This is a genomic window from Nocardia sp. NPDC050378, from assembly GCF_040655675.1.
Lineage (GTDB): Bacteria > Actinomycetota > Actinomycetes > Mycobacteriales > Mycobacteriaceae > Nocardia > Nocardia coubleae.
This window is the reverse complement of the sequence record NZ_JBFAKI010000002.1, coordinates 57,241-114,586: the sequence shown is the minus strand read 5'-3', so window position 1 is coordinate 114,586 and position 57,346 is coordinate 57,241. Positions and strand designations below refer to the sequence as shown.

The 57,346-nt window shown below is 69.5% G+C and carries 49 protein-coding genes and 1 pseudogene (2 of these 50 running past the window's edge); 29 read left to right on the top strand and 21 right to left on the bottom strand.

The window, feature by feature from the left end; translation table 11 throughout:
• From recC to AB0I35_RS04430, 3 genes are all read left to right on the top strand, one after another.
• Positions 1 to 3,068 carry the 3' portion of an exodeoxyribonuclease V subunit gamma gene (recC, locus tag AB0I35_RS04440; protein ID WP_357394327.1) on the top strand. It extends 340 nt beyond the left edge of the window, so the window shows 3,068 of its 3,408 coding nt (coding positions 341–3,408); the start codon falls outside the window, past its left edge; the stop codon is at positions 3,066 to 3,068.
• Between the two features lie 88 nt (positions 3,069 to 3,156).
• Entirely contained in the window at positions 3,157 to 6,519 is a 3,363-nt protein-coding gene (locus AB0I35_RS04435; RefSeq protein ID WP_357394325.1) for a UvrD-helicase domain-containing protein, read from the top strand.
• A gap of 91 nt (positions 6,520 to 6,610) precedes the next feature.
• Positions 6,611 to 8,620, top strand: a complete 2,010-nt coding sequence (locus tag AB0I35_RS04430; protein ID WP_357394323.1) for an AAA family ATPase — start codon at positions 6,611 to 6,613, stop codon at positions 8,618 to 8,620.
• Positions 8,621 to 8,702: 82 nt separating this feature from the next.
• Here AB0I35_RS04430 and AB0I35_RS04425 read toward each other — a convergent pair whose 3' ends face one another.
• From AB0I35_RS04425 to AB0I35_RS04415, 3 genes are all read right to left on the bottom strand, one after another.
• A complete protein-coding gene (locus AB0I35_RS04425; protein ID WP_357394321.1) occupies positions 8,703 to 10,325 on the bottom strand; it encodes a DUF4173 domain-containing protein in 1,623 nt (540 codons plus the stop codon).
• Between the two features lie 395 nt (positions 10,326 to 10,720).
• A complete protein-coding gene (locus AB0I35_RS04420) occupies positions 10,721 to 11,728 on the bottom strand; it encodes an ATP-binding protein (RefSeq protein ID WP_357394982.1) in 1,008 nt (335 codons plus the stop codon).
• Positions 11,729 to 11,742: 14 nt separating this feature from the next.
• A complete protein-coding gene (locus AB0I35_RS04415) occupies positions 11,743 to 12,432 on the bottom strand; it encodes a response regulator transcription factor (protein ID WP_067635873.1) in 690 nt (229 codons plus the stop codon).
• A 250-nt stretch (positions 12,433 to 12,682) separates the two neighbouring features.
• On the opposite strand from AB0I35_RS04415, the gene AB0I35_RS04410 reads away from it, so the two are divergent.
• Positions 12,683 to 13,630 (top strand): EamA family transporter, encoded by a 948-nt coding sequence (locus AB0I35_RS04410; protein WP_357394319.1) that lies wholly within the window; start codon positions 12,683 to 12,685, stop codon positions 13,628 to 13,630.
• Here AB0I35_RS04410 and AB0I35_RS04405 read toward each other — a convergent pair.
• Complete coding sequence (locus tag AB0I35_RS04405) at positions 13,591 to 14,271, bottom strand: TetR/AcrR family transcriptional regulator (RefSeq protein ID WP_357394317.1); 681 nt, start codon at positions 14,269 to 14,271, stop codon at positions 13,591 to 13,593. The two genes, AB0I35_RS04410 and AB0I35_RS04405, sit on opposite strands and share 40 nt — an antisense overlap.
• A 144-nt stretch (positions 14,272 to 14,415) precedes the next feature.
• Between AB0I35_RS04405 and AB0I35_RS04400 the strand changes: the two genes are divergently transcribed.
• Together AB0I35_RS04400 and AB0I35_RS04395 are read left to right on the top strand one after the other, a co-directional pair.
• A complete protein-coding gene (locus AB0I35_RS04400; protein ID WP_357394315.1) occupies positions 14,416 to 15,990 on the top strand; it encodes a succinic semialdehyde dehydrogenase in 1,575 nt (524 codons plus the stop codon).
• Between the two features lie 30 nt (positions 15,991 to 16,020).
• Positions 16,021 to 16,848: an SDR family NAD(P)-dependent oxidoreductase gene (locus tag AB0I35_RS04395; RefSeq protein WP_357394313.1), complete on the top strand. Its 828-nt coding sequence runs from the start codon at positions 16,021 to 16,023 to the stop codon at positions 16,846 to 16,848.
• Between the two features lie 81 nt (positions 16,849 to 16,929).
• On the opposite strand, the gene AB0I35_RS04390 is transcribed toward AB0I35_RS04395, so the two are convergent.
• The gene (locus AB0I35_RS04390; protein ID WP_357394312.1) at positions 16,930 to 17,727 is read right to left on the bottom strand and encodes a putative protein N(5)-glutamine methyltransferase; all 798 of its coding nucleotides are present in this window, start codon (positions 17,725 to 17,727) and stop codon (positions 16,930 to 16,932) included.
• Positions 17,728 to 17,785: 58 nt separating this feature from the next.
• On the bottom strand, positions 17,786 to 18,658 hold the full coding sequence (locus AB0I35_RS04385) for a YdcF family protein (RefSeq protein WP_357394310.1): 873 nt from the start codon (positions 18,656 to 18,658) through the stop codon (positions 17,786 to 17,788).
• A 164-nt stretch (positions 18,659 to 18,822) separates the two neighbouring features.
• On the opposite strand from AB0I35_RS04385, the gene AB0I35_RS04380 reads away from it, so the two are divergent.
• Positions 18,823 to 19,674, top strand: a complete 852-nt coding sequence (locus tag AB0I35_RS04380; protein WP_357394308.1) for a bifunctional 5,10-methylenetetrahydrofolate dehydrogenase/5,10-methenyltetrahydrofolate cyclohydrolase — start codon at positions 18,823 to 18,825, stop codon at positions 19,672 to 19,674.
• A gap of 12 nt (positions 19,675 to 19,686) precedes the next feature.
• Here the strand turns inward: AB0I35_RS04380 and AB0I35_RS04375 are convergent, their stop codons facing one another.
• The 3 genes and pseudogenes from AB0I35_RS04375 to AB0I35_RS04365 all read right to left on the bottom strand — a co-directional run bounded on the left by AB0I35_RS04375 (position 19,687) and on the right by AB0I35_RS04365 (position 22,373).
• Complete coding sequence (locus AB0I35_RS04375) at positions 19,687 to 20,988, bottom strand: hypothetical protein (RefSeq protein WP_357394306.1); 1,302 nt, start codon at positions 20,986 to 20,988, stop codon at positions 19,687 to 19,689.
• 111 nt (positions 20,989 to 21,099) lie between these two features.
• A pseudogene (locus AB0I35_RS04370) lies at positions 21,100 to 21,474 on the bottom strand (L,D-transpeptidase); the annotation flags it as partial.
• A gap of 239 nt (positions 21,475 to 21,713) precedes the next feature.
• Entirely contained in the window at positions 21,714 to 22,373 is a 660-nt protein-coding gene (locus tag AB0I35_RS04365; protein WP_357394305.1) for a cyclodeaminase/cyclohydrolase family protein, read from the bottom strand.
• Between the two features lie 138 nt (positions 22,374 to 22,511).
• Here AB0I35_RS04365 and AB0I35_RS04360 point away from each other — a divergent pair, with 138 nt between their 5' ends.
• The gene (locus AB0I35_RS04360; RefSeq protein ID WP_357394303.1) at positions 22,512 to 23,549 is read left to right on the top strand and encodes an LLM class F420-dependent oxidoreductase; all 1,038 of its coding nucleotides are present in this window, start codon (positions 22,512 to 22,514) and stop codon (positions 23,547 to 23,549) included.
• Between the two features lie 73 nt (positions 23,550 to 23,622).
• On the opposite strand, the gene AB0I35_RS04355 is transcribed toward AB0I35_RS04360, so the two are convergent.
• Positions 23,623 to 23,958, bottom strand: coding sequence for an STAS domain-containing protein (locus AB0I35_RS04355; RefSeq protein ID WP_067492179.1), 336 nt, complete (start codon positions 23,956 to 23,958; stop codon positions 23,623 to 23,625).
• A gap of 263 nt (positions 23,959 to 24,221) precedes the next feature.
• Here AB0I35_RS04355 and AB0I35_RS04350 point away from each other — a divergent pair, with 263 nt between their 5' ends.
• The 3 genes from AB0I35_RS04350 to AB0I35_RS04340 are packed head-to-tail and all read left to right on the top strand — an operon-like array spanning position 24,222 to position 26,448.
• Positions 24,222 to 24,701 (top strand): TrkA C-terminal domain-containing protein, encoded by a 480-nt coding sequence (locus tag AB0I35_RS04350; protein ID WP_357394301.1) that lies wholly within the window; start codon positions 24,222 to 24,224, stop codon positions 24,699 to 24,701.
• A gap of 60 nt (positions 24,702 to 24,761) precedes the next feature.
• Positions 24,762 to 25,244, top strand: a complete 483-nt coding sequence (locus tag AB0I35_RS04345; protein ID WP_357394299.1) for a TrkA C-terminal domain-containing protein — start codon at positions 24,762 to 24,764, stop codon at positions 25,242 to 25,244.
• 10 nt (positions 25,245 to 25,254) lie between these two features.
• The gene (locus AB0I35_RS04340; protein ID WP_357394980.1) at positions 25,255 to 26,448 is read left to right on the top strand and encodes a cation:proton antiporter; all 1,194 of its coding nucleotides are present in this window, start codon (positions 25,255 to 25,257) and stop codon (positions 26,446 to 26,448) included.
• Between the two features lie 7 nt (positions 26,449 to 26,455).
• Here the strand turns inward: AB0I35_RS04340 and AB0I35_RS04335 are convergent, their stop codons facing one another.
• Both AB0I35_RS04335 and AB0I35_RS04330 read right to left on the bottom strand, forming a co-directional pair.
• The gene (locus AB0I35_RS04335) at positions 26,456 to 27,109 is read right to left on the bottom strand and encodes a response regulator transcription factor (protein ID WP_357394297.1); all 654 of its coding nucleotides are present in this window, start codon (positions 27,107 to 27,109) and stop codon (positions 26,456 to 26,458) included.
• Positions 27,106 to 28,122 (bottom strand): histidine kinase, encoded by a 1,017-nt coding sequence (locus tag AB0I35_RS04330; protein ID WP_357394295.1) that lies wholly within the window; start codon positions 28,120 to 28,122, stop codon positions 27,106 to 27,108. The genes AB0I35_RS04335 and AB0I35_RS04330 overlap by 4 nt, the downstream gene beginning before the upstream one ends.
• Before the next feature lie 179 nt (positions 28,123 to 28,301).
• On the opposite strand from AB0I35_RS04330, the gene AB0I35_RS04325 reads away from it, so the two are divergent.
• The 3 genes from AB0I35_RS04325 to AB0I35_RS04315 are packed head-to-tail and all read left to right on the top strand — an operon-like array spanning position 28,302 to position 30,361.
• Positions 28,302 to 28,577, top strand: coding sequence for a hypothetical protein (locus tag AB0I35_RS04325; protein WP_357394293.1), 276 nt, complete (start codon positions 28,302 to 28,304; stop codon positions 28,575 to 28,577).
• 29 nt (positions 28,578 to 28,606) lie between these two features.
• Positions 28,607 to 29,065 (top strand): CBS domain-containing protein, encoded by a 459-nt coding sequence (locus AB0I35_RS04320; RefSeq protein ID WP_067981335.1) that lies wholly within the window; start codon positions 28,607 to 28,609, stop codon positions 29,063 to 29,065.
• 12 nt (positions 29,066 to 29,077) lie between these two features.
• The gene (locus AB0I35_RS04315) at positions 29,078 to 30,361 is read left to right on the top strand and encodes an ArsB/NhaD family transporter (RefSeq protein ID WP_357394292.1); all 1,284 of its coding nucleotides are present in this window, start codon (positions 29,078 to 29,080) and stop codon (positions 30,359 to 30,361) included.
• Here AB0I35_RS04315 and hutG read toward each other — a convergent pair.
• Together hutG and hutI are read right to left on the bottom strand one after the other, a co-directional pair.
• Positions 30,352 to 31,263 (bottom strand): formimidoylglutamase, encoded by a 912-nt coding sequence (gene hutG, locus AB0I35_RS04310; RefSeq protein WP_357394290.1) that lies wholly within the window; start codon positions 31,261 to 31,263, stop codon positions 30,352 to 30,354. The genes AB0I35_RS04315 and hutG overlap by 10 nt on opposite strands.
• Before the next feature lie 10 nt (positions 31,264 to 31,273).
• Positions 31,274 to 32,446 carry an imidazolonepropionase gene (gene hutI, locus AB0I35_RS04305; RefSeq protein WP_357394288.1) on the bottom strand — a complete coding sequence of 391 codons (1,173 nt, stop codon included), beginning with the start codon at positions 32,444 to 32,446 and terminating at the stop codon, positions 31,274 to 31,276.
• 220 nt (positions 32,447 to 32,666) lie between these two features.
• Here hutI and AB0I35_RS04300 point away from each other — a divergent pair, with 220 nt between their 5' ends.
• Both AB0I35_RS04300 and hutH read left to right on the top strand, forming a co-directional pair.
• On the top strand, positions 32,667 to 34,064 hold the full coding sequence (locus AB0I35_RS04300) for an amino acid permease (RefSeq protein WP_357394286.1): 1,398 nt from the start codon (positions 32,667 to 32,669) through the stop codon (positions 34,062 to 34,064).
• A gap of 41 nt (positions 34,065 to 34,105) precedes the next feature.
• Positions 34,106 to 35,674, top strand: coding sequence for a histidine ammonia-lyase (hutH, locus tag AB0I35_RS04295; RefSeq protein WP_357394284.1), 1,569 nt, complete (start codon positions 34,106 to 34,108; stop codon positions 35,672 to 35,674).
• Positions 35,675 to 36,015: 341 nt separating this feature from the next.
• Here hutH and hutU read toward each other — a convergent pair whose 3' ends face one another.
• Positions 36,016 to 37,692, bottom strand: coding sequence for a urocanate hydratase (gene hutU / locus AB0I35_RS04290; RefSeq protein ID WP_357394282.1), 1,677 nt, complete (start codon positions 37,690 to 37,692; stop codon positions 36,016 to 36,018).
• Positions 37,693 to 37,817: 125 nt separating this feature from the next.
• Between hutU and hutC the strand changes: the two genes are divergently transcribed.
• From hutC to AB0I35_RS04225, 13 genes are all read left to right on the top strand, one after another.
• The gene (hutC, locus tag AB0I35_RS04285; RefSeq protein WP_357394978.1) at positions 37,818 to 38,588 is read left to right on the top strand and encodes a histidine utilization repressor; all 771 of its coding nucleotides are present in this window, start codon (positions 37,818 to 37,820) and stop codon (positions 38,586 to 38,588) included.
• Between the two features lie 193 nt (positions 38,589 to 38,781).
• A complete protein-coding gene (locus AB0I35_RS04280) occupies positions 38,782 to 39,051 on the top strand; it encodes a hypothetical protein (protein ID WP_357394281.1) in 270 nt (89 codons plus the stop codon).
• Positions 39,052 to 39,703: 652 nt separating this feature from the next.
• On the top strand, positions 39,704 to 40,771 hold the full coding sequence (locus tag AB0I35_RS04275) for a polyprenyl synthetase family protein (protein WP_357394279.1): 1,068 nt from the start codon (positions 39,704 to 39,706) through the stop codon (positions 40,769 to 40,771).
• Entirely contained in the window at positions 40,768 to 42,036 is a 1,269-nt protein-coding gene (locus AB0I35_RS04270; protein ID WP_357394277.1) for a hypothetical protein, read from the top strand. The genes AB0I35_RS04275 and AB0I35_RS04270 overlap by 4 nt, the downstream gene beginning before the upstream one ends.
• A 31-nt stretch (positions 42,037 to 42,067) precedes the next feature.
• Entirely contained in the window at positions 42,068 to 43,063 is a 996-nt protein-coding gene (locus AB0I35_RS04265) for a fatty acid desaturase (protein WP_357394276.1), read from the top strand.
• Entirely contained in the window at positions 43,054 to 43,851 is a 798-nt protein-coding gene (locus tag AB0I35_RS04260; RefSeq protein WP_181699111.1) for an NnrU family protein, read from the top strand. Before AB0I35_RS04265 ends, AB0I35_RS04260 begins: the two co-directional genes overlap by 10 nt.
• A gap of 81 nt (positions 43,852 to 43,932) precedes the next feature.
• Positions 43,933 to 44,940 carry a mevalonate kinase gene (mvk, locus tag AB0I35_RS04255; protein ID WP_357394274.1) on the top strand — a complete coding sequence of 336 codons (1,008 nt, stop codon included), beginning with the start codon at positions 43,933 to 43,935 and terminating at the stop codon, positions 44,938 to 44,940.
• The gene (gene mvaD / locus AB0I35_RS04250) at positions 44,937 to 45,962 is read left to right on the top strand and encodes a diphosphomevalonate decarboxylase (protein ID WP_357394272.1); all 1,026 of its coding nucleotides are present in this window, start codon (positions 44,937 to 44,939) and stop codon (positions 45,960 to 45,962) included. Before mvk ends, mvaD begins: the two co-directional genes overlap by 4 nt.
• Positions 45,959 to 47,161 carry a phosphomevalonate kinase gene (locus AB0I35_RS04245; protein WP_357394270.1) on the top strand — a complete coding sequence of 401 codons (1,203 nt, stop codon included), beginning with the start codon at positions 45,959 to 45,961 and terminating at the stop codon, positions 47,159 to 47,161. The genes mvaD and AB0I35_RS04245 overlap by 4 nt, the downstream gene beginning before the upstream one ends.
• Positions 47,158 to 48,255, top strand: a complete 1,098-nt coding sequence (gene fni, locus AB0I35_RS04240) for a type 2 isopentenyl-diphosphate Delta-isomerase (RefSeq protein WP_357394269.1) — start codon at positions 47,158 to 47,160, stop codon at positions 48,253 to 48,255. Before AB0I35_RS04245 ends, fni begins: the two co-directional genes overlap by 4 nt.
• Complete coding sequence (locus AB0I35_RS04235; RefSeq protein WP_357394267.1) at positions 48,248 to 49,306, top strand: hydroxymethylglutaryl-CoA reductase; 1,059 nt, start codon at positions 48,248 to 48,250, stop codon at positions 49,304 to 49,306. The genes fni and AB0I35_RS04235 overlap by 8 nt, the downstream gene beginning before the upstream one ends.
• Positions 49,303 to 50,475, top strand: a complete 1,173-nt coding sequence (locus AB0I35_RS04230; protein ID WP_067492033.1) for a hydroxymethylglutaryl-CoA synthase — start codon at positions 49,303 to 49,305, stop codon at positions 50,473 to 50,475. Before AB0I35_RS04235 ends, AB0I35_RS04230 begins: the two co-directional genes overlap by 4 nt.
• Positions 50,476 to 50,477: 2 nt before the next feature.
• A complete protein-coding gene (locus tag AB0I35_RS04225) occupies positions 50,478 to 51,953 on the top strand; it encodes an NAD(P)/FAD-dependent oxidoreductase (RefSeq protein WP_357394265.1) in 1,476 nt (491 codons plus the stop codon).
• A 376-nt stretch (positions 51,954 to 52,329) separates the two neighbouring features.
• On the opposite strand, the gene AB0I35_RS04220 is transcribed toward AB0I35_RS04225, so the two are convergent.
• The 6 genes from AB0I35_RS04220 to mftR form a co-directional block, all read right to left on the bottom strand.
• Positions 52,330 to 54,684 carry a SpoIIE family protein phosphatase gene (locus AB0I35_RS04220; protein ID WP_357394263.1) on the bottom strand — a complete coding sequence of 785 codons (2,355 nt, stop codon included), beginning with the start codon at positions 54,682 to 54,684 and terminating at the stop codon, positions 52,330 to 52,332.
• 10 nt (positions 54,685 to 54,694) lie between these two features.
• Positions 54,695 to 55,318 carry a SpoIIE family protein phosphatase gene (locus AB0I35_RS04215; RefSeq protein WP_067492038.1) on the bottom strand — a complete coding sequence of 208 codons (624 nt, stop codon included), beginning with the start codon at positions 55,316 to 55,318 and terminating at the stop codon, positions 54,695 to 54,697.
• Positions 55,311 to 55,736, bottom strand: a complete 426-nt coding sequence (locus AB0I35_RS04210; protein ID WP_067492040.1) for an ATP-binding protein — start codon at positions 55,734 to 55,736, stop codon at positions 55,311 to 55,313. Before AB0I35_RS04210 ends, AB0I35_RS04215 begins: the two co-directional genes overlap by 8 nt.
• Positions 55,714 to 56,097 carry an STAS domain-containing protein gene (locus AB0I35_RS04205; RefSeq protein WP_067492042.1) on the bottom strand — a complete coding sequence of 128 codons (384 nt, stop codon included), beginning with the start codon at positions 56,095 to 56,097 and terminating at the stop codon, positions 55,714 to 55,716. Before AB0I35_RS04205 ends, AB0I35_RS04210 begins: the two co-directional genes overlap by 23 nt.
• Before the next feature lie 9 nt (positions 56,098 to 56,106).
• A complete protein-coding gene (locus tag AB0I35_RS04200) occupies positions 56,107 to 57,015 on the bottom strand; it encodes an STAS domain-containing protein (protein WP_067492043.1) in 909 nt (302 codons plus the stop codon).
• Between the two features lie 107 nt (positions 57,016 to 57,122).
• A protein-coding gene (mftR, locus tag AB0I35_RS04195; protein ID WP_357394261.1) for a mycofactocin system transcriptional regulator crosses the window boundary here: on the bottom strand, positions 57,123 to 57,346 show its final stretch. The gene runs 367 nt beyond the window's last position; only the last 224 of its 591 coding nucleotides appear in the window; its start codon lies beyond the right edge, outside the window — the gene reads right to left on this strand; the stop codon is at positions 57,123 to 57,125.

Below are 57,346 nucleotides of genomic sequence, written 5' to 3'. Positions count from 1 at the left end.
GGGCGGCGGTGCTGGCCCGCCACCTCGGGCTGCCCGGCGGCGATCACCGTCTCGGCAGGCGTTATTCGACCGCCGCCCACCTGGCCGCCCTGTTCGACTCCTACGCCGCCCAGCGCCCGCGCGTGCTGCTCGACTGGGTCGCGGGCATCGACGGCGACGGCGCGGGCGGCCCGGTGCCCGACGACCTGGCGTGGCAGCCGAAGCTGTGGCGCGCGCTGCGCACGGCCATCGGCTCCCCGAGCCCCGCCGAACGCCTCGCCGACGCCTGCGCCCGGCTGCGCACCGACCCCGCGTCGGTCGACCTGCCCGAGCGGCTGTCGCTGTTCGGCCTCACGCGCCTGCCCGCCGACCAGCTCGCCGTCTTCACCGCACTCGCCGCCCATCGCGATGTGCACCTGTGGCTGGCACATCCGAGTCCGGTGCTGTGGACGGCACTCGCCGATGCTGCCGGTGGTCCACCGGTCGGGGACGGCTCGGATCCGGTCGCTGATCGGGATGGGTCGGCGCGGGCGAATCCAGCTGGGGCTCAGCAGTTCTCGGCGGCGCCCCGGTCTGCCGATCGGACCGCGGATCGCGTTTCGCACCCCTTGCTCACCGGCCTCGGCCGCGATGTCCGGGAGCTGGAGCAGCGGCTGAAACCGTTGCTGGACAGCGATGGTCATCTCCCGGCGCGACTCGATTCGACGACCCTGCTCGGCCGGGTGCAGTGCGCGATCCGTGACGACCGGGCGCCGGCGGCGGGGGTGGTGCCGGACGGCAGCATCGAGGTGCACGCCTGTCACGGTGCGGCCCGGCAGGTGGAGGTGCTGCGGGATCTGTTGCTGCGCACGTTCACCGCCGATCCGACGCTGGAACCACGCGACGTGCTCATCATGTGCCCCGATGTGGAGGCCTATGCCCCGCTGGTGCGGGCGGCCTTCGGGCAGCGCGGGTCGGGCACCGGGGATCAGCCGGTCGCCGGAGAACATCCGGCCCATCAGTTGCGGGTGCGGTTGGCGGACCGGGGCCGGGCGGTGACCAACCCGATGCTCGCGGTGGTGATCGATCTGCTCGAACTGGCCGACGGGCGCGTCACCGTGACACAGGTCCTAGACCTGGCCGCCGCCGAAAGCGTGCGCCGCCGTTGCGGTTTCGACGACGACGACATCGAACGGCTGCGTGGCTGGGCCGCCGAGTCCGGTGCGCGCTGGGGTATCGGGCAGCGCCAGCGCGAGGCGTTCGGCCTGGCCGACTTCGCCCAGAACACCCTCAACGCCGCCGTGGACCGCATCCTGCTCGGCGTCACCGCCGACGAGTCCGGTGACGACTGGCTCGACCTCGCCCTGCCCCTCGACGATGTCGACTCCAACGACGTCGACCTGGCGGGGCGCTTCGCCGAGTTCGTCGACCGGGTCGCGGTCTGCCTGCGCGACCTGCGCGGACCCCGTCCCGCCGCCCAGTGGACGGCGGTGTTGTTGCGGGCGCTCGAGCTGCTCACCGATGTGCCGGACTCCTACGCCTGGATCCGGGCCGAAGCGCGTCGCGAGATCGTGGCCGCCACCGAGCACGCCGGTGACGCGCCGCTGCGGCTGGCCGATGTCGCGATGCTGCTGACGTCTCGGCTCGCGGGCGCACCCGGCCGGGCCAACTTCCGCACCGGTGAGCTCACGGTGTGCTCACTGGTCCCCATGCGATCGGTGCCGCACCGGGTGGTGGTGCTGCTCGGCCTCGACGACGACATCTTCCCGCGCACCGGCAGTGTCGACGGCGACGACCTGCTGGCCCGCGACCCGCTGATCGGTGAACGTGACGCCCGCAGCGAGGACCGGCAGCTGCTGCTCGACGCGATCATGGCCGCCACCGAACAGCTGCTGGTGCTGCACACCGGCGCCGACCCGGTCACGGGTGCGGCCCGCCCGCCCGCTGTCCCGGTGGCCGAACTACTCGACGTGCTCGCCACCCACGTGGGCTCGGCCGCGATGTCCGACGTGCACATCCGGCATCCGCTCCAGGCCTTCGACCGGCGCAATTTCGCACCGGAGCGCCCACGCAGCTTCGACACCGTCGCCCTCGCGGGCGCGCGGGCCGCCGCGCGTCCGTCCCGCCCGCGCCCACCGCTGCTCGCCGAACCACTCCCGCCCGCCCCACCCGCGGACGTGGCACTGGCCGAACTGATCGCATTCGCCGAACACCCGGTGCGCGCGTTCCTGTGGCAGCGCCTCGGCCTGCGGGTCCCCGAGGAATCCGAGGACATCGCCGACCAGTTGCCCATCGAACTCGACGGCCTGGCCAAATGGGACCTGGGGGAGCGGATGCTCACCGCCCGCCTCACCGGCGCCGACCCGGCGGGCCTGCGCGCGGCCGAATGGCGACGGGGGACGTTGCCGCCCTTCGGTTTCGGCACTCGCGTGCTCGACGAGGTGGAGGGCACGGTCGACACCATCGTGCGCACCGCGCTGCCCGACTACGAGGCGAGCCCGCGAGCGGTGGACATCGCCGTCGACCTGGGCAACGGTCGCACCCTCGCCGGTACCGTCCCCGAAGTTCGTGGCGAAACCCTCGTCCGCACCACGTACTCCCGTCTGGCCCCCAAACATCGTTTGGCAGCGTGGGTTTCGCTGCTCGCGCTGGCCGCCACCGAGGACCGGTCGTGGCGGGCGATCAGCACCGGGCGCGGCCAGTTCCGTAGCCGCCCGGTCGCCCGGTCGATCATCACCGCACCCGAACCCCCTGCGGCCCTTGCGATCCTGCGCGATCTGGTCCGTCTGCGCGACGAGGGCCTGTGCGAACCCCCGCCCGTCGCCCCCACCGCCACCGCCGCCTACGCCGAACGCCGCTTCCGTGGCGACAGCGTCGCCGATGCCCTGCTCGCCGCCGAACACGCCTTCGACGGTGGCCCGAACGGCCCCGACAAATTCGGCGACCACACCGACCGCTACCTGCGCTACATCTGGGGCCGCGCACCACGTTTCGAACAGTTGATCGCCGAACCCGCCCGCCCCGGCGAGCCGGAAACCACGCGCTTCGGTGCTCTCGCCCGCCGCTGGTGGGGCCCGTTGCTCGCCGCCGAAAGTCAGGGGCAACCATGAAGACATCGCTGCCCGTGGGGGCGCTGTGGGCGACCGAGGCGGGCTGGGCGCGAGCCGTTCGGTACGAGCGGCCGAAGCGGTGACCGGGATGATGTCGGCCCCGTTGACCGAGGCATTCGATGCGGCTGGTCCGTTGCCGCAGGGCACCACCGTGCTCGAAGCGAGCGCGGGCACCGGCAAAACCCATGCGATCGTCGGGCTGGCGGTGCGGTACGTGGCCGAGCAGGGGATCTCGATCACCGAACTGCTGCTGGTGACGTTCAGCCGCGCCGCCACCCAGGAACTGCGCGAACGCACCAGGGACCGGTTCGTCACCGTCGCTACCGCACTGGCCGAACCCACTGCCGCACAAGCCCATCCGGACGAGCTGGTGCGCGTACTCGCCGACGCGGACCCGGCGACGATTCGGCTGCGTCGCCGCAGGCTGCTCTCCGCCCTCGCCGATTTCGACGCGGGCACCATCGCCACCACCCACTCGTTCTGCCAGCGCATGCTCGACGAACTCGGCCTGGCGGGTGAACACGACCCCGGCGCGCGATTGGTCGAATCGGTGGACGACCTCGTCGCCACCGTCACCGACGACCTGTACCTGGCCCGCTACGCCCGCGACCGCGCCCCCTTCACCCTGCGCGACGCGCACATCCTCGCGCTGGCCGCCGTCCACGATCGGCACGCCGAACTCGCGCCACGCACCGAGGGCGCCGCGGGCGAACGGGTGGCGTTCGCGACCGCGGTGCGCGCCGAAACCGACCGCCGCAAACGCCGTGCCGGATTGCGTGACTTCGACGATCTGCTCGTGCTGCTGCACGACGTGCTCGCCGACCCGGTGCACGGACCGGCGGCCTGTGCCCGCATCCGCGAGCGCTACCGGGTGGCGCTCGTCGACGAGTTCCAGGACACCGACCCGCTGCAGTGGGACATCCTGCGCCGCGCCTTCCACGAACACGCCACCATGGTGCTGGTCGGCGACCCGAAACAGGCCATCTACGCCTTCCGCGGCGCGGAGGTGCTCAGCTATCTCGACGCGGTGGCGCACGCGCGACAGCGCAGCGAACTCACCCGCAACTGGCGCAGCGACGCCGGACTGCTGCGCGCGATCGATCACCTCTGTGGCGGCGCGGAACTCGGTCATCCGGAGATCAGCGTGTACCCGGTCGCCGCGACCCGCGCCGACACCCGGCTGCACGGCGACCCCGAGGTCGTCACCCCGTTGCGGCTGCGGGTACTGCCGCGCACCGGTGCCGGGCCGAGGAACAAGTCGGGATTCCCGTCGGTCGGCAGGCAGCGCGCGAAGGTGGCCGCCGATCTCGCCGCCGACATCGTCACGCTGCTCGAATCCGGTACAAGCATCGAGGCCAAACCCGAACGCGGCGCGGACTATTCGCTCACCGAGGTCGGCGACGGCCGGGTGCGCAGACCGATCGGGCCCGGCGACATCGCGGTCCTGGTGCGCACCCGCACCCAGATCGACGTGGTGCGCGCCGCCCTGGACCGGGTCGGTGTGGCCTCCGTACTCGCCGGTGGCACAAGTGTTTTCGTGACCCCGGCGGCCACCGACTGGCTGTGGGTACTGCGCGCGCTCGAGCAACCTCATCGCGGTGACCGGGTGCGGTTGGCGGCCTGCACACCGATCCTCGGCGTCACGCTCGCCCAGATCGATGCCGGTGGTGCCGATCTCGTCGGCCGGATCTCCACACAGCTGCGTGAGGCGGCCCGCCTCTTCGCCCGCGCCGGATTCGCCGCCGTCTTCGACAAACTCGCGACCGAAACCGAACTCGCACCCCGGCTGCTCGGCGTCGACAACGGCGAGCGCGAACTCACCGACCTGCGCCACCTGGCCGGCCTCCTCGACGAAGTGGCCCACACCGAAGGGCTCGGTCTGACCGCCCTCACCCGCTGGCTGGCCGACCGGGTCCGCGACCCGGAGGCGGGTTCGGTGAGCGGGCGCAGCCGCCGCCTCGACCGCGACGCCGCCGCCGTGCAGATCGCCACGGTGCACGCCAGCAAGGGACTCGAATTCCCCATCGTGTACCTACCTTTCGCATGGGACAGTGCCAAGAACCCCTACCCGGCGACCTTGCTGTTCCACGACGACAACGGCACCCGGGTGCTCGACATCGGCGGCAAGGACGCCCCCGGTTACGGCGAACGCCAATTGCGCTGCGAGGCCGAGGAATCCGGTGAAGAGCTGCGGCTGCTGTACGTGGCGGCGACCAGGGCGATGTGCCAAGTGGTCACCTGGTGGGCGCCCGCCGTCACCACGGGTGCCGCGCCACTGCACCGGATGATCCTCGGCCGTCGTCCCGGCGCGTCGCAGGTACCCCGGCGGGCCGAGATTCCCGCCGACGCGGCTGCCCTGCAACGCCTGTCGGAATGGGCGGCCCCGGCCGCCGACGTGATCTCGGTGACGGCGGTCGACCGCCCCGAGAACGTGGCCCCGCGACGGGTACGCACCGAACTCCCCACCGGTGAGCTGGCGGCCGCCGAATTCGACCGGTCCCTCGACCAGCTGTGGCGCCGTACCTCCTACTCGGCCCTCACCGCGGGCGCGCACGACCTGGCCTCGGTCAACGACAGCGAACCCGAGGACGGGCCCGGTCCCGACGACGAGCCGGACACCCCGCCGCTCGACGTGCCGACGGTGGTCGCGGCGGCGCCCTCGCTGATGAACGCCCTGCCCTACGGCGCCGAATTCGGCACCCTCGTGCACGGCGTGCTCGAAACGGTCGACACCTCCGTCACCGACCTTGCCGCCGAGGTGCGCGCACGGTGTGCCGAAGCGGTCGAGCACACCATGGCCGAACTCGATGTCGAGGTGTTGTCGGAGGCGCTGTTCCAAGTACTTTGTACGCCGACCGATTTCGGCTCGTTGGCCCGGATCCCGACCAAGGACCGGCTCAACGAGCTCGAGTTCGAACTACCGCTCGGCGGCGGTGACGACCCGCGCGGCCGGGCCGCCACCCTGCGCGATATCGCCGTCCTGCTGCGTACGCACCTTCCCCCGGACGACGACCTGGCAGGCTATGCCGATCACCTCGCGGCCCTCCCCGAGACGGTGCTGCGTGGTTACCTCACCGGCAGCATCGACGCCGTGCTTCGGGTACCCGGAGACGGTGATCCGCGGTACGTGATCGTCGACTACAAAACCAACCGGCTCGGCACCGGCGATCTCACCGTCGAGCACTACCGTCGCGAACACATGCTCGCGGAGATGATCCGCTCGCACTACCCGTTGCAGGCGCTGCTGTATGCCGTCGCGCTGCACCGTTATTTGCGGTGGCGCCTGCCGAACTACGACCCGGCCCGCCATCTCGGCGGCGCCCGGTACCTGTTCGTCCGGGGCATGATCGGCGCCGACACCCCACCCGGCCACGGCGTCTTCGACTGGCACCCATCCGCCGAACTCGTTGTGGCACTGTCGGATCTGCTCGCCGGGGAGATCCGTCGATGACCGGCGCAGCTGTTTGCGCCGGGTGCGTCCGGTCGACCGGCGCCCGAGGACGCGCGCTGACGGTTCCGGGCGTCGGGCGGAGGGCGAGAAGATGACATCGATTCAGGTGGCGCAGCGGGGTACCGGTCTGCTGCGGGTATTCAACGAGGCAGGCGTGCTGTCGGCCGCCGACGTGCACGTAGCCGTGCGGCTGGGCAGGCTCGGGCGCGAGGACAGCGAGGACGTGTTGTTCGCGGCGGCACTTGCCGTGCGTGCGGTGCGGTCGGGGTCGGTGTGTCTCGAGCTGGCGCGGATGCGTGAGATCGGTGTCGACGCCGACGAAAGTCGCGATGGCGTAACCGGAATCGACCCCGCGACGCTGCCGTGGCCCGAGACGGACCGGGTGCTCACGGCGCTGCGGGCCAGTCCGCTCGTGCAGGGTGGTCAGGCTGGGCCGTTGCGTCCACTGCGGGTGGTCGAGGCCGATGCCGACGGTGGGGCGCTGCTCTACCTCGACCGCTACTACCAGCAGGAACAGACGCTGCGCCGGGCACTTGTCGAACGCAGCGCCGACCACCCCGTCGTCGACACCGACCTCGTGCGCGCCGAACTCGACCGCCTGTTCGCCGACCCCCTCGGCGAAGGCCCCGACCGGCAACGCCTCGCCGCCGCGCTGGCCGCCACCCACTGGACCACCGTCGTCGCAGGCGGTCCCGGCACCGGCAAGACCCACACGATCGCCCGAATCCTCGCCCTGCTCACGGCCCACCGCCGGGTCACCCCCAAACTGCCCGCCCTGCGCATCGCCCTGGCCGCCCCCACCGGGAAAGCGGCCGCCCGCCTGCAGGAAGCCGTGCGTGACCAAGCCGCCGAACTCGGCCTCCCGGAGCTCACCGCGTCCACCCTGCACCGCCTGCTCGGCTGGCAGCGCGGCCGCACCACCCGTTTCCGTCACCACGCCCACAACCGCCTGCCCTACGACGTGGTGGTCGTCGACGAAACCTCCATGGTCTCGCTCACGATGATGAGCCACCTGTTCTCGGCCCTGCGGCCCGACACCCGCCTCATCCTCGTCGGCGACCCCGACCAGCTCGCCTCCGTCGACGCGGGCGCCGTCCTGGCCGACCTCGTCGCGGGACCGGTCGTCGGCATCCCGAACCCGGCCCTGCGCGGACTCCTGACGTCGGACACCGGGTCAGCATCCGCTGCCGCTCGTGCGGGGGAGGAGACCGCATCCGGCGATGACGCTGCCGTGGTGACCGCCGCGGCCGGAACCTCAGCCGGTGATGGGGGAGATGTTTTTGCGAATTCGCCTGCGCAGGACGTCGATTCGCTCAGTGCGCTGGAGTTGCGGCGTCTGCAGGGCGGCATCGTCCGACTGACCCGTGGGCGGCGCTTCGGCGGGCGGATCGCGGATCTGGCTGTCGCCGTCCGAGCAGGAGACGCCGATGCCGCATTGGCGATTCTGCGTGCCGGGGGAGACGACGTATCACTGTGTGGTCCTGACGATCTCCGTGCGGTGCGCGCCGATGTGACCACCGCCGCGCTCGCTGTCACCGAGGCGGCGGAAGCCGGTGACGCAGTCGGTGCGCTCGGCGCGCTGGAATCACATCGTCTGCTCTGCGCGCATCGGCAGGGCCCGTTCGGCGTGGAGCGGTGGGATCGGATGGCGGCCGACTGGGCGGCTGCCGGTGGCGCGGGACCCGAAGGGCCGCAAGCGGTGTGGTATCCGGGTCAACCGCTGCTCGTCACCGCCAACGACCACGAGGCGCGCATCTACAACGGCGACACCGGTGTCATCATCCGCCGACCCGACGGTTCCCTGCGGGCCGCCCTGCAACGCGGCAGCGAGCCCTACCTCGTGCATCCCACCCAATTCCCCTCGGTCGTCACGGTTTTCGCGATGACCATCCACCGCAGCCAGGGCAGCCAGTACGACACCGTCTCGGTGGTCCTGCCCGAACCCGAATCCACGCTCCTCACCCGGGAGCTCCTCTACACCGCGATCACCCGCGCCCGCACCCACGTGCGCATCATCGGTACCGAGGACGCCATCCGCGCCGCCATCGCCCGCCGCGTCCTACGCGCCAGCGGCCTCACCCGCACCACCCTCGCCACCTGACGTCCGATCGAGATCACCACGCTCTGATGGCGGGATTTCGGGCCGAAACCCGCGATCGGAGCGTGGTGATCGAGTGTCCAGGTCAGCGGGCGGAGCTGCGGGAGAGGTTCCAGGCCCACCACGGGTCGTCATCCAGGTCTCTGCGGATGTTCGGCTCGATCCGGGCGCGCAGGGGGTCGGGCAGCCCCTCCAGTGCCGGGAGGATATCGGGCGACAGGGACGTCAGGTAGTCGGCGTCGAGCCGTCCGTTCTGCTCCCAGCGCGCGATATTCCGTTCGGCGACAAGGTATTCGGGGTTGATCGCCGCGAGCGCGACGAGCGTGGCGAGGGCGGTGCCGACGGCCGCGCGCGGCACCCAGCTCCAGCGCAGCCGCGCGATCGCGACCAGCATCAGCACATACAGCAACCCGACCCACAGCTCACACATCGACACCAGCAGACGCAGCACCGTGAACCCGTAGGCCTGCTGGTAGGTCCACATGCGACCGAGCGCGGAGACGACGATGATCAGCGTCAGCAGGCTCACCACACCGAGCAGCACCCGCACCCACAGCCGGTCGGCGGCGGTGTCCTTGACCGAGAAGTGCAGGACCGCGGCGATCACCGCCAGGGCGAGGATGCTCACCGCCGACAGTTGCCAGAACCCGCTGCGCGCGTATTCGGCGTAGGTGAGTCCCGCGGTGCGCTGCACGTAATCGTCGCCGCCGAACAGGGCGACGAACTGGCCGCCGAGGAACACCCCGAACAACAGCGCCAGCACCGCGACCGGCAAGACCCACTCACTGCGCGTCCACAACCGGCTCGGTCGTCCGGCATCGCCGGCGGCGGGCAGCGGTCCGGCCAGCAGATACAGCGCACCCAGCGCGCCCGTCCCCAGCACGGCGAACAGCACCAGCCACTCCCACGCGGCGGCCGAGTCCACCTCGGGCACCAGCCCGCTCAACAGCGTCGCGAACGTCGCGTCGGCCCCACCGAGCAGCGGCACGAACACCACGAGCAGCGCTGCCGTCGCGGCCACCGAAACCCCGTACCGCCGCACCCGCGACAACTCGCTCGTCCCGGCCTGCCGCATCCCCGAAAACGCCCACGGCACAGCGACGAACGACTCGACCGGCACCGCGATCATGTCGAACCACACACCCCGCGTACTCCGCCGCCCCAACACCGCGAACGACCCAGCCACACAGGCCCCGATCACACACCAAGCGAACAACCACCCCGCCGCCCGAACAGCCCCGACCCCCAACAGAACCAGCGCCAACCCGACCCACCAACCACGCCCCCACCGCAACGCCACCCGCTGCACCGCCCCCACAACCGAATCCCCATCAGCTGCCGGACTCGCGGCGGTGTCGGTGCCGGCAGCTGATTTCGCGGCTGGGCTCGTAGCGGTATCCGGGCGTGCGGTGGCGGGCATCGAGGGCGTGACGGCCTTCGTCTGCTCACCCTCGGGTGCAGCAGGAATGTGCTCCGACGGCTGCGTGGTACTTCTGCGCGCCCGCTGGTCGACGGCGCAGAGGGCGGCGGTGACGGCGGTGCCGGTGAGGAGCCAGCCGATGCCGGGGCGGTCGGTGGGGATCACGGTGGCGCCGATGACGCCGACGAACGCCGCGGCCGGAAGGACACCGGATGGGCGGGCGACGCGGCGCCAGCGCGGTGGGACCGCGGGACGTGGAGGCGCTGGCGTGTGGCGAACGGGCGACATCGGTTCCATGGCGGCGGCCTGCCGGCCGGGTGACCAGGAGGGGGGAGTAGAACTGCCCGATGCTGACCGGTCGGCGGGGGATGTCGGCGCCTCGACCGCGGGACCCGGTGATCCGCCGGGCGCGGCACTATCCGGTGCGGCGACCGAATCGGATCGCAGGGCGACAGGGCCGACCTGTGGGCTCGGCTCGACTCGGCCCTCGGGTGTGGCGGGTGCGGGAGAGTCCCCGCGATCCGCATCCGACCCGGCTGAGTCCGCCGGATTCGGTGTGGCAGCGGGAAGCTCGTTGTCCTCGCCGGACCGTTCTGTGGTCGATTTCGTCATGTTTCCCCTCGAAATAGGTGTGCTCGTCCACCCCCCGGGACCAGTGGTCGGGGGGTGGTGATGTGCGTGAGTCAGGAAGTGGGCAGGACTACCCGGATGCGCGAGCCGGGGTCGGCCACCGCGATCGTGCCGCCGTGCAGGTCCACGACCCAGCGGGCGATGGCGAGGCCGAGCCCGGTACCACCGCCGTCGGTGCGCCCGCCCCGGGTGAAACGGTCGAAGACGGTGGCGCGGTCGGCTTCCGGGATGCCGGGGCCGTCGTCTTGGATCTCGAGGACCACCGTGTCGGCATCGGAGCGGGCGGTCACGCGCACCTCACCGCCGGCGGGCCCGTGCCGGGCGGCGTTGTCGAGGAGGTTGAACAGCACCTGGTGCAGCCGGGCGCGGTCGCCGAGGACCACCGCGTCGGCCGGTTCGACCGTCGTCGTGAACCGCACCCCGCGACCGAGCGCGGCCGTCATCACCTCGGCCTCGGCAATGGCCTCCGTCAGAAGTGTTGCCAGCGGCAGGGTTTCGCGATCCAGAGGACTGGCTCCCGCTTCGATGCTCGACAGGTCGAGCAGTTCGGCGACGAGCAACCCGAGCCGTTCGGTCTGTGCCAGCGCGGTGCGCAGGGTGGCCGGGTCGGGGTCGCTCACCCCGTCGACGATGTTCTCCAGTACGGCGTGCAGCGCGGTGACCGGTGTGCGCAATTCGTGCGACACATTCGCGATGAGATCGCGGCGCTGCCGGTCGGCGGCGGCCAGATCGGCGGCCATCTGATTGAACGCGGTCGCCAGCTGGCCCACCTCGTCTCGCGACGACGCCCGCACCCGGAAACTGTAGTCGCCCTGCGCCATGCGCCGGGCCGCCGCCGTCATCTCGCGCAGCGGCCGGGTGATGCCGTGCGCGAGGATCTGCGAGGTGACCAACGCGATGAACATGGCGGTGAGGGTGGTGAACGTCGGCAACCAGCCGATGCGGAACCAGAAGTAGGCGAAGGCCACCGCACCCGAACACACCATCAGCACGGCGAGTTTCAGCTTGATCGAGCGCAGCGGGTCGAGCGGGCGAGGTAACCGGTCGGCGATCCGGTCCAGCGCGGTCGGCACGCTCATCGTGCGTCCAGGGCGTAGCCGACACCGTGCACGGTGCGGATGAGGTCGGCACCGAGCTTGCGCCGCAACGCTTTCACGTGCGAATCCACCGCCCGGGTGCCCGCCGCGTCCGACCAGTCCCAGATGTCCTCCAGCAACCGCTCCCTGGCGAGCACCGCCCGTGGCCGCTGCGCCAGCCGGGTGAGCAGATCGAATTCCAGCGGGGTGAGCCGGGCTTCGGTCTCGCCCCGCCACACCCGGCGCTCGGCGAGGTCGATCCGCAGATCACCGACGACGATGCTGCTGTCACCGCGGTCCGCGGCCCGCTCCACCCGCCGCAGCAGCGCGTGCACGCGGGCGGCCAGTACCCGCATGGAGAACGGTTTGGTCAGATAGTCGTCGGCGCCGACGCCGAGCCCGATCAGCTGGTCGGTCTCGTCGGTGCGCGCGGTGAGCATCAGCACCGGAACCGAACGCTCGGCCTGGATCCGCCGGCACACCTCGAGACCGTCGAAGCCGGGCAGCATCACATCGAGCACCACCAGATCCGGTTCCCCCGCCGCGGCGGCGGCCACGGCCGCCGGACCGTCGTGCGCCAGATCCACGGTGAATCCCTCGGCGCGCAAACGCGCCGCCACCGACTCGGCGATCGTCACCTCGTCGTCGACGACGAGGACCCGCCGCGCCGTACCCCCACTGAGTTCCATGCTGCGACCCTAGCGACCGGGTGTGGAGGGTTCTGTCACCAAATGTGGAGATCGTGTGTGGAGTATCCTCGGCCGGGTGAACCCGCGTTTCCGCTGCACCCCGCCGCCCGCCTCCTGAGCGAGGTGCCCCCGCGCGCCGCGCGGGTCGGCAGGCCCCCGCCGTCGGGTCGACGGCACAGCGGTTCCGCATGTCCGCATGTCCGCACCTCGCTTCTCGCGACCACTCATTCCTTCTGTCGCAGGAGCTTTCATGTCTTCTCTTCTTGCCGGGCGAGCGTCCCGGCCCACCGCACTCCGCCGGGCAGGCATCACCGAACTCGTTTTCGCGGGCGTCCTGTGGGGGACCGGCGGACTGCTCGGCACTGTGGTCCAGCGCGGGACGGGACTGTCACCGGTTGCGGTCGCCACTGTGCGGCTGGCGGTCGGCGGCCTGCTGCTGCTCGGGCTGTGCGTGCTCACCCGGCGCGCGATACCGCGCGGTGGACCAGCCTGGCGTCGCATCGCCGCGATCGCCCTGCTCGCGCCGATTTTCCAGGGCTGCTATTTCGGTGCCGTGGCGCTGTCGTCGGTGAGCCTGGCGACGCTGCTCACCATCGGCATGTCCCCGGTGATCGTCGCCGGGCTCGAATACGTCACCGGCCGACAACGACTCGATACAGGCCGCGCGGCAGGCATCGCCCTCGCACTCCTCGGCCTCGTCCTGCTCGTCGGAACTCCGGGTGCGGGCGGTTCCGGGGTGCTGTTCGGTGCGGCGCTCGCCGTCGCCGCGGCGTCGGCGTTCGCGCTGCTCACACTGGTCTCGGCGTCCGAGGTGCCGGGCCTGGACCCGGTGACTGCCACCGGAGTCGGATTCACCATCGGCGCGATTGCGCTCGCCGTCCCGGCCGTTCTCACCACCCGAGCCGTCGATCTCGCCCCCGGCTCGGTGGTGGCGATTCTCGCGCTCGGACTGTTGCCCACCGCGATCGCATACACGCTGTACTTCCGCGGTATCACCGGTGTCGGCGCGGGTAGGGGCGCCCTGCTCGCCCTGCTCGAGCCACTCACCGGCACCCTGTTGGCGGTGCTGGTTCTCGCCGAACGCCTGTCGCCGATGGGCTGGCTCGGTGCGGCATTGCTGTCGGTCGCGCTCGTCGCGGCGAGCCGCCCGCAGCCTACTCAGGAATCCGGGAACAGACCGGGCAGTTCCATCGCGTAGGCGAGGTCGTCGCGGGTGCCGAGGGTGACCAGCAGGATGCGGATCATGGTCACCCTCGCCTCCGACACCAGGATCGGGTCAGGATCGCTGCCCGGCTCGGCATCGGCCGTGAGCCGGTACACCACGTACTCGCACACATGCAGCGCCGCGTCCAGATCGAGCGGGGTGGGCACCGTACGGCCGAGCTCGCCGAAGGTCTTGCGCACCAGATCCCGGATGTCGTCGAGCGCGCGTTCCCGATAGGCCGACACCGGCGAACCAGGATCGTGCAGCTCCGCGAACAGCGGCCGCAGCATCGGTCCGTGCGCGCGCGCCCAGTCCACATAGGCGTCGATCAGCCGGATACCCAGCTGCACCGGCTCGTCGCTACCGAGTAGGGCCGCGCTGATCCCGCCGACCAACCCGTCGTTGCTCGCGTCGAGCACAGCGCGCAACGGCTCGGTGGCATTGCTGAAGTACCGGTAGAAGGTCGGCCGGGCCAAACCCGCCTGCTCGATGATCTGGGCGACGCTCAACCCGCGCGAACCGTTGCGCGCGAACACGGCCGCGGTCGCCTCGACGATCCGGGCACGTACTTCCTCGGCCTGCTCTTGGGTCTGCGGTGGCCTACCGCGACGTACCGACGTCGCTTCCTCGGTCATCGCACCTCCACTCCGTCGGCGAACTCGCTGCCGAAAGCTTGACACGAACCCGGGCCCACGCATTAATCTAACACCAGTGTTCAGCAAATAGCCGAATATCCGCGCCTGCACCGCGCGACCACCTGGTGAGGAGAAGGGCCGACGATGACGACCGCCCCCGAATTGACCGCCGAACCGACCGCGCTGCCGAAAACGCTGGTCAAGCCCCTGTTCGACCGGGCCCTCGCCGGTGGCGCACCGTCGGTCGAGGTCTTCGCTCCCGCCACCGGCCACAAGATCGGTGACCTGCCCCAGTCCTCGATCGCCGATATCGACCGCGCGTTCGCTGTTGCCCGGCACGCGCAGCGCGACTGGGCCAAGGTGCCGGTCAAGCAGCGCGTCGAGATCATTCGCCGCTTCCACGACATCGTGCTCGCCGAGCAGGAGACGGTGCTCGACATCGTGCAGACCGAGACGGGCAAGTCGCGCCCGCACGCCTTCGACGAGGTCGCCGACGTCGCGCTGAACTCGCGCTACTACGCCGCCGTCGCCCCCAAACTGCTGGCCGACCGCAAGCCGCGCGGCGTGCTTCCCGTGCTCACCGCCATCGACGTGCACAACCGGCCCAAGGGTGTCGTCGCGGTCATCTCGCCGTGGAACTACCCCCTCGCCCTGTCGGCCTCCGACGCCCTGCCCGCCCTGATCGCGGGCAACGCGGTGATCGCGCGCCCCGACAACCAGACCGCGCTGTCGGCCCTGTGGGCCATCGACGCCGCCGAGCGCGCGGGTCTGCCGCGCGGGCTGTGGCAGGCGGTGCTCGGTCGCGGCCGCGAAATCGGTGGCGATGTGATCGCGCGCGCCGACTACGTCGACTACACCGGTTCCAGCGCCACCGGCCGCACCATCGCCCAGCAGGCGGGTGAACGCCTGATCGGCTACTCCCTCGAGCTCGGCGGCAAGAACCCGCTGCTCGTGCTCGCCGACGCCGACGTGTCCAAGGCCGCGAAAGTGGCTGTGCGGGCGTGCTTCTCCTCGGCCGGTCAGCTGTGCGAGTCGATGGAACGCATCTACGTCGACGCCTCGGTCTACGACCAGTTCGTCGCCGAATTCGTCGGCAACGTCAAGAACATGTCGCTCGGCGGCGAACTCGACTACAGCCGCGACATGGGTTCGCTGACCTTCCAGCGTCAGCTCGACACTGTCACCGCGCACGTGGACGACGCGGTCGCCAAGGGCGCCAAGGTGCTCGCCGGTGGCCGTCCCCGCCCCGACCTCGGCCCCTACTTCTACGAGCCGACCGTGCTGGTCGACGTAGCCCCCGGCATGACGGTCTACCGCGAGGAGACCTTCGGCCCGGTCGTCTCGGTCTACAAGGTGGACTCCGACGAGGACGCCATCGAGGCGGCCAACGACACCGCGTACGGCCTCAACGCCAGCGTGTGGAGCCGCGACGTGGACCGGGCCCGCGAGGTCGCGGCACGGATCAACGCCGGATCGGTGAACGTCAACGACGGCTTCGCCGCCGCCTGGGGCAGCATCGACGCACCCTCGGGTGGTCTCGGAATCTCGGGGCAGGGCCGTCGCCACGGCCCCGAGGGCCTGCTGAAGTACGTCGACACCCAGACCGTCGCGGTGCAGCGCGTGCTGCCGATCGGGCCGCTGCCCGGGATGTCCGAGCAGCTCTGGGCCAAGACGATGACGCTGGTTCTCGGTGCCATGAAGACGCTGCGCCAGAAGTAGCGCGCACGAACGAGCAGGGGTAGGTAGCAGATGAAGATGGAATCGGTCGCGGGCAAGCGGGTGCTGGTCACCGGCGCCGCCATGGGTCTGGGCAAGCTGTTCGCCGAGCACGCGGTGCGTGAGGGCGCCGACGCGGTGGTGCTGTGGGACATCAACGAGATCGCCTTGCGCGAGACCGCCGCACAGCTGTCCGCCCAGGGCGGCAAGGTGCATCATTACGTGGTCGACGTGTCGTCGCAGGACTCCATCCGCGAGAACGCCGAGGCGGTCCGCAAGGAGATCGGCGGCATCGACATCCTGGTCAACAACGCCGGGATCGTGCGCGGCAACACCTACTTCTGGGAAACCGAGAACCGCGCCGACATCGACAAGACCATGGCGATCAACTCGCTGGCCCCGATGTACGTCACCCTCGAGTTCCTGCCCGGCATGGTGGCCGGTGCCGGTCAGGCGCGCATCCTCAACATCGCGTCCTCGGCCGGTCTGGTCGCCAACCCGCGCATGGCGGTGTACGCGGCGTCGAAGTGGGCGGCGCTGGGCTGGTCGGACTCGGTGCGGCTCGAGCTCGAGCAGGCCGGACACGACCACGTGAAGGTGACCACGGTCTGTCCCACCTACATCAACACCGGCATGTTCGACGGCGCCAAGGGCATCCTGTTCACCCCCATGCTCGAGCAGAACGACGTCGTCGACACCTCCTGGCGGGAGATGAAGAACGGCGGCGCCCTGGTGGTGCTGCCGTGGACCTCGCGGATGAACCGCGCGCTCACCGGCCTGCTGCCGATCAGGATCCGCGATCTGTACCTCAACGCGGTCGGTGTTTACCACTCGATGGATCACTTCACCGGACGTAAGTAGGCACCCGGTGCCCTCGTCGGCCTGCCGGTCGGCGGGGGCGTATGCGTGGCAAGCGGATGCGTCGACCGCCGATCCGGTGAATCAGATCGGCCGGGTGCCGATGACGACGGTCGCGTAGTACTCCTCGGAGGTTTCGACCCGCGGCGCCAATCCGTGTTCGCGCAACACCGCATGGGCCGTGTCGACCTGTTCGGTCCCGGTTTCCACGTACAGCGAACCGCCGGGGGTGAGCCAGTGCGCGGCACCCTCGGCGACCCGCCGGAACACCGCGAGTCCGTCGGCGCCACCGTCGAGCGCGACGAGTGGCTCGTGCTCACGTGCCTCGGGCGGCAGGTCGGCGACCCGAGCACTCGGTACATAGGGCGTGTTCGCCAGCAGCACATCGATGTGCCCGCACAACTCGGCGGGAAGTGCGTCGAAGAGATCACCCTCGTAGACGGGCGCGTGCAGCGATGCCAGATTCTCTCGCGCGCACGCGACGGCTACCGGGTCGATGTCGGCGGCGACCAGCTGGACGGCGCACCCACGCCCCGTGAGTTCCGCGGCGGCCGTGATTCCGAGTGCGCCACAGCCACAACACAAGTCGACGACGCGAACCGAATCCGCCGTCACCTCCGACACCGCCTGCTCGACCAGGAACCCGGTCCGCTGACGCGGCACGAAAACCCCCGCCCGCACGCCGACCCGCATCCCGCGAAACTCCACCCAGCCCAGCAGGTATTCGAGCGGCGTCCCCGAAACCCGTTGCGCCACCAGCTGATCGAGACGGGCCGGGTCGGCGCCCGCCGCCTCGATCAGCAACGCGGCCTCGTCCTCGGCGAAGACACATCCCGCACGCCGCAGGGTGGCGACCACGTCCGCAGAATCGGTAACACTCATCCGGTGATTGTGCCCGGGCAGTGCGGGCGTGACCGTGAGGGGATCCTCTACCTCGGATTCAGCGCGAACTGTCGAGTTCGAAAGTCCGTGTCGCGTCGAGATAGATCCCGCGCTGCGCACCACGGTCGGGCGGCGGCAGCTGCGACACCAGCTGTTCGAGCGATGTCATCGCCCCCACCACGTTCGTCCCCGCGACGATGAAATCGGCGACCGCCCGGCGGATGTGGTTGGGCGAGGTGACCACCACCGCACTGTTCGCCCCGAGATCTCGCAGGATCTTCGTGCTGAACAGGGCGTTCTGTACGGTCGACCCGGCCCGGTCCTCGACGTGGATCCGGTCACCCGGCAATCCACGCCCGACCAGCCACCGACGCATGGCCTCGGCCTCGGAGATCCCGTTCTGCGGGTTGCCGCCGGTGACGACGACCGGCGAGAAGGGTGCCGCGATGGCCTGCAGCCAGGCGGCCATGAGCCGGTTCTCCAGTTCCGGGCGCAGCGAACCGTCGGGCAGCAGACCGTACCCGAGCACCACGATGCCGGTCTGCGGGCCGACCAGGGCGGGCAGCGGATTGGGCAGCGTCGATACGGCGGCGGTCACCGCGTGCAACACCCGCTGGGTGCCCGCGGCCATTGCCGGATCGAGGGCGCCCAGGCGCTGCATCGCCTCGTTCACCGCGGCCGCGTCACCGGCGTGATGTGACCAGATGGCATGCAGGGCAAGAGCTTCGGCATCACCGGGATCGGCGCTGATGAGGGCGCGCAGATCGGCGCGCCCGGCATCGAGGTCGCCGTCGGTGAAATGCCGCTGAGCCGAGTTGTAGAGGGCTGTCACGTCCGTTTCGGCGGCGGCGGGGCCGACCGTGGCACTCGTGACCGCCGCGACCGCCGCGACCGCCGCGGCGAGCTGTTTCCATTGCCTCGAGATCTTCACGACAGTCGCGACCTTCCGGGTGGCGTACATGCGGGCAGAGCTGATGGCAGAGCTGCCGGACACCCTACGACCCGTTACGGTCCGGACCGGGTAACCCGCCGTCGGCAGGCGCGTCGCGGCCCGGCGCTTCGGGGTGCACCCGGTGGCCGATAGGCTGACCAACCGTGGATACCGCTTCGCTGACCGGCAAGGAACTCGCCGCCGCCATCAACGCCGACTCGAAACAGCGCGCCGCCGCGCTCACCGACGCGGGCACCGCGCCCACGTTGGCGCTGGTCGTCGCCAACGACGACCCGGCCAGTGCCTGGTACGTGAACTCCCTGCGCAAGGCCGCCGAACGGCTCGGCATCGCCTGCGCGAAGATCGATCTGGGCGCCGACGCGAGCGCCGAGCAGATCCGCGCGGAACTCGATGCCCGCAGCGCCGACCCGGCCACCGACGCGATCATGCTGCAGACCCCGCTGCCCGCGGGCGTCAGCCTCGACGACGTGAGCTCCGCGATCGCCGCGAGCAAGGACGTCGACGGGGTGAGCCCGCTGTCACTCGGCCTGCTCGCCTCCGGCCTCGACGGATTCGTCCCCGCCACCTCCGAGGCGGTCGTGGAGCTGCTGAAGCATCACTCGATCGCGTTGCAGGGCAAGCTCGTCACCGTGGTCGGCCGCTCCAATATCGTCGGCAAGCCGCTGGCGCAGCTGCTGCTCGCCGAGAACGCCACCGTCACGGTCGCGCACTCGCGCACCACGGACCTGGCCGCCGTCACCACCGCCGCCGACATCGTGGTCGCGGCCGCGGGACGGATCGGTCTGGTCACCGGCAAGCACATCCGTGAGGGCGCCGTGGTGATCGATGTGGGCACCAATGAGGCCGCCGACGGTGGCATCGTGGGTGACGTCGATGCCGCCTCGGTCGACGGCAAGGCCGCCGCCCTGAGCCCCGTGCCCGGTGGCGTCGGCCCGGTGACCACCGCGCTGCTCATGCGACACGTCGTCGTGGCGGCCGAAAAGGCTAGGGCCTGAACGCTTCCGAAGTCAGCGGACCGGCCCGATCGAGGTGATCAGCGTTTTGGCGCCCACCTTGGTCGTGCCGACCAGCTGCGGGTTGTAGACGATCGGTACCTCGTCGGGCCGGTATTCGGTGATCGTCACGAAGTACTGTCCGGCGAACGCGCCCGGCGTGATGTCGAGGCAGTGCGTGGTACCGACCGGAATGGTGTCGATGCCCGACTGGATCTGCGCGCCTGTGGGCAGCGCGGCGTCACCGGCCACCAGCGTGCGCGCCTGATCGCCGGACCGCGCGACGTAGTAGGCGTGCTGGAAGGCCATGATGGCCGAGACCCCGCTGTCGGTTCCGCCGGGACCGTTGCCACGCACGAGGCTGCCGATCTGTTCGGACGGACAGTGCCCGACGCCGGGCGCGGGCGCGGCGACGGTCGACAGCGTGGTGCTCGCCGACGTGGAAGCCGGTGCGGGACCACCGAATTGGAAGTATCCGACGCCGATCAGCACCGCCCCGGCCACCGACGCGGCGAGCGGAGCCACCCACCGAGGTGTGCGCCGGCGCTTGGACCGGTCGATCATCCGCGCGAAAACCTCGTCGTCACCGTTGTAGTCCGGCGCCGGGCGCGGTTCCCACTCCGCCGTGTACAGATCCGACCAGCCGTCTCCCGCACTCGCTCGGCCAGCGGTCGATTCGGTCGGTAGTGTCGCCCTCGCTTCCTGCCGCACCGGCACGGGCGCCGCCGATTCGGTCCATCCCGATTTCGGCTCGGGCAGAGCCGATTCGGACCGCGTCGATTCCTGCCGGGGCGATCCCGGTCGAGCCGATCGGTGTCGCCCGGGTTCAGGGGCCGATTCGGGTCGCTCGGATTCCGGCCGAGCGTGTTCCGGTCGAGCCGGGTCGAACCACGAGGACGCGGGCCACGTCGATGCCGACCGCGCCGAGGTGGACGACTCCCAGTCACCCTGCGCGTCAGTCGGTTCCGGCGCGGGGGCGTCGGGGCCGACGATGGGCAGCTTGTCGGTGTCGGGCCCGTTGTTCGGCAAGATGAACGGCGTATCGACCTGGCCCGCACCGGGATCCATCGGCCCACCCACGATCGGGAGCCTATCGGTGGCATAGGTGTCGCGCACGGGCACCGGAGCCGACAGCGAGACGACCGGAATACCCGCGGGCGTGGTCGGCCCGCCCTCTATCCGGTGCCGGGCACCGGTTCCCGAGGTGCCTGTCTCGCGGCTGCGGCGCCGTGGCAGGGCACCTCGGAGCGGAACACCAGCCGATCCCGGGTCCTGCTGTCGAGCCCCGATCGGTCTGCGCGCTTCCGGTCGATCCATCGCCCCACCTTCATCAGGCATCCGCCGTCAGGGAATGTCCCGCAACGATTTCATTACGGGCACGATACTGCCCTGACGCCGTGTTCGCCGAATGCGCGGGCGATGAGCGCGTCACCAGTGGATATAGACCTGGTCGCCGATGCCGACGTTCTCGTAGTACCAGGCCGCGTTCTCGGGCGAGAGATTGATGCAGCCGTGGCTCACGTTGGCGTTACCCTGCGAGTCCACCGACCACGGCGCGGAGTGCACCATCACGCCACCCCAGGTCAGGCGCACGGCGTACTCACCGTCGATGATGTAGCCCTCCGGGTCGTCGAGCGGGATACCGATGGTGCGCGAATCGAACACCACCGCCCGATCCTTCTCCAGCACACTGAAGGTGCCGGTGGGCGTCTCGAAACCGGGTTTGCCCATGGACGCGGGCATCACGCGTGTCTCGCCGTTGGCGGTCACCGTGAAGGTGTGGTTCGACAGGTCCGCTTCGGCATAGGTTCCGCCACCGTACTGGGTGCGCTGGTCCCCGATCAGATCCGCGGACGCGGCTCCCGACCAGGACGCGGCCAGTAGTGCCGCCATGATCGCGACGAACAGATAACGAAGTGCGTTTCTCATGAACGCCACCCCTTCGGTCACTCGTAGGCGTCTCCCGAGTCTAGGCGTCCATGATCAACTGGACCTCTCGAAGTGGTAACGGCCTACGGGTCGATCGGAGTGTCGGCTTGTGCTCAGCCGCGCACGACGTGCAGGACCTGGGCGTGCAGCGCGTCGGCGCGTGCGGCGATGGTCTCTACCCGCACCAGGGCCGCCGCGAAATCGTCGCCGAGTTCGGCGGGCAGCGAGGCCACATTGATCTCGATATTGAGCTGCGAACTCTGCGCGGCAGCGCGGGCGGCATCGGCGGCGGCCCCGATGTCGGTGACCACGTTCGGGTTGCCGATCGGCAACAGTTCCCCTGCGAGGGAAAGGATTTCGTCGGCCTCGTCGACCACGGCGGCGGGCACCCGGGCGGCCTCGACGAGGGCGGCGTTGATCGCGGCGGTGCGCTCGGCGACCTCGGCGTCGGTGTCCTTGGGCAGCTTGTAGGCAGCGCCGACGGCGGTGAACGCGGCCGCGTCGGCATCGGCCAGCGCCAGCGAGCGGGCGCGGGCGGCGTCGGCGGCCTCGATGATGCGGTCGATCACCGGCCGGTTCTCGGCGTCCTTGGCCCGGGTGGTGTAGCGCGCGACCATCGCGACCAGTGCCGCGGCCTGGGCGACGTGCAATGCGGCCACCGCGCCACCGCCGGGGGCGGGCACCTTGGCGGCCAGCTCCGACAGATAGTGCTCCAGAGTCACGTCACCGAAGGAGGGTGCGCTCTGCTGCGGTGACACGGTGGGCTGCGACACGACGTGGTGGCCTTTCGACGGGGATTGCTACCCCTCAACGCTACCGCGTGCCCACCCGCGCACCCCGCCCGACCAGCGGGTGTGCGCACGGACCGACCGGTCGGGGTGTGTCCGTGGGTCCGGGTCTATGTTGGGTGCATGCGGATCGGATTGAGCATCAACTACTCGGGCGGTTTCAAGGAGGTGGCGGCCGAGGTCGCCGACCTGGAACGGGCAGGCCTCGACGTCGTCTTCGTGCCGGAGGCGTACTCGTTCGACGCGGTGAGCGCGCTGGGCTTCCTGGCCGCGCGCACCGAGCGGGTGCAGCTGGCCTCGGGCATCCTGCAGCTCTACACCCGTACTCCCAGCCTCACCGCGATGACGGCTGCGGGCCTGGACTTCGTCTCCGACGGCCGGTTCGTCCTCGGCATCGGCGCGTCCGGCCCGCAGGTGATCGAGGGCTTCCACGGCGTTGCCTACGACGCCCCGATCGGGCGCACCCGCGAGCTGATCGAGATCTGCCGCAAGGTGTGGCGCCGCGAGAAGCTCAATTACCAGGGCAAGTACTACCAGATCCCGCTGCCCGCCGACCGGGGCACCGGCCTGGGCAAAGAGCTCAAGCTCATCAATCACCCGGTGCGCGAGAACATCCCGGTGCTGTTGGCCGCGCTCGGCCCCAAGAACGTGGAGCTGGCCGCCGAACTCGCCGAGGGCTGGCAGCCGATCTTCTTCCTGCCGGAGAAGGCGAACGATGTCTGGGGTGACGCGCTGGCCGCGGGTAAGGCCAAGCGCGATCCGTCGCTGGGCGACCTCGAGGTGTACGCCGGTCCCGCGCTGGCGATCGGCGAGAACGTCACGCCGCTGCTGGAGTTCGTGAAGCCGCACCTGGCGCTCTACATCGGCGGCATGGGCGCCAAGGGCAAGAACTTCTACCACACCCTGGCCACCAAGTACGGCTACGGCGCGGCCGCCGACCGCATCCAGGAGCTGTACCTGGCCGGCGACAAGCAGGCCGCCGCGGCCGCGGTGCCCGACGACCTCGTGCGCGACGTGTCGCTGATCGGGCCCGAGGGCTTCGTGAAGGACCGCATCGCCGCCTTCGCCGAGGCCGGTGTCACCACGCTCAACGTCACCCCGATCGCCGAGAACGCGGCGGGCCGGATCAAGCTGATCGAGCAATTGCGCGGCCTCTGCTGACCCACCCCAACGCGACGCGCCGCACCCCGGAGCTCTCCGGGATGCGGCGCGTCGGCGTTGGTGGGCTAGGCGGTCACGACCGCAGCGACGCCAGGGCGTCGGCGAGGGTGGTGTGCATGGCGAACACCTGGTCGAGGCTGGTCATCTTCAGCTGACGGCTGGTAGCCGGCCCGTCGGCGACCACCGCGATGGCGGTGTCGTCGCCCGCGCGTTGATGCGCCGCGACCAGCGTGGCCATGCCCGCCGAGGCGAGGAACCCGACCGCGGTCAGGTCGATCACCAGGGTCGCGGGCTTGTCGGCGAGGATGGCCTCGATGGCGGCGTCGAGGGCGGGCGCGGTCGCCAGGTCGACCTCACCGGTCACCGTCAGGACCGTGACGCCGTCGTGTACCGCCGTCGTGGTGGTCATCGTGTCCGTGAGTGGATAAGCGTCTCCGGGTGTGTTGGTCACCGATCAACAACACACAACTTCGCCCGAATACGCAAGCCGTTGCCCCGACCGTGGTCGTCGCACCGGGCAGCCGACAGGCACGCGCGCCCCGCTCGTGGGCGTCATCGATCCGGGGAATCCGGCGGCGTGCGGTGCGTCACGATCGCCGCTGGACCGGCATCGTCGCGACGGCCGCGCGGGGGTGGCCGCACCGACGGGCGCGGTCGTCGTACTGTGTGGGCGTGAACATCGATGTGACGCCGTTACCGGGAATCGGCGTGTGCAAGGACTTTCCGCTGGCGGAGGCCCGCCGCCGGATCGGCGTGATCGAACACCGTGACGGCACTGTCGATCTGGTCGTGTCCCGTGCCGGTGACGCCGAGACCAAGACCTCGATTCCGTTGTCCAGCACCGAGATCGGTGTCCTGGCGGGGTTGCTCGGTGCGCCGCAGGTGGTGCAGAAGAAGGCCGACTCGCTCGGTGTCGACGAGCTGTCGACCAGGCAGTTCGCCATCGATCGCGGCAGCCCGTTCGACGGGCGCCCGCTGCGCGACACCGCCATGCGCACCCGCACCAAGGCATCGGTGGTCGCGGTGGTCCGCGCGGGGGAGGTGACCCCTTCGCCGGGAACCGATTTCGTCTTCGTCGCCGGTGACCTGGTGGTGGTCGTCGGCACCGGCAAGGGCCTCGAGGCTGCCGGAAAATTGCTCGACGCGGGCTGACGAGCCGTGGCGATAGTAAAGAGAAGGTAAGGTATCGCCTAGCTGAGGTTAGGTGATCCCATGAATGTTGAAGTCACATCCCTGCCCGGAATCGGTGTCAGGAAAGAGTTCTCGCTGACCAGGGTGGCTCGGCGCATCGGCGTCGTCGACCACCGCGACGGTGGCACCGATCTGATCTTCACCAAGATCGACGACCCCGACACCACCGTGCAGGTCCCGCTCTCCGACGGCGAAGCGCGCACGCTCGCCAGCCTGCTCGGTGCCCCGCGACTGGTCGCGCAACTGCAGGAGGAACACCGCGATCTCGACGGTGTGAGCACCCGGTCACTGCCGGTGCTGCCCGATTCGCCCTACGCGGGCCGCCGCCTCGGCGAGACGGAGATGCGGACCCGGACACTGGCCTCCATCGTCGCGGTGCTGCGCGCCGGTCAGGTCCACCCCTCGCCCGGACCGGAGTTCGGTTTCCTCGGGGGCGACATGGTCGTCATCGTCGGTACGACCGCCGGGCTCGACGCTGCCGCTTCGATCCTGTCCGACGGCTGAGCCCGTGCAGATCAGTGGAACAACGCTGGCGCTGATCCAGCTGGGGGCTGTGTTTTTCGGATTGGGTGTGCTCGGGCGCATCGCGGGCCGCATCGGCCTGTCACCCATTCCGCTCTATCTGCTCGGGGGCCTGCTCTTCGGCACCGGCGGCCTGATCGAACTGCACGAGGTGGAGGAGTTCATCCACATCGCCAGCGAGATCGGTGTGGTGCTGCTGCTGTTGCTGCTCGGCCTGGAGTACACCGCGGGTGAATTGGTCACCGGCATGCGCAAGTCGTGGATCGCCGGTCTGCTCGACCTGGTTCTCAATGCCACGCCGGGCGTGATCGTCGCGCTGTGGCTGGGCCTCGGACCGACCGGTGCCATCGCGATGGCGGGCGTCACCTACATCTCCTCCTCCGGAATCGTCGCCAAGGTGCTCAACGACCTGGGCAGGCTCGGTAACCGCGAGACACCGGTGGTGCTGTCGATCCTGGTGTTCGAGGACCTGGCGATGGCGATCTACCTGCCGGTGCTGACCGCCGTGCTGGCGGGCGTCGGCTTCCTCGCCGGTCTCACCACCGTCGGTATCGCGCTGGTCGCGGTGACGCTGGTGCTCATCGTCGCGCTGAAGTACGGCCGGTACGTCTCGGCGATCGTGGCCAGCGAGGACCGCGAGATCTTCCTGCTCAAACTGCTCGGTTCGGCGCTGCTGGTGGCCGGTGTGGCCTCGGCGGTACAGGTGTCGGCCGCGGTCGGCGCGTTCCTGCTCGGCATCGCGATCTCGGGGGCCACCGCGCACGAGGCGACCAAGATCCTCGAACCCCTGCGCGACCTGTTCGCCGCCATGTTCTTCGTACTGTTCGGCCTGAGCACCGATCCGGCGACCATCCCACCGGTCCTCGGCTGGGCGGTCCTGCTGGTCGTGGTCACCACCGTGACGAAGCTGTACACCGGCTGGTGGGCGGCCAAGCGCGCCGGTGCCTCCCAACTCGGCCGGGCCCGCGCGGGTGCTGCCCTGGTCGCGCGCGGCGAGTTCTCCATCGTCATCGCCGGTCTCGCCGTCGCCGCGGGCGCGGTGCCCGACAGCTTCGCCGCCCTGGCCACCACCTACGTACTGCTGATGGCCGTGATGGGGCCGATCGCGGCGCGCGTGGTCGAACCGGTGGTCCGGGCGACGGTCGGGCGCAAGTCGAAGGTGCGCATCGACCCGAACGCGGAATGATCGCGGCTCACGGCTCGATCAAACCTGAGCGGATCGCGTAACGGGTCAGCTCGAGCCGGTCACGCAGACCGAGTTTCTGCAGGATGTTGGCGCGGTGGCGGTCGACGGTCTTCACACTGATGACCAGTTCGGCCGCCACCTCCCGCGCCGAATACCCTTCGGCGATCAGCTTGAGCACCTCCTCCTCGCGGGCGGTCAGAATGGTCTCGGGCAGCCGTCCGCCCTGGCGGGCCAGGTGCAGATAGTCGCGGACCAGGGCGGTGACCGCACCCGGGTACAGGAACGACTCGCCACGCATCGTCGCCCGGCAGGCCTCGATGAGGTCGCGGTCGGCGACCGATTTGAGCACGTACCCGGAGGCGCCCGCCTTGAGCGACTCGAAGAAGTACTGCTCGTTGTCGTACATCGACAGCATCAGCATGCGGACGCCCGGATGCGCGCGGGTGATCTCGCGCGCCGCCTGGATGCCGGTCATTCTCGGCATCGCGATATCGAGAATCACCAGGTCGACGGTTTCGGCGGCGAGGGCGGTCACCGCATCGTAGCCGTTGGCCGCCTCGGCGACCACGGTGAGGTCGGGTTCGTTGTCGAGGATCAGCCGTAGTCCGCTGCGCACCAGGGCGTGGTCGTCGGCGAGCAGGATCCGGGCGGGGGCGCTCATACCGGTTCTCCGACGTGCGCTTCGCGGTGCACCGGGACGACCAGTTCCACTGTGGTGCCGGTGTCTTCGGAGGTGGTGATGGTGAGGGTCGCGTCGACGAGCAGGGCGCGTTCGCGCATTCCCCGGATTCCGGCGCCCTCGGTGACCACCCCGCCACACCCGTTGTCGCGCACGCGAAGCACGACGGAGTCGTCGTGGCCGGCGAGCAGCAGACTCACCTGGTCGGCACCCGAGTGGCGCAGCACATTGGTCAGGCTCTCCTGGGCGATGCGGTAGCAGACGAGTTCGACCGCCGGGTCGAGCCTACTGATCGACGGGTCGACCTCGCGATGCACGGAAATGCCCGCGCTGCGGGTGAATTCGTGGCACAGCGCGGTGACGGCACTGTGCAGTCCGAGGTCGTCGAGCACATCGGGCCGCAATCGGGACGCGATCCCGCGCACTTCGTCGAGACATCCGCGCACCGTTTCCTGCGCGTCGGTCACCTCGTCCCGCAATTCCGCCGGCGCGCGGTCCACGACCCGTTTCAGCCGCAGCAGCGCCACGGTCAGGCTCTGGCCGATCTCGTCGTGCAGTTCGCGGGCGATCCGCTGACGCTCACCTTCCTGTGCGGCGAGCGCCGTGGCTCCGGCCGCCGATCGCTCGGCCTCTAGCCGGTCGAGCATCGCGTTGAAGGTCTCGATCAGCCGGTGGAAGTCCCCACTGGCGCGCCGGTCGAAACGCACCGCGCGCCGTGGTGGGTCGACGCGGCGCATGGCCGTGACCAGTTCGTCGAGGGGCGCGAGGCTGGTGCGCAACGCCAGCGCGTTGGCGGTGAGGATCACCGCGAGACCGATCACCAGCACCGGCACCTCGGTCAAGCGCAGCCGGGCCGACACGGTGGCGGGGGAGAGCGCCAGGATCAGCGTGCCGAGCGTGAACACCACACCGTTGAGCAGGCAGATCCGCCAGAACAGCGCCGTCACCGGCGTGCGCTGATCCCGTCCTGCTCGCACCCTCGCGAGACGCTTCATAGCTCCCAGCATGCTGACGCGCCCGGCCGCTGTCCATCGGGTGCGACACCCATCCGCGCGTGCGCACGACCGCCGGACGGGTGCCGGAAATGGGTGCGGGCGCCGATGGTCGCCGTCCCACGCGCGCACCAGACTCGAATCCGCACGCACTCGACCGTGTCAGGGGAAGGACCGCCCGGATGGAAACCGACAGGACGACGATCCCCGGAACCGGGGTGCTGCACCATTTCCGCACCGGTCGCGGCATCGACTTCGCGCTGCTCACCGAGTCGGCCGGCGGGCGCAGGCTGCTCGTGTACGCCCCCGGCAGTGACGAGCCGAGCGTCGACCTCGCGCTCGAACCCGAGGAAGCCGACCACGTGGCCGAACTGATGCACACCACCCCCCTCGCCGATCGGCTGAGCCGGCTCGAGCAGCGGGTCGAGCGGCTCGCCGGACAGCGGGCCGAGTCGTGAGCACCGTCGAATCACCCCGGAGCCGAGCCATGCGCGCACGCGATATCGCGATGAACCTGCCGACCGTCCGCACCACCGACCCGGTGGCCCGCGCGGTGCGGGTGATGGTCGTCAACCGTTTGCCCGGTCTGGTCGTGGTCGACGCCGAGGACCGGCCGGTGGCCGTGTTGCCCGGCACCCAGGTGCTGCGCCTGGCCATCCCGGCGTCGTATCAGGACGACACCACCCTGGTCCGCACGATCGACGAGGTGCACGCCGACCTGTTCTGGCAGGAACCCGGCAGCCTCACCGTCGGCGACTGCCTGGCCGACGGCGCACCACGACCGGCCACCGTCACCCCGGACGCCACCCTGCTCGAGATCGCGATCCTGATGGCGCGCAAGCACAGTCCGCTCATCGCGGTCGTCGACCGGGCCCGCACCCTGTGCGGGGCGATCACCCTCGAACGGTTGCTGACCAGTCTCGCCCTCGCCGGCCCCGGCGACTGATCGGCGCCGACGATGGCCGCCGTCCTCGCCGTGACCATCTTCGTGGTGGCGTTCTTCTTCATCGCCACGGAGCGTGTCGACAAGGTGAAGACCGTGCTGATCGCCGCCGGCCTGATGGCGGTGCTCGGGCTGATCCCCGGCGAGCAGGTGTTCTTCTCGCCGCACGCCGGCATCGACTGGAATGTCATCTTCCTGCTGCTTGGCATGATGATCATCGTCGGCGTCGTCAAGCAGACGGGTCTGTTCGACTACCTGGCGATCTGGTCGGCGAAGCGCTCGCGCGGCAATCCCTACCGGCTGATGGTGATGCTCATGCTGATCACCGCCGTGGCCTCACCGTTCCTCGACAATGTCACCATCATCATGCTGGTCGCCCCGGTGACGCTGGTGGTGTGCCGCAGGCTCGGCCTGGGCGCGCAGCCCTTCCTGATCGCGGAGGTGCTCGCCGCGAACATCGGTGGCGCGGCGACGCTGATCGGTGACCCGCCCAACATCATCATCGCCAGCCGGGCGGGGCTGAGCTTCAACGACTTCCTGGTGCACATGGCCCCGATCGTGGTGCTGGTCTTCGCGCTGTTCGTGCTGTTCACGCGGGTGTTGTTCCGTTCGGCGCTGCGTACCGACCCGGACTCGGTCGAGGCCGTGCTCGCCCTGCGGGAGCGGCGCGCGATCCGCGACCCGAGACTGCTCGTGCGGTCCCTGATCGTGCTGGCCGCGGTGGTGGCCGGGTTCTGCCTGCACAGTGTGGTGCACGTGGCGCCGTCGGTGATCGCCCTGGTGGGCGCGGGCGTGATGGTGCTGGTGTCCGGGCTCGACATCGGTGACATCCTGCACGAAGTGGAATGGCCGACGCTGGTGTTCTTCATGGGCCTGTTCGTGATGGTCGCCGGCCTGGTGCACACCGGGGTGATCGCCGCGGTCGGCGCGGCGGCGAGCACCTGGGTCGGCGACGACTATTTCCTCGCCGCCACCGCACTCGTCTTCGGGTCCGCGCTGCTCGGTGCGTTCGTGGACAACATCCCGTATACCGCGACAATGGCACCGGTCGTGGAGGACATCGTCGCGGATGCCCCCGATCCCGAGACCGCGCGCTCGCTGTGGTGGGCGTTCGCGCTCGGCGCCGACTTCGGCGGCAACGGCACGGCGGTCGCGGCCAGCGCCAATGTCGTCGCGCTCGGCATCGCCGCCCGGGCAGGCCAGCGAATCAGCTTCTGGCAGTTCACGAAATACGGCGCGGTCGTCACTGTGTTCAGCTGCGTCATCGCTTGGGCCTACGTCGGTGTGCGCTACTTCTGAGGGACGCGCCGGGTGACGAGGCGGTGCAGGAGCCGGGCGGCGGTGCGGGCGGTGCGGTTGTCGATATCGAGCGCCGGGTTGAGTTCGGCGACGTCGGCGACCACGAGTTTGCCGCTCGCGGCGACCTGGTCGCAGACGGCCTGCACGACGGGCAACGCGACACCGAACGCGGCGGGCGCGCTGACACCCGGCGCGACCGCGGCGGGCAGGACGTCGAGATCGATGGTGAGGTACAGCAGGTCGATGTCGGCGAGGAAGTCCGCGACGAAGGTTTCGGCGCGCTCGGCGGTGCAGTCGTCGTCGAGCAGATAGCGCACGCCGAACCGATCGGCGGTGTCGAACAGGATCGTCGTGTTGGCCGGCTGGCTGATACCGAGCACCGCGTATCGCACGTCGGCGCCGGACTCGAGGATCTGCCGGAACGGGGTTCCCGAGCTGGGTACCGGGTCCGGACGCAGATCGAAATGCGCGTCCAGATTCAGGATTCCGATGACGGCGCCCCCGGCGCGCTCGACGCCCGCGAGGCCGAGGTAGGTGCCGAAGGCGACCTCGTGGCCGCCTCCGAGCACGATCGGGAAGGCACCCGCGTCCAGCAGCGTGGTCACGGTGTCGCCGAGCCTGCGCTGGCCGTCCTCGAGCCGCTGATCGGTGACCGCGATCGTGCCCGCGTCGAACGCGCGCAGCGGGGCGGGCAGTGCCATCGGCGACAGCGCGCGGCGCAGGGCGTCGGGCCCGTCGACGGCGCCCGGCCGCCCCTTGTTGCGGCGCACGCCTTCGTCACTGGCGAAGCCGACGAACACGCACGCACCGGGGTCGGCGCCGGGTTCGTAAGGTGCGACGGCCTGATGCCAGCGCAGCTGCTCGGGTGACGTGCCGTCGACGCGGCCGGTCCAGGAAGTCATGGGGGACACCTCAATTCGACGCGAGCACGCCGCCGCGCCACACCTGGCGCACGAGCGGAACGCCGGGACGGTAGGCCAGATGTAGATGCGACGGCGCGTCCAACGCGACGGCGTCGGCCCGCATGCCGGGGGAGAGGACGCCGATATCGCCGCGCCGCAAAGCTTTCGCCCCACCCGCGGTCGCCGCCCAGACCGCCTCGTCCGGTGTCATGTGCAGCTCACGCACGGCCAGGGCGATACAGAACGGCAGGCTGGTGGTGTAGCTCGTGCCCGGGTTGCAGTCGGCGCCGAGGGCCACGGTGACCCCGGCATCGAGCAGCGCACGCGCATCGGGATAGCTGTTGCGCGTGCAGAAGTCGGCGCTTGGCAGCAGCGTCGCCACGGTGTCGCTGCCGGCGAGCGCGTCGATATCGGCGGCGCTGACATGGGCGACGTGATCGACCGACGCGGCCCCGAGTTCGACGGCGAGCCGCACGCCCGGCCCCTGGTGCAGCTGATTGCCGTGCACGCGTGGCACCAGTCCGTGCGCGATGCCGGCACTGAGGACGGCATGCGACTGGTCCCGGTCGAAGGCGCCCTGCTCGCAGAACACGTCGATCCATCGAGCCTCGGGCGCGCAGCGCGGAATCATCTCCGCACACACCATGGTCACGTAATCGTCCGCGCGCCCGGCGTATTCGGGGGGCGGAACGTGCGCGGCCAGCAAGGTCACCTCGTCGGTGTGGCGGCCCGCGATGCGCACGCTGCGCCATTCGTCGTCCACGGTCTGGCCGTAACCGCTCTTGATCTCGACCGTCGTGCTGCCCGCCCGCAGCGACTCGGCGAGCAGCTGCCGCACGGTCGCGTCGAGTTGCTCGTCGGTCGCCGCGCGCGTCGCCGCGATCGTCGTACGGATGCCGCCCGCACCGTAGGAACGGCCGGACATGCGTGCGGCGAATTCCTCGGCGCGGTCACCGGCGAAGACCAGGTGCGAATGCGACTCGACGAATCCGGGCAGCACCGCGCGACCGTGGAGGTCCACCGCCTGATCGGCGGCGGGTGCGTCGGCGCTGTCACCCACCCACACCACCTGCGCGTCGTCGAAGACGACGGCCGCGTCGCGGCGCAACCCGAGCGGGCCGTCCCCGAGGGCCGGGTCGTTGGTGACGAGGGTGCCGATATCACGCAGCACGGTGGTTGGCACGGGCTGTCCTCCTGGGGCGGGCTGTGCGGTGGATCACGCCCGCTATGTATATGCCTGTCTATACAGGATAGTCAAGCGCTACGGTGCCAGACGGTAACTGGCCATTGACACGGCTGTATAGACAGGCATATACATGTAGGGTCGTTGTGACCGGCCCCACAGGCGAAGAGACCGGGCATCACCGGCGACCCTGCGCCCTTTCCGATCCCGGGAGAATGGTTTGAACAAGCCCGCCGCCGCGCTCACCCGCGGCCTCACCGCCCGCCATATCCGTTTCATCGCGCTCGGTTCGGCCATCGGCACCGGCCTGTTCTACGGGTCCGCCGAGGCGATCCACCGGGCAGGTCCCTCGGTGCTGCTGGCGTATCTGATCGGCGGCGCCGCCGTGTTCCTCGTGCTGCGCGCGCTGGGCGAGATGGCGGTGAGCAATCCGGTCGCGGGCTCGTTCGGTGAATACGCCAGCCAGCACCTCGGTCCGCTCGCGGGCTTTTTCACCGGCTGGACCTACACCTTCGAAATGCTCATCGTGTGCCTGGCCGACGTCACCGCGTTCGGTGTGTACATGGGGTTCTGGTACCCCGACGTGCCACGCTGGATCTGGGTGCTCTCGGTCATCTTCTTCATCGGCGCGATCAACCTGCTCAGCGTGAAGGTCTTCGGTGAGGTGGAATTCTGGTTCAGCCTGGTCAAGATCGTGGCAATCGTGGCGATGATCGCCGGCGGTATCGCCGTGCTGATCTTCGGCTTCGGCCTGCACGACACCAGCGCGGGCGTGCAGAACCTGTGGGCCGACGGCGGCTTCTTCGCCACCGGCATCGGCGGCTTCATCGCCTGCTTCGCCATCGTGATGTTCGCCTTCGGCGGTACCGAGATCATCGGTATCACCGCGGGCGAGGCCGAGAACCCGCAGCGCACCATCCCGCGCGCGATCAACACCGTGCCCGTGCGCATCATCGTGTTCTATGTGCTCACCCTCGCGGTGATCATGGCGATCGACTCCTGGCGCACCATCGGTGACGAGGGCAGCCCGTTCGTGCAGATCTTCCAGAGCCTGGGCCTCGGGCCCGCCGCGGCGGTGCTCAACGTCGTGGTGATCACGGCCGCGCTGTCGGCGGTCAACAGCGACATCTTCGGTGCGGGCCGGATGATGTACGGCATGGCCCAGCGCGGCCAGGCGCCCGCGGCGATGAAGCGGGTCTCGCGCAACGGGGTGCCGTGGATGACGGTGGTCATCATGACCGTCACCCTGCTGGTGGGCGTGCTGCTGAACTACCTGATCCCCGACAAGGTGTTCCTGGTGATCGCCTCGATCGCCACCTTCGCCACCATCTTCGTCTGGCTGATGATCCTGCTCGCGCACCTGCGCTCGCGGCGCGGCATGAGCCCCGAACAGGTCGCCGCACTGAAGTTCCCGGTGCCGCTGTGGCCCTACGGCCAGCTGATCACCATCGCGTTCCTGGTGTTCGTGGTCGGGGTGATCGCCTTCGACGCCGACAGCCGGGTGGCCCTGGTGGTCGGTGTGGTGTGGCTCGCCCTGCTCGGTATCGCCTACCGCCTGTGGGTGCGGCCCGCGACCGCCGCACCCGAACCGATGGCCGTACCGGCCGACGTCGCCTGAAGTTGCTTGTCCTGCACGCTTATTCGGAATGGAGAAATATCGTGGGTATCGACTCGAACCGGTCGGTCACGCTGGAACCGGTCGTCGTCGGCACCGGTCCGGTGTCACCCGCCGACGTGGTGCGGGTGGCCCGGGAGGGTGCCGCGGTGCGGCTGGCCGAGGAGGCGCTGGCCGCCATGGGAGAGAGCCGGGAGCGCATCGAGGCGCTGGCCGCCGACCCGCGACCGGTGTACGGGGTGTCGACCGGGTTCGGTGCGCTCGCCGTGCGCCACATCCCGCAGGAGTCGCGTAAGCAATTGCAGCGCAGTCTCATCCGCTCGCATGCCGCCGGATCGGGGGCCGAAGTGGAGCGGGAGGTGGTGCGCGCGCTCATGCTGCTCCGCCTCTCGACACTGGCGACCGGCCGCACCGGCGTGCGACCGGTGGTCGCCGAGACCTACGCCGCGCTGCTGTCGGCGGGCATCACCCCGGTGGTCCACGAATACGGCAGCCTCGGCTGCTCCGGTGATCTCGCACCGCTGGCCCACGTGGCGCTCGCCGTCATCGGGGAGGGCACGGTCCGCGACGCGAGCGGCACCGCGATGCCCGCCGCCCAGGCGCTCGCCGCCGCCGGGATCGCACCGGTGGAGCTGGCGGAGAAGGAGGGGCTCGCTCTCATCAACGGCACCGACGGCATGCTCGGGATGCTGCTGCTCGCCTGTCACGATCTGCGCGCGCTGCTGCGGCTGGCCGATGTCACCGCCGCGATGAGCGTGGAGGGCCTGCTCGGTACCGACAAGGTGTTCGCCGCCGACCTGCAGGCGTTGCGCCCACAACCGGGCCAGGCGGTCGCCGCCGCGAACATGACCCGGCTGCTGGCCGATTCGGCGATCGTGGCCAGTCATGCCACCCCCGACTGCACCGTGGTGCAGGACGCCTACTCGTTGCGCTGCGCACCGCAGGTGGCCGGTGGCGCCCGCGACACCCTCGCCCACGCCGAGCGGGTCGCGGGGTACGAACTGGCCAGCGCCGTCGACAATCCGGTGGTCACCCTGGACGGTCGCGTCGAGTCCAACGGCAACTTCCACGGCGCTCCGGTGGCCTACGTTCTGGACTTCCTCGCCATCGTCGTCGCCGATGTGGCCAGCATCAGCGAGCGCCGCACCGACCGTTTCCTCGACAAGGCGCGCAACCACGGGCTGCCGCCGTTCCTCGCCGACGACCCCGGTGTCGACAGCGGCCACATGATCGCCCAGTACACCCAGGCCGCGCTCGTCTCCGAGCTCAAGCGTCTCGCCGCGCCCGCATCGGTGGACTCGATCCCGTCCTCGGCCATGCAGGAGGACCACGTGTCCATGGGCTGGTCGGCCGCACGCAAACTGCGCCGCGCCATCGACGGCCTCACCCGGGTGCTGGCCATCGAGGCGCTCACCGCGGCGCGCGCGCTCGATCTGCGCGCACCGCTGACTCCCGCGCCCGCCACGGCGGCCGTGCGCGCTGCCCTGCGCACCCGCGTCCCCGGTCCCGGACCGGACCGGCATCTCGCACCCGAGATCGAGGCCGCGGTGGAACTGGCCGCCTCGGGTTCGCTGCTCGCGGCGGCGGAATCGGTTGTCGGCCCGCTGGATTGATCGACCCGACCGCGTCGGTAGCCGAGCAAACGCCGGGAACGTCCCGTCCCGGCCCGCGCGGCTCGGTTCCTATCGGGCCGATCGGTGGCTGTTCGAACGACCGCAGGCGGTAATTGACTCGGCCCCAGGTGGATTCACCACCTGGGGCCCTTTCGTGTCGAGATCGCTGCGACGGTGCGTGGCCGCACGACTCTCGCATCGGTACCACCGAAGCGGCGACTCGGCGCAGTGCGGTGCCCGCGCAGCGTGGCCGACCCCCGGGTGCCACGAGTCGACCGGCTCAGCGGCGGACACACTTCGGCGCCGGTGGCGATGAGCCCCCGGCGCCGAACAGTCCCGGATCAGCTCTCCTGCATCGGGATTCGCACACCGCGTTCCCGGGCGACCTCGGCCGCGTGCTCGTAGCCCGCGTCCACGTGGCGGATCACGCCCATACCGGGATCGTTGGTGAGCACCCGCTCCAGCTTCTGCGCCGCCAGCGGCGTGCCGTCGGCGATACACACCTGGCCCGCGTGGATGGACCGGCCCATGCCGACACCGCCGCCGTGGTGGATCGACACCCACGAGGCGCCCGATGCCGTATTGAGCAGGGCGTTGAGCAGCGGCCAGTCGGCGACGGCGTCCGAGCCGTCGGCCATGGATTCGGTCTCGCGGTAGGGCGAGGCGACCGAACCGGAATCGAGGTGATCGCGCCCGATCGCCAGCGGCGCCGACAGCTCGCCCGAGGCCACCATCTCGTTGAAACGCAGTCCGGCGCGGTGCCGTTCGCCGTAGCCGAGCCAGCAGATACGCGCGGGCAGGCCCTCGAATTTCACCTTCTCACCGGCCATGGTGATCCAGCGCTTCAGATGCTCGTTGTCGGGGAACAGCTCGAGAATCGCGCGGTCGGTGGCGGCGATATCGGCCGGGTCACCCGAGAGGGCCGCCCAGCGGAACGGGCCGAGGCCCTCCTCGAACAGCGGCCGGATGTAGGCGGGCACGAAACCGGGGAACGCGAAGGCCCGGTCGAAGCCTCCCTTGCGGGCCTCGTCACGGATCGAGTTGCCGTAGTCGAACACCTCGGCCCCCTTGTCCATGAACCCGACCATGGCCTCGACATGCTTGGCCATCGATGCCTGCGCCTCGGCGGTGAACCACACGGGATCCTTCTCGGCCATGGTGTGCCAGTCCTCGAGCGCGACCCCGATCGGCAGGTAGGACAGCGGGTCGTGCGCGGAGGTCTGGTCGGTCACCACATCGATCGGCGCGTCCATGGCCAGCAGCGCCGGAAACACCTCGGCGGCATTGCCGACCAGACCGATCGACAGCGGCCTGCGTTCGTCGCGCGCGGCGACGGCCAGCTCCAGCGCCTGCCGCAGCGAGTCGGCCTTGGTGTCGAGATAGCCGTGCGCGATGCGGCGATCGATGCGGGCCGGATCGACATCGACACACAGGGCCACACCGTCGTTCATCGTCACCGCGAGCGGCTGCGCGCCGCCCATCCCGCCGACACCCGCGGTGAGCGTGATCGTGCCGGCCAGCGACCCGCCGAAACGTTTACGCGCCACCGCACCGAAAGTCTCGTAGGTGCCCTGCAGAATGCCCTGGCTGCCGATATAGATCCACGAACCGGCGGTCATCTGCCCGTACATCATCAGGCCCGCCTGTTCGAGTTCGCGGAACTTCTCCCAATTGGCCCAGTCGCCGACCAGATTGGAATTGGCCAGCAACACCCGCGGCGACCATTCGTTGGTGCGGAATACGCCGACCGGTTTCCCCGATTGCACGAGCAGTGTTTCGTCGGACTCGAGGGTCTCCAAGGTCCGCACGATGGCGTCGTAGGCCGCCCAGCTGCGGGCCGCGCGCCCGGTACCGCCGTAGACGACCAGATCGTCGGGGCGCTCGGCGACCTCGGGGTCGAGATTGTTCATCAACATCCGCAGGGCGCCCTCCTGCTGCCACCCCTTGGTGTGCAGCTGGGAACCGCGCGGTGCACGGACGGGGCGCGGGCCTGCGGCGGGCGCGGTGTCGTCGGTCATGTGTTCACTCCTCGAAAGACGGGTGTGTCCGGGGTCACTGAACCTCAGATTAGTGGTATAGTCCTGTCTATACAAGTAGCTGCCGAAATCGGCCGCGACGTATTCTCTTGGTCGAGCGGAGGGAAATACCGGTGGTGGCGATCGAAGTGGCCGATGCGGAGCTGGCCGCGCTCTACGGCGAGCTCGGAACCGAGTTCGCGGCATACGAGCGGGTCAAGCAGCTGATCATGGCGCAGATCAAGGGCGGCCGATGGAGTGCGGGGGAGCAGATCCCCTCGGAGAATCAGCTGGTCGCCGCGCTCGGGCTGTCGAGAATGACGATCAACCGCGCCCTGCGCGATCTCACCGCCGACGGTGCCCTCACCCGGGTGATGGGCGTCGGCACGTTCGTCGCCGCGGGCAAGGCGACCTCGCCGCTGTTCGAGGTCAGGAACATCGCCGACGAGATCGCGCGGCGTGGGCACCGGCATCGCACCGAGGTCGTCTTCGTGCGCGCCGAGCAGCTCGACGAGGGCCATCCGATCCTCGGAAACGACCTGAGCGGCACGGTGTTCCACTCACTGCTGGTGCACCGCGAGGACGAGGTGCCGATCCAGCTCGAGGATCGCTACGTCAACCCGGCCCAGGCGCCCGACTACCTCGCCCAGGACTTCACCACCGTCACCCCCAACACCTATCTGAGCGAGGTCGCCCCGCTGCTGCGCGGTGAGCACGTCGTCGAAGCCGTGCGGGCGAGCCAGGACGAGTGCGCGCTGCTCGGCATCGCCCGCGACGAACCGTGTCTGCTGATCCGGCGCCGCACCTGGTCCTCCGGCGGCCTGGTGAGCGCGGCGCGGCTGATTCATCCGGGATCACGTAATCGTCTCGAAGGCACTTTCGGTACCGAACCGGGCTGAGGGCGACTCGCGCGTTCCGGTGCCCGCGTTCATCGGCGTCGCTGAATTAACATGACCCATGAGCAAATATTTCGCAAACCGAGTTATCACCATTTCGTGACAATCGGGCGAAGGGCGTTCACCGGGCTGTAGCTTTGTTGCTGGATCGCTGAGTTCGACGTTCGCTGAGTTCCATCCATGGAGAGGGCGGAAAATGGCTACGATCACGCGACGCTCCGGGGCGACGATGGCGCCCTCGACTCTGGTAACTCTCGGTTTGATCCTCTTGATCCCGGTACTGCTCACCGCGGGCCCGATCGCCGCGTCGGCGATGATCGCGCACCACGCCGGTGTCGGCTGGTCCGGCGGGCTCGTCCTGGCCGCGATCGCGGTGGTGGTCGTCGGTTCGATCCTGGCCGCCGTGTGGTCGTTCCGGCTGGCTTGGCAGCGCGGTCACCGCCCCTTCGGTTCGCGCCCTCGCTGACAATCGCCGCGCCGCGCCGCGGGGTACTCACCCGTGGCGTGTCATCGCATGGAAATCCCCCTGAGCCGGTGTTTCACTGCCGCACAGCCCATTTCGGGGCCGTGCGGCTGTGTTTTTCGATTCGCGCGACCGCGTCACCGATTGTAGAGTCGCGAACGTAACACTTCTCGGCCGTCGAAGTCGCCGGCCACTGGACGTCTCCCGCTGACCTCTCAGCGCAGATGCGCAAGCCCACAGTGTCGTGGCAACCCTCGTGAAACCCGTACCCGCGATGAACAGTCGCGCGCTGATCGCACCCCTCCGGCCTGCTGGAGCACGTGCGTAAACGCCTGTGCCACAGCGTGTTTCATGTCACGCCGGTGATGACATCAAGACGTCCGCTGTAACTCTGTCATCAGTTACTTCTGCTCAAAAACATTGTGCTCCAGTGCTATTCGTGCACGTCAAAGCGAAACCTGCACTAGTGCTTGACAATTGGGACAACCGTCTACAAAACTACCCGTCGGTAGCCAGTGATCGGGACAACACGACCCCGACGCCCGCCGGTGGCGACACCCCTCCGACTCCTCCGCGGCGATTCCTCGAAAACCCCTGTCCACCAGGCGCAATGAGCCCTGCCGCCATCGTGACCACACCAAAGGAGTTCAGCGCTATGGACAACTCCGCGCTAGCCTCAGCCCATCGCCCCGAGGTTCCCCAGGCGGTGCACGTGGAGCACCCCGGTGACCAGGTGAGGGTCCTGCCGCGACCGGCCGGGCCGGTCGAGCAGCTCCCGCTCGTCGCCACGCGCCTGCCCGAAATCCTGCTCACCGGTGAGCATTTCGACGACATCTACCGCCATGTGCTCGCCGCGCCCGGCAAGCGGGTGCGGGCCAGGCTCGTGCTGGCCTGCGCCACCCTGCTCCCCGAGGAGCCGGGCGCCGCGGTGTCGCCGGCCGACGCGGTCGACCTGGCCTGCGCGATGGAGATGCTGCACGAATCCTCGCTGATCCACGACGACATCTGCGACGGCTCCCTGCTGCGCCGCGACGCGCCGTCGGTCCCCGCCGCCTTCGGCGTCCGCCAGGCCGCCCGCGCCGGTTTCCACATGGCGGGCGCCGCGATGAAGGTCGTGGCCCGTGTGCTCGCCGACAACCCGGCGATGGCCGAGCGCATCACCGACGCTCCCGGTATCACCTTCGCCGACCGGCTCTCGGAGCTGTCGTTCGGCCAGCTCATCGAAACGCTGCCACCCGCCATCGACGTGCCCGCGTTGCGCAGGCACTACGAACTGGTCGCGATCGCCAAGACCGGCACCCTGTTCCGGCTGTCGTGCGCCTACGGCGGCACCGCTGGTGGCGTCGACCTGGATCGCCTGCAGGCGCTGATGGTGTACGCCGACCAGCTCGCCATGGCGTTCCAGATCATGGACGACGTCCGCGACATCGAGGGCGGCCCGGGCCTCGGCAAGGACGCCGGCGGTGATCTCGAACGTCGCGTGCCGACCTGGCCGGTCATCGAGTGGCTCGAGCTGCGTGAGGGTGCCCGCGACCTGTGGCTCGACCCGGCCACACCGAGCGAGATCCTGCGCACCGACCTGGTCGACAGCGGCGCGACCAAGGCCGCGCGCGTGGTCGCGGTGACCGCCACCGAAACCGCGGCCGACGCGCTCGACGTGTTCGGCCCCTCTCCGGCGCGGGACGACCTGCGCGAACTTCTGCGGCAGGTGATCTCCCGATGAACGATGTCCGACTCCTCCAGCTGGTCCGCGGGCTGCGTGTCCTGCGTCGCGCCCCCGACCTGGCCGCCATGCGCGCCGCGCGCACGCCCGAGGAACTGGCCCGGCTCGCCCTCGTTCCGGCCGGGCGCAATCTCGGTATCGCGGTGAGTTTCCTGCCCGCCCACCAGCGGGCCGAAGCCGCCGCGGCCCTGCTCGCGTGCCGGGTGCTCGACGCCTACGAAGACCTCGCCGACCGCGACCACGCGGGTGCGGCCGTTGTGGCCGCGGCGGAATACCTCAATGGCACAAGTGATTCCGTACCGCCCGCGCTGCCGTCGACCACCGGCGTCGTGCGCGACAGCGAGGCGCTGGATCTGTTGCTCGCCGAGCGCGTCGCCGACATCCGCGCGCTGGTCGCCGGATTGTCGCCGCAGGCGCGCGAACGGGTGGCGAGCGTGCTCACCGACATGGCCGCGGTGATGGCCCGCAACCTCGACAAGCCGCTGCCGCGCGTCACCTACAGCGAGGGTGTGCTCGGCCGCGTCACCCACTACGCGTGCACCCTGGTCGCCGACGGCGTACTGCCCGAGGACGACCTGCGCGAGCTCACCGGCTGTATCGCGGTGATCGCCCAGTCGGCCAACGACCTGCGCGACGGCGAACTCGAGCTCTACGGCGCCGCCGACCGCGAGGAACTCACCCGCATGGTGATGCTGCGTCAGCTCGCCCCCACCCTCGGCGGATTCGCGCTGCTCGCCCGGCTCGGCCCCGGCACGCCGGGATTCGGCGCCCGCGCGGCCATGGCCTACATGACCATCACCACCTCGGCGTTTCTGTGTGGGGCGGTCGGTGCGCCCAAGCCGTACCGGCGTCCGCTCACTGCGTCCGTGCTGGCCGCGGGTTCGCCGAAGTACTGGACCCGGATGCTCGAGCGGGTGCGCGCGGGCGCCGACGGCGCCATCCACACCATGCTCGACGCCGCGCCGGACTTCGCGGCCGAGCGTCACGTCCCCAAGACCGATGTGCTGCGCGCCGGTGGTGAGAACTCGGCCGCGACCTCGCTGGTCCCGCTGATCGTCGACACCACCTTCGCCCTCGTGCGGGCCCTGCCCGAGGAACCGATGACCGGCGAACCGGCCGGCTCGACGGTGCGCACCATGATGATCGCCGACCACCTGGCCTTCGGGGCCATGGAGCGGGTGCCGGGCAACCGGCCCGACGCCCTGCGCGACCTCGCCGAGCGCCTGCAACAGGCAGCGCTCGCCACCGACGCAATTCGTTCATGAGCATCGTCACTACTAGCGAAGGAGCTCGCCCATGAGCACCCCAACGCCCGTCGCGCCTACCGAGAAACCGCCGTTCAGCCGGCGGGTCCTCAAACTCGAGCACGCCGCCAATGTCGGTCCGCTCGTGCACATCGCACTGTGGATGGGGATGACCGCGGCCGCCCTGTTCGTCCCCGCCGCGGGCAACTGGTACATCGCGATCCCGCTCATCATCGTGCTGTCACTGCTCAACCTCTCGCTCACCATCGGCGTGATGCACATGCACACCCATCGCCCGTTGTTCGTGTCGAAGCTGCCCAACCGGGTGGTCGACATCCTGTGCTGCCTGCCGGGCAACCTGACCGCCGCCGAGATGCGCGAGGTGCACGTCCTCAACCATCACCGGTTCAACGACGGCCCGGGTGACGTCACCGCCACCACCGGCATGGAAAAGGGTCTCGGCGCCATCTGGTACTGGATCCGCTACGGAACCATCGTCAAGATCCACACCGTGCGCACGGTGTTCGCCGCGAATCCGGCGCCGCGCCGCCGTCGCACCCGCCACCAGTTCATCTTCGACCTGGCGGTGTACTTCCTGGTCATGGCCGCGGTCTGGTACGCGGCGGGCACCGAACGGTTCGTGCTGTTCTACTGGGTGCCGTTCCTCATCACCCAGGTCAACGCGGGCTACTTCGCCTGGCTGAGCCACGCGCCGGCGCGCCAGTTCGAGGACGAACCGAGCACCTCGCTCAACAACGCGGGCAACATCCTCAACTTCCTCATCTTCAACCAGGGCTACCACAGCGTGCACCACCGCTACCCCGGTATCCACTGGAGCCAGATCCCCGACAAGCTCGATTACATGCGTGATGTCAACCCCGGCGTCATCGTGCCGTACTGGATGGTCGCGCAGTCGGGCTGGCGCCTGGTCGTGCCGGGTGGCTTCCTCAACGAGCGCTACGGCACCAAGTGGAAGGCACGCCTCGAGCAGCGCCTGGAATCGGGCACCGTCCGCAATCGCTACCTGCCGTGGTTCGCATGGATCTGATGACACCCCAGCAGGCGCGGGGCGTGCTGAGCACGCCCGGTCGGCTCGTCCCGTTCCTGTTCTCCTTCGCCGTGTACGCCTTCGCGGGCATCACGGTTCCGCTGATGCTGTTGTTCGCAGGCGGCTGGTTCCTGCCCAAGACCGTCGACAAGGGACCGCACCTGTCCGCGGTGCCCGCCGTCGCGATCGACCTGGTCCTGCTGGCCTTGTTCGCCCTGCAGCACTCGGGCATGGCCCGGCCGGCGTTCAAGGCCTTCATCACCCGCTGGGTGCCCGAAGCGCTCGAGCGGACGGTCTACATCATCGGCGTCTGCCTGGTGATGTGGGTCATCATGCTGGCCTGGCAGCCCATACCACACGTACTCTGGTCTGCTGAAGGTGCGGTGGGTATCGCGCTCGATATCGGGTTCTGGATCGGGTTCGTGCTGGTCTACGCGGCGACTCTGCTGCTGAACCATTTCCATCTACTCGGTATCAGCCAGGCCTACCGGCAGTACGTGATCCAGGTGCCGGACGCCACCGTCGACCGGTTGCAGGTCAACGGTGTGTACCGGCTGGTGCGGCATCCGCTGATGACCGGGCTGCTCGTGTCGTTCTGGTTCGCCAGGGAGTTCACGGTCGGCCACCTGGTGTGGGCGCTGGGTCTGACCGGGTACATCCTGCTCGGTACCTACCTGGAGGAGCGTGACCTGATCGCCCGCTTCGGTGCGTCCTATCGCGCCTACGCCGCACAGGTGCCCGCGTTCTTCCCGTCCGTGCGCAGTATTCTCGGCCGATCGACTCGGTAAGCGCGAGGCCGACCGCCCGGCGTCGTTCCGGTAGGAAGGATGTCGGGCGGTGAACCTGCCCGAGTTGGGAGAGGAATCGATGTGACCACGAAAACGGGCATGGTCGTAGGGATCGGGCGCGCCCACGCCAAAGCGATCCTGCTGGGCGAACACACGGTCGTGCACGGCACGCCCGCGATCGCGTTCCCCCTGCCCGCCCTGCCGGTGCGCGCCCTGGCGCGTCCGGCCGAACCCGGCAGCGGGTCGCAGGTTCCGGCCGACGGGCACTTCCGTTTCGTCGTCGGCGGAACCGACACCGCCCAGTCGGGTCCACGGGTCGCGGCCGAGGAAGCGTTGCGGCGGTGGGGAATCACCGATACTACCGTCGAAGTCGTTGTGGAGTGCGGGATTCCGCTGGCTCGTGGGCTCGGTTCCAGCGCCGCGTGCGCGGGGGCCGCGGTGCGCGCGGTCGCGGATCTGCACGGGCTCGTCGTCGAACCCGGCGAACTGTACGACCTCGTGCAATGTGGCGAACAGGTCGCGCACGGGCGCGCCAGCGGCATCGATGCCAGTGCCGTCCTGGCCAACGGTCCGATCCGGTTCCACCAGGGCCGCGCCGAGCCGATGCCGATCGGGCTCGATGCCACGCTCGTCATCGCCGACACCGGCGTGCCCGGCTCCACCCAGCACGCGGTGGCAGGCGTGCGGCGCAGGCTGGCCGAGGACCCGGTGCGGGCCAGGTCGCTGCTCGAGCGCGCCTCGGGCCTGATCGAGGCCGCGGGCGACGAGTTGTCGGCCGGTGCCGCCGAATCGCTCGGCAAGACCATGCTCGATTTCCAGGAACTGCTCGCCGAGCTGGGGGTGAGCACCCCGCACATCGACACCCTCGTCACCGCCGCGCTCGGTGCGGGTGCCCACGGCGCCAAGCTCACCGGCGCCGGTCTCGGCGGCTGTGTGCTCGCCCTCACCGAGCCCGCCTCGGCGCCCGGGGTGAGTGCCGCGCTGCGCCGTGCGGGTGCCGTGCGAACCTGGACGGTGCCGACTCGCGCCATGCACGCCGACGCCACGCCCCTGTCCGCCACGACTTCGGAACCCGGTACCCACCAATGACTTCGACCTCCGCCACCGGCGAGGCCACCGCGCTCGCCCACCCGAACATCGCCCTCGTGAAGTACTGGGGCAAGCGCGACGAAACGATGTTCCTGCCCGTCACGAGCAGCCTGTCGATGACGCTCGACATCTTCGCGACCACCACCACCGTGCGCGTCACCGACGGCCCGGCCGACGAGATCGAGTTCAACGGCACCGCCGCCACCGGGTCCGCGCATACCCGCATCGAACGCTTCCTCGACCTCGTGCGGGCCGAGGCGGGTCGTACCGAACGCGCCACTGTCGTCACCGTCAACGACGGCCCGACCGGGGCCGGGCTGGCTTCCTCGGCGAGTGGTTTCGCCGCGCTGGCCACGGCCGCGGCGACCGCCTACGGGCTCGACCTGGACGGGCGCGCGCTGTCGCGACTGGCCCGGCGCGGGTCGGGGTCGGCGTCGCGCTCGATCTTCGGCGGTTTCGTGGTGTGGCACGCGGGCGAGGGCGACGGCGAGGCGGGCGATCTGAGTTCCTATGCCGAGCCGATCGGCGGCGACGAACTCGACCCCGCCCTGGTCGTCGCGGTCGTGAACCAGACCGCCAAGACGGTGTCGAGCCGTGACGCCATGCGCGCCACCACCCAGACCTCCCCGTTCTACCGGCCGTGGGCCGAGTCGTCGATGCTCGACTTCGCCGAGATGCGCCGCGCCGTCGCCCGCGGTGACCTGGCCGCCATCGGTGAGATCGCCGAACGCAACGCGCTCGGCATGCACGCCACCATGCTCACCGCCCGCCCCGGCATCCGCTACCTCTCGCCGCACTCGCTCGCGGTGCTCGACGCCGTGCAGGCCCTGCGCGCCGACGGTGTGCTCGCCTACGCGACCATCGACGCGGGCCCCAATGTGAAGGTGCTGTGCACCCGCGCCGACGCCGCCCGAGTGGCCGCGACCGTGGAGAGCCTCGGCGATTTCGTCACCACCCGCACCGCGCACATCGGTCCCGGCGCCACGCTGCTCCCGGACACCGCGCAGGTCGGAGCCTCATGATCGCCTGTCGCGCCCCGGGCAAACTGTTCGTCGCGGGGGAGTACGCCGTCGTCGAACCGGGTCACCGGGCCGTGCTGGTCGCCGTCGACCGCTACGCCACCGCCACCGTGAGCCCCGCCGACGGCGACACCCTCCTCGGGTCCGACCTCGACGGTGGCAGTACGCTCGTCTGCCGCCGGGCAGCCGATGGCGCGCTCGTCGACCCGACCGCCGACCCAGGTGCGAGCCTCCTGTCGGGCCCGGTCGCCGCGAATCCCGTTACGACGGATCTCGCGCCCCCCACCGGAATGGTGCACGCAGGGGGCCCGGGTCGGCTCGTCGCCGCGACCGGTTCGGTTCCGGCCACGTTCTCCTACCTTTTCGCCGCGGCATCGGTGGTCGACAGGCTGATCGTCGAACGTGGAATCGCCCCGTGTCCTTACCGATTGGATGTCACCGCCGATCTGGGCGACGCCGACGGCCGCAAGTTCGGGCTCGGTTCCAGTGCCGCGGTGACCGTCGCGGCGGTGGCCGCGCTCGGCGAGTTCTACGACCTCGGCCTGAGCCTGATGGACCGCTACCGGCTCGCCATGCTCGCCACCGTCGAGGTCAACCCCCGCGCCTCCGGCGGTGACGTCGCCGCGAGCACCTGGGGCGGTTGGATCGCCTACAGCTCACCGGACCGCGCGCGGATCGCCCGGTCCGCCGTGACCGAGGGCGTCGACGCGGCCCTTCGCCTGCCGTGGCCGGGTCTTTCGTTGCGCCCCTTGCCAACTCCGACCACCCTCGACCTGCACGTCGGCTGGACCGGCACCCCCGCTTCCACCCCCGCACTGGTCGCCGGGCTCGGCGCACCCCTGGACCGCGCCGATTTCCTGGTACACAGCGATGCCTGCGTCGAACGCCTCGCCGCGGCCGTCGACGCCGACGACCCCACCGCCATCCGGACCGAAATCGACTGCGCGCGTGAGCTTCTCCTCGGACTCGACGCCGCCGAGCGGCTCGGAGTCATGACCGAACGCCTGGCCGCGTTGTGTCACGTGGCGGCCGAGGTCGGCGCTGCCGCGAAACCCTCGGGTGCCGGTGGCGGCGACTGCGGTATCGCCCTGCTCGAGAACGGCCGCGCCGACGCTGTCGCCGCACTGACCGACGGCTGGGAAGCCGCCGGAATCCGCAAGCTGCCCTTGCGGATCCACCCGTCCGAAGGAGTTCGCGCATGATCGCCGACCGCAAGGACGACCACGTTCGCCACGCGGTGAACCATCGCCGCAACCACAGCGGTGGCAACGATTTCGACTCCGTCGCCTTCGTGCACCACGCCCTGGCCGGCATCGACTCGGCCGACGTGCGGCTCGGCGTCGATTTCGCCGGAAAGCACTGGAATTCACCGCTGTACGTGAACGCGATGACCGGCGGCAGCACCAACACCGGCGAGATCAACCGGCAGCTGGCCGTCGCGGCCCGCGAGACCGGGGTCCCCATCGCCTCGGGGTCGATGAGCGCCTACTTCCGTGACCCCGCCGTCGCGGGCACCTTCCGGGTGCTGCGCGAAGAGAACCCGCACGGGTTCGTCCTGGCCAATGTGAACGCCAACGCCACCCTCGACCAGGTGCACAGCGCGATCGACCTGCTCGAGGCCGACGCACTGCAGATCCACGTGAACTCGGTGCAGGAAGTCGTGATGCCCGAGGGTGACCGCTCCTTCGCCGGGTGGCCGCGCCGCATCGAGGAGATCGTCGCGGGCGTGCCGGTGCCGGTGATCGTCAAGGAGGTCGGGTTCGGCCTCAGCAGGCAGACCGTCACGTGGCTGCGCGAGGCCGGGGTGGCCGTGGCCGACGTGGGCGGACGCGGCGGAACCAATTTCGCGCGCATCGAGAACGACCGGCGGGCGGGCGCCGACTTCGGCTTCATCGAACAGTGGGGTCAGTCGACGGCCGCGTGCCTGCTCGACTGCACCGGCATCACCGGCATCGACATCTCCGCCTCCGGCGGTATCCGCTCGCCGCTGGACATGGCCCGGGCCCTGGCACTGGGCGCCAAGGCGACCGGCGTGGCGGGAGCATTCCTGGAAACGCTCGTCGACCACGGCACCGAGGCCCTCGTCGCCAAGATCACCACCTGGCTCGATCAGCTGCGCAACATCATGACCGTCCTCGGCGCGACCACTCCCGCCGAGCTCACCGGTCGCGATGTGCTCGTCACCGGCGACCTGGCCGGCTTCTGCGCGCTGCGCGGCATCGATGTGGCCTGTCTCGCCCACCGGAGTCGCTGGTGGCGCGAATCGAACCTCCGAGAAGGAGTCATCCATGAATGACATGTCGTACGCGGCTGTCCCGATGCAGTGGGTCGGTCCGCTGCGGATCACCGGCAATGTCGTCGACGACTCCGTCGATGTGCCGCTGGCGACCTACGAGACCCCGCTGTGGCCCTCGGTGGGACGCGGCGCGCGCATCAGCACCCTCGCCGAGAAGGGCATCGTCGCCACCCTCATCGACGAGCGGATGACCCGGTCGATCCTGCTCGAGGCCGACGACGCGCTCACCGCCTACACCACGGTGCAGCAGTTGCAGGCCCGCATGCCGGAGCTGCAGGAGGTCGTCTCGGGCAGCAGCCGCTTCGCCCGGCTCATCGACCTGAACCACCAGATCGCGGGCAACCTGCTGTTCCTGCGGTTCGAGTTCACCACGGGCGACGCCTCCGGCCACAACATGGCCACGCTGGCCAGCGACCACCTGATGGACCACATCCTGTCGACCATGCCCGGTGTGCGCTACGGCTCCATCTCGGGCAACTACTGCACCGACAAGAAGGCCACCGCCGTCAACGGCATCCTCGGCCGCGGCAAGAACGTCGTCACCGAGCTGCTGATCCCGCGCGAGGTGGTCGAGGCGCGGCTGCACACCACCGCCGCCAAGGTCGTCGAGCTCAATATCCGCAAGAACCTGATCGGCACCCTGCTCGCGGGCGGAATCCGTTCCGCCAACGCGCATTACGCGAACATGCTGCTGGCCTACTACCTGGCCACCGGTCAGGACGCCGCCAATATCGTCGAGGGCTCCCAGGGCGTCACCCACGCCGAGGACCGCGACGGTGATCTGTATTTCTCGTGCACCCTGCCCAACCTGATCGTCGGTACGGTCGGTAACGGCAAGCACGCCAGTTTCGTCGAGGACAACCTGGTGCGCCTCGGCTGCCGGGCCGAACGCGAGCCCGGCGAGAACGCGCGCCGCCTCGCCGTGATCGGTGCGGCCACCGTGCTGTGCGGTGAGCTGTCGCTGATGGCCGCGCAGACCAATCGCGGTGAATTGATGCGTGCCCATACCCAATTCGAGCGGTCAACCACGAGCAACGGGACACAACGATGACCACAACGCCGGTCGGTATCCACGACCTTTCGTTCGCCACCACCCACTACGCCCTCGATCACGCCGTCCTCGCCGAGCGACTCGGGGTGGATCGCGACAAGTTCTACCTCGGCATCGGCCAGGAACGCATGAGCGTGGCCGCCGCCGACGAGGACATCGTCACCATCGCCGCAGCGGCCGCCCAGCCGATCCTGGAACGGCACGGCACCGACAACATCCGCACCGTGCTGCTGGCCACCGAGACCGGTGTCGACCAGTCCAAAGCCGCTGCCCTGTACCTGCATTCGCTGATCGGGCTGCCAAACGCGGCGCGGGTGGTTGAGCTCAAGCAGGCCTGCTACGGCGGCACCGCCGGGCTGGCGTTCGCCGCGGGCCTGATCGCGCGTGACCCGTCGCAGCGGGTGCTGGTGATCGCCGCCGACATCGCCAAGTACGAACTCGACACCCCGGGCGAGCCGACCCAGGGCGCCGCGGCGGTCGCGATGCTGGTCACCGCGAACCCGGCCATCCTCGCGCTCGACCCGATCTCGGGGCTCTACAGCGCCGACATCATGGATTTCTGGCGCCCGAACTACCGCTCCGAGGCCATCGTCGACGGCAAGACCTCGGTGAACGCCTACCAGAAGGCCGCCCAGGAGGCGTGGAGCGACTACCGCCGCCAGGGTGGGCGCGAGCTCGGCGAGTTCGCCGCGTTCTGCTACCACCAGCCCTTCACCAAGATGGCCTACAAGGCGCACCGGCACCTGCTCGAGAGCCAGGGCCACACCGCCGAGGCCGCCGACCTCGAAGCCGCCATCGGCGCCACCACCACTTACAACCGCACCGTCGGCAACAGCTACACCGCCTCGCTGTACCTCGGCCTGGCCTCGCTGCTCGACCACGCCGACGACCTCACCGGCAAGGCCCTTGCCATGATCAGCTACGGCTCCGGCAGCGTGGCCGAGTTCTTCAGCGGCACAGTGCAACCCGGCTACCGCGCGCACCTGCGCACCGAGGCCAACCAGGCCGCGATCAGCTCGCGCGAGATGCTCGACTACGACCACTACCGAGCCCTGCACGAAGCGGTGCTGCCCACCGACGGCGCCTACCACGCCATGGCCGAGGAAACCCGGCGCCCGTTCCGGCTGGCCGCGATGTCGGGCCACAAACGCATCTACGAAGCTCGGTGACCGTGGCCGATCCGGATATACGGCACGCCAGGATCATCATCGTCGGAAGCGGGCTGTCGGGCGTCGGCGCGGCGGTCCGGTTGAGTCAGCAGGGGCACACCGATTTCCTCGTGCTCGAACGTGGACCCGATGTCGGTGGCACGTGGCGGGTGAACACCTACCCGGGTGCCGGGTGCGACGTGCCCTCGCAGTTGTATTCGTACTCGTTCGCGCTGAACCCGAATTGGACGAGGTCGTTCTCCCCACAGGCCGAGATCGAACGCTACATCCGGGACGTGTCGGAGCGTTTCGGGGTGCGTGACAAGCACATCTTCGATTGCGAGATGACGGCGGCGCGCTGGAACGACACCGATGGCCGATGGGAGATCCACACCAGCCGTGGGCGATTCACCGCCGATGTGGTCGTGTCGGCGGCCGGGGTGCTCGCGGAGCCGAATCTTCCCGATATCAAGGGGATGTCGAGCTTCGAGGGGGAGATCTTCCATTCGGCGCGGTGGAATCACGAGTCGACCCTCGCGGGCAAGCGGGTGGCGGTGATCGGTACGGGATCGTCCGCGGTGCAGATCATTCCGTCGATCGCACCGGAGGTGGCCAGCCTCGATGTGTATCAGCGCACCGCCACCTGGGTGATGCCGCATCTGGGCCGTCGCTATACGGCGGTCGAGCGGTTCGCGTTCCGGCGGATTCCCGGCTTCCAGCGGCTGGTCCGGGCGATGATCTACCTGCTGCGCGAGATCTTCGTCGTCTTCCAGGCCAAGTATCCGCGGGCGGCGGTGCTGCTGGAGCTGGTCGGCCGGGTCAAGATGTTCCTCGAGATCCGTGATCCGCGGGTGCGCCGGAAGGTGGTGCCGACGCATCGTCTCGGCTGTAAACGGATGCTGGTGTCCAACCGTTTCTATCCGGCGCTCGACCGCGACAATGTGGATCTGGTGACGGATTCGATCGCGGAGGTGCGGGCGAATTCGATCGTCACCGAAGACGGCACCGAACGCGAAGTCGACGCGATTGTGTTGTGCACGGGATTCCAGGTATCGGATTCCCCGACGTACAACCTGTATGTCGGCCGCGACGGGCGCACCCTGTCGGAAATCGGTGAGGCGGAAGGGTATCGCAACTACAAGGGCACGACGGTCGCGAACTTTCCCAACCTGTTCTTCATGCTCGGCGCCAATTCCGGGCTGAATTACACCTCGCTGATCTACATCATGGAATCCCAGTTCCGGTACCTGATCTCGGCATTGGAAACCATGGAGCGGCAAGGCCTGCGCACCGTCGAAGTCCGCAAGGACGCCGAAGAAGAATACAACCGGGGAATCCAGCGCAAGATGGCGAAAACGGTGTGGGCTACCGGTGGGTGCCGCAGCTGGTTCCTCGACAGCACGGGCAACAACGCGGTGCTGTGGCCGGACTTCAGTTTCCGTTACCGCAGGCAGATGCGCACTTTCGATCTCGAGGCGTATCAGACGACCGCCGGCTGAACCCGTCGATCCCGGAGCTGCTGTGCGGCTCCGGGATCGACGGTATTGCTGCGGGACTTGCTCAGATGAGCGCCCCGAGGAGCTTCAAGATACCGTCGATCAGATCTCCGATTGCGGCAGAGAACATTGATTTTCTCCTTCGATATGGGGGATCGCCTCGCGAAAAAGAGCACCCCGATACGCCGACCACGTCGGTGTCATCGGGGTTGTGCAGCTCAACGAATCAGCGAGATGATCGCTGGATATCCGGATGCACACCTGGCTCGGTGTGGGAGTGCGCTATCACCGTAGCAATGGAGTTTGGCTCCGACAAGCAACGGGTAGACGTGTCAGCACGGATTTTTTTCCGGCCCGCTGCCGCATTTACCGCCCGGTGTCAGGACGAGCTCAGCGACGACATTCCCGGCGGGCGCGTCGAGGCGCGCAGTGGATTCGCGGTCGGGAAGGTGATCGACGGCAGCGTCACCCACATACGCACCCGGGTGCCCTTTTCGTCGTGGGTGAATTCGAGGTCCTCGGTGAGGACCCGCATCATCTCCACGCCCCGGCCGCGATAGCCGGGGTCGGTGGGGGTCGGCACCCAGCGGCCGGTGTCGGTGACTTCGATGACCACCCGGTCACCCTCGCAGGTGGCGGTGAGGACGACACGGCCGGGTTCGGTGTCGCGGTAGGCGTGTTCGACGCTGTTGCTGCAGGCCTCGTTGGCGGCGGCGACGAGGTCGGCGGCCAGGTCGTGCGGCACGGCGGCCGTGGCGAACCAGCGGTAGAGCGTGCGACGAAGACCGGTCAATTCGACTGCGGCGGCGGGAATGTCGACATACAGCGGTTCCGGTGGCTGACGGTAGACGACCATCGCCACGTCGTCGTCGTAGCCCGCGGGCGGACACAGCCGCGACAGCACGGCGTCGGCCACATCGCGGGGCAGTGCGCCGCCGGTTTCGCTGAGGACGTCCGCGATCTTCACGAAGCCCTCCTCGATGTCGTAGCCGCGCTGTTCCACCAGCCCGTCGGTGAACAGCACCAGCGAGGAGCCCGCGGGCAACGCGGTGGTCGCCTCGGGGCGGCGCGGAGTGTCGAAGGTGGCCAGTGGCACCGCCCGCCCGCCTTCCAGGATCCGGCCCGGCCCACCGGGAGCCGCCAGGATCGGCGGCATGTGGCCGGCGTTGGAGTAGCGAACCACGCCGCGCTCGGGGTCGAGCACCGCGGCGCACACTGTGGTGCACATCGCGCCCGGAATCCGCGCGGCGACCGCGTCGAGTTCGGCGAGCAGCTGGGCGGGTCCGGCGCCGCGCAGCAGCAGCGCCCGTGCGGCAGTGCGCAATTGGCCCATCACCACCGCCGCGGACAGGCCTCGGCCGACGCAGTCGCCGACGACCACACCGATGGTGCCGTCGCGCAGCGGGACCACGTCGTACCAGTCGCCACCGATCTCGAGCGGCGGCAGGGCGGGTTCGTAGTGCACCGAGAATCGCGGTGGAAGTTCGATGGGGCCGAGCATGGCACGCTGCAGGGTGAGCGAGGTGGCGCGCGCCTGATCGAAGTTGCGCGCACGCTGCAACGCGACACTGAGGTGACCGACCAGCAGCGAATACAGCGCCCAATCGGCGGCACTCACCGCGCGTGGGGCGCCGAAGCGCACCCACAGCGCCGCGTCGCCGGTCTCACCGAGCGGCGCGACGACGGCGTCCACGCCGCCCTCGTCGCCGGTGATGGCCGACAGGCCGCGCGCGGACTGCCTGCGCGCCCGGTCGAGCAGTTCGTTGGTCTGCTCGTCGAGCACCACCGGAGCTTCACCGCGCGAGCTCGGCTGCTGCACCGGCGTGGCGACGAATCTGCTGTTGGCGGAGACGAATTCGGGTTCCGGCGGGGCCTGTGCCGCGGTGGGGGACTCGCCGCAGGAGTAGAGGTCGGGTCGACCGGTGCGGCTCGGCCACACCGCGACCAATGCCGTGCGTGCGCCCATTGTCCGCCGCAATTCGTCGAGCCCGACGGCGAGGACCTCCACCATGCTGGTGGCCGCGCCGACCGCGGTCGCCAGCCGCGAGGCCGCCTGATCGCGGGCCTGCGCGTCGTGCTCGGCGGTGACGTCGCGCACGGTGCCGACGAAGATCCGCTCGTTGTTCTCCTGCTTCACCAGTGAACTCGCGCTCACCGCCAGCCAGCGTTCGCGGCCGTCGCGATGCCGCACCGGCATCACGAAACGGGAGGCCTCGGTGCCGATCTGGGGATAACCCTCGCGATCGTGGAGGGCCCACGGATGCGGCAGCGCGAACGGCACCTCCTCGGGCCCGTACCCGGTGAGCACACCGAACGCCGAGTTCACCTCGACGATCGTCCCGTGCTCGTCGGCGACGAAGAACCCGTCCTGCAGCGATTCGACCAGCGCGGTGCGGAACGCGTCGCGGCCCGCGAGATCCTCGGCGCGCGAGCGCTGTTGCTCGTAGCGCTTGGTGCCGTCGAGGTAGCCGCGGGTGGCGATGTCGAGCGCGGCCATCGTCTGCAGCAGGAATTCCAGCGCCACCTCCGCCCCGCGCGAATACGCCTCGCTGCCCGCGAGTTCGGCGACGGTGCGGAAGTGGTGCTCGGTGAGATCGAGCAGACTGATGCCCTCGACGAGGGCGCGCCTGCCGAGGTCGTAGCCTTCGCTCAGGCCTGTCTGGCCCGGTGCGGCGACATGGCGGCGCAGGGCAGCCGAATAGTCGTCGAGGAACGCGGCCAGGACAGCACTCATCGGCACCCTCTCATGATCCTGCTCCCCGGAATCGGGCCGCCAGGACCAGCGCATCGTCGGTGTCCTTGGCGTCGCGGGCGAGCAGGTCGCCCGCGATGGCGGCCGCGGGCCTGGCCAGGTCGATCTTGTCGGCGTCGGCGGTGACGAGACCGTCGGTGGCCATCAGCAGCAGGTCGCCCTGTTTGATCGGCAGGGTCTGCGGCTGTAGATGCGCGGGCAGCCGGTAACCGACGATGCCACCGGTGAGCAGCATGGTCGCCCGCAGCTCCGGGCCCGCCGGACCGAGGGTGAGCAGCCGTGACTCCACATTGCCCACGCCGATCCATTGCAGGGTGTCGCCCGGCCCGATCAGCGCCAACGACATTGCGGCGCCGCGGGTTTCGGCCATCGCCCGATGACACAGCACCATCAGGACATCCAGCGGTTCGCCGCGGTTGTCCGACAGTACGAGGGTCGCGCGATCGGCCGCGTCCGCGGCCGCGGCGCCGTGGCCGAGGCCGTCGAGCACGCCGAAGAGCACGCCGCCGTCGCCGGTGTCGAGGACGACGCCGCGGTCACCGGAGACGTCCTGGCCGGGTAGTGCCCGGCCGGCCGTCGACCATTCCGTGCGGCCGGTGATCCCGTCTTCATGCACCGTCGGGTACCCACTTCCACATTTCGATCAACGTCCCTCGGCCGGGGGCGGAATCGATGGTGATGCCGTCCATCAGCCTGCGTGCGCCCGGCAGGCCGAGACCGAGGCCGCGACCGGTGGAGTACCCGTCCTCGAGCGCGCGCGGAATGTCACGGATGCCAGGACCCTGGTCCTCGGCTTGGACCACGAGGCTCTGGCGGCCGTCGCGAATGTCGACGAGCAGGCGGATCTCGCCACTGCCCGCGTAACTGGTGATGTTGCGGGCGATTTCGGAGATGGCGGTGGAGATCATGGTGCGGTCGGTGAGGGTGAAGCCGAGGTGAGCCGCCAGCTCGTGCCCGGCCTGGCGTGCGGTCACGATGTCCTCGGACACCTTGACTGCGATGGCGACCTGCTCAGCGGCCACTGTCACGACCATCTCGTCGGCTGCGCGGGTGACGGTTCAGCCAGGCGAGACCTTCTTCGAGGTCGAGGGCCGTCTGCATGTCCTCGAAGGTGAGCCCGAGCTGCACCATCGCGAACGCGACCTCGGGCTGTAAACCGACGATCACCGTTTCCGCGCCGCGCAGCTGGGTCATGTGGGCGATGGTGCGCAGCGAACGGGCGGCGAAGGAATCCATCACGTCGATGGCCGTGACGTCGACGATGATGCCGGTCGCGCGATAACGGCTGACCTGCGTCATGAGATCGTCCTGCAGCCGCTCGGTGTCGGCGTCGGTCAGCGCCGACTGGACCGAGGCGATCAGGAATGTGCCCTGTTTCAGGATGGGTACCGGCATGGCGGACTGCTAGCGCCCGTCCCGCTCGCTCAGCCGCTCGGTGACCCGGGTGACCTCGTAGCCGAGCAGTCGCTCGGCCTCTTCGATACCACCCTGCAGGTCGCCGACCGCGTTCATCTTGGACAGGTCGAGGCCGATGGTCACCAGGGTGAGCGCGATCTCGGAGGACAGACCGGTGATAATGACGCTGGCGCCCATCAGGCCCGAGGCGTCGACGGTCTGCACGAGGTGGTTGGCGACCACGGAGTCGATGGCGGGCACACCGGTGATGTCGATGACGACTACCTTGGCGCGATTGGCCCGGATGGCGCGCAGCAACTGCTCGGTGAGCTGACGGGCGCGCTGGGAGTCGAGCACACCGATGATGGGCAGGATGAGCAGCTGCTCGCGCACCTGCAGCACCGGGGTGGACAGCTCGCGGATGGCTTCCTGCTGGCGGCTGATGACGCGCTCGCGCTCCTGCACGAACGACACGCCGACGGTGTTGGCGATGCGGTTGGCGGCGGGCTCGTAGGCGTCGAGCACCTGGTTGAGCATCTCGAAGTTGGACTGGTACTTCGAGAACAGCGAGCGCGCGAGCACGTCGCGCAGCAGCAGCACGATGCCGAGGACCTCGTCGGTCTCGACGCCTCGGGGAATGATGCGCTCGGACAGGTCGCGAGCGTAGGCCTGCAGGGCCTCGACGCTACCGGTGACCAGCACCTCGACGTAGTTGTCGTACATGGAGGTGGCCTCGGAGAAGATCTCCTCCGGGGTCATCGCGGTGAGCAGTTCGGCCTCGGTGATGCGCCGCGCCCATTCCTCACGCAGGCCGGTGCGGTTCTGCCGGAGGTGCTCGACCAACTGGGGGAGCAGGTTGTTGTCCACCGGGCGCGCCGGTGGCGCATCCGCGGAAAGACTCGTTGACACCTCGGACATGGAAGCTCCTGCCCCTTTCGACGTTTTCACCAGGTGCGCACCGCACACGTTCACCGAAGCCTACTCATACCCCATACATGGTGCTGTCCAAACCTGCCGGTAACCAGCTATTCGGGGGTGAAGCCGCGGGCCAGCGCCGCCAGCGCCCGATCCAGGTACACGGTGAGATCGGCGTCACCGCGTTCGAGCCAGGCGTCGAAGGCCGCGCGGGCGGCGGCCAGGGTGGTGCGACCGACGGCCAGGGGGATCAGGTCGTCGGCGCGGGTGCCGAGCCTGCGCGCGGCGAATTCGCCGACCGCGCGTTCCCAGGCGTCGTAGTGCGCGCCCGCGC

Bases quoted from the DNA above. Each gene is read 5' to 3' on its own strand.
- AB0I35_RS04435 (WP_357394325.1), top strand. From the start codon at position 3,157: ATGATGTCGGCCCCGTTGACCGAGGCATTCGATGCGGCTGGTCCGTTG.
- AB0I35_RS04430 (WP_357394323.1), top strand. From the start codon at position 6,611: ATGACATCGATTCAGGTGGCGCAGCGGGGTACCGGTCTGCTGCGGGTA.
- AB0I35_RS04425 (WP_357394321.1), bottom strand. From the start codon at position 10,325: ATGTCGCCCGTTCGCCACACGCCAGCGCCTCCACGTCCCGCGGTCCCA.
- AB0I35_RS04415 (WP_067635873.1), bottom strand. From the start codon at position 12,432: ATGGAACTCAGTGGGGGTACGGCGCGGCGGGTCCTCGTCGTCGACGAC.
- AB0I35_RS04410 (WP_357394319.1), top strand. From the start codon at position 12,683: ATGTCTTCTCTTCTTGCCGGGCGAGCGTCCCGGCCCACCGCACTCCGC.
- AB0I35_RS04405 (WP_357394317.1), bottom strand. From the start codon at position 14,271: ATGACCGAGGAAGCGACGTCGGTACGTCGCGGTAGGCCACCGCAGACC.
- AB0I35_RS04400 (WP_357394315.1), top strand. From the start codon at position 14,416: ATGACGACCGCCCCCGAATTGACCGCCGAACCGACCGCGCTGCCGAAA.
- AB0I35_RS04395 (WP_357394313.1), top strand. From the start codon at position 16,021: ATGAAGATGGAATCGGTCGCGGGCAAGCGGGTGCTGGTCACCGGCGCC.
- AB0I35_RS04390 (WP_357394312.1), bottom strand. From the start codon at position 17,727: ATGAGTGTTACCGATTCTGCGGACGTGGTCGCCACCCTGCGGCGTGCG.
- AB0I35_RS04375 (WP_357394306.1), bottom strand. From the start codon at position 20,988: ATGGATCGACCGGAAGCGCGCAGACCGATCGGGGCTCGACAGCAGGAC.
- AB0I35_RS04360 (WP_357394303.1), top strand. From the start codon at position 22,512: ATGCGGATCGGATTGAGCATCAACTACTCGGGCGGTTTCAAGGAGGTG.
- AB0I35_RS04355 (WP_067492179.1), bottom strand. From the start codon at position 23,958: ATGACCACCACGACGGCGGTACACGACGGCGTCACGGTCCTGACGGTG.
- AB0I35_RS04345 (WP_357394299.1), top strand. From the start codon at position 24,762: ATGAATGTTGAAGTCACATCCCTGCCCGGAATCGGTGTCAGGAAAGAG.
- AB0I35_RS04335 (WP_357394297.1), bottom strand. From the start codon at position 27,109: ATGAGCGCCCCCGCCCGGATCCTGCTCGCCGACGACCACGCCCTGGTG.
- AB0I35_RS04330 (WP_357394295.1), bottom strand. From the start codon at position 28,122: ATGAAGCGTCTCGCGAGGGTGCGAGCAGGACGGGATCAGCGCACGCCG.
- AB0I35_RS04325 (WP_357394293.1), top strand. From the start codon at position 28,302: ATGGAAACCGACAGGACGACGATCCCCGGAACCGGGGTGCTGCACCAT.
- AB0I35_RS04320 (WP_067981335.1), top strand. From the start codon at position 28,607: ATGCGCGCACGCGATATCGCGATGAACCTGCCGACCGTCCGCACCACC.
- AB0I35_RS04315 (WP_357394292.1), top strand. From the start codon at position 29,078: ATGGCCGCCGTCCTCGCCGTGACCATCTTCGTGGTGGCGTTCTTCTTC.
- hutG (WP_357394290.1), bottom strand. From the start codon at position 31,263: ATGACTTCCTGGACCGGCCGCGTCGACGGCACGTCACCCGAGCAGCTG.
- hutU (WP_357394282.1), bottom strand. From the start codon at position 37,692: ATGACCGACGACACCGCGCCCGCCGCAGGCCCGCGCCCCGTCCGTGCA.
- AB0I35_RS04280 (WP_357394281.1), top strand. From the start codon at position 38,782: ATGGCTACGATCACGCGACGCTCCGGGGCGACGATGGCGCCCTCGACT.
- AB0I35_RS04275 (WP_357394279.1), top strand. From the start codon at position 39,704: ATGGACAACTCCGCGCTAGCCTCAGCCCATCGCCCCGAGGTTCCCCAG.
- AB0I35_RS04270 (WP_357394277.1), top strand. From the start codon at position 40,768: ATGAACGATGTCCGACTCCTCCAGCTGGTCCGCGGGCTGCGTGTCCTG.
- AB0I35_RS04265 (WP_357394276.1), top strand. From the start codon at position 42,068: ATGAGCACCCCAACGCCCGTCGCGCCTACCGAGAAACCGCCGTTCAGC.
- AB0I35_RS04260 (WP_181699111.1), top strand. From the start codon at position 43,054: ATGGATCTGATGACACCCCAGCAGGCGCGGGGCGTGCTGAGCACGCCC.
- mvaD (WP_357394272.1), top strand. From the start codon at position 44,937: ATGACTTCGACCTCCGCCACCGGCGAGGCCACCGCGCTCGCCCACCCG.
- AB0I35_RS04245 (WP_357394270.1), top strand. From the start codon at position 45,959: ATGATCGCCTGTCGCGCCCCGGGCAAACTGTTCGTCGCGGGGGAGTAC.
- fni (WP_357394269.1), top strand. From the start codon at position 47,158: ATGATCGCCGACCGCAAGGACGACCACGTTCGCCACGCGGTGAACCAT.
- AB0I35_RS04235 (WP_357394267.1), top strand. From the start codon at position 48,248: ATGAATGACATGTCGTACGCGGCTGTCCCGATGCAGTGGGTCGGTCCG.
- AB0I35_RS04230 (WP_067492033.1), top strand. From the start codon at position 49,303: ATGACCACAACGCCGGTCGGTATCCACGACCTTTCGTTCGCCACCACC.
- AB0I35_RS04220 (WP_357394263.1), bottom strand. From the start codon at position 54,684: ATGAGTGCTGTCCTGGCCGCGTTCCTCGACGACTATTCGGCTGCCCTG.
- AB0I35_RS04210 (WP_067492040.1), bottom strand. From the start codon at position 55,736: ATGGTCGTGACAGTGGCCGCTGAGCAGGTCGCCATCGCAGTCAAGGTG.
- AB0I35_RS04205 (WP_067492042.1), bottom strand. From the start codon at position 56,097: ATGCCGGTACCCATCCTGAAACAGGGCACATTCCTGATCGCCTCGGTC.
- AB0I35_RS04200 (WP_067492043.1), bottom strand. From the start codon at position 57,015: ATGTCCGAGGTGTCAACGAGTCTTTCCGCGGATGCGCCACCGGCGCGC.